This window comes from Pseudomonas sp. FG98, assembly GCF_057808595.1.
In genome coordinates this window covers 1-46962 of record NZ_JBMDIJ010000050.1, presented here as the reverse complement: position 1 = coordinate 46962, position 46962 = coordinate 1, and the positions used below count along the sequence as shown (strand labels likewise).

Below are 46962 nucleotides of genomic sequence, written 5' to 3'. Positions count from 1 at the left end.
GTGGGCCCACTAGCGTAATCGCGGGTGAACCCGCTCCCACAGGGTCATGCAGTGACTACACGAACCTGCACCTCAAGGCGCCGGATTCGGCTGCTGCACATGGATCGCCTCGATCCCCTGCAGCAGTTCCTCGGTCAGCTTGACCTCGACACTGCCCAGGTTGCTGTGCAACTGCTCCAGGGTGGTGGCGCCGATGATGTTGCTGGTCACGAACGGCCGGCTGGTGACATAGGCCAGGGCCAGTTGCGCCGGGTCTACGCCATGGGCCTTGGCCAGGGCGACGTAACCCTGGGTGGCCTTTTCCACCTGCGGGTTGTTGTAGCGCTGGAAGCTATCGAACAGGGTCAGGCGGCCCTTCGGCGGTTGCGCGCCGTTCAGGTACTTGCCCGACAGCACACCGAAGGCCAGCGGCGAATAGGCCAGCAGGCCGATCTTCTCGCGAATCGAGATTTCCGCCAGGCCCACTTCGTAGCTGCGGTTGAGCAGGCTGTAGGGGTTCTGGATCGACACTGCCCGCGGCCAGCCCCGGGTTTCGGCCAGGTGCAGGAAGCGGTGCACGCCCCATGGGGTCTCGTTGGACAGCCCGATCTGGCGGATCTTGCCGGCCTTGACCAGGTCGTCCAGCACTTCGAGGGTGTCCTCGATGGCGGTGGCTTCGTCGCTGGCGTCATGCACGTAGCCCAGCTGGCCGAAGAAGTTGGTCTGGCGGTCCGGCCAGTGCAGTTGGTAGAGGTCGAGATAATCGGTTTGCAGGCGCTTGAGGCTGTCTTCCAGGGCCGCGGTGATATTGGCCCGGTTCAGGCGGGCATCGCCGTTGCGGATATGGTCGATGCGGTGCGGACCGGCCACCTTGCTCGCCAGTACCCAGTTGTCGCGACCGCCGAAACGGGCGAAGTAGTTGCCGATGATGCGCTCGGTCTCACCGTAGGTTTTTGCGATCGGCGGTACCGGGTACATCTCCGCGGTGTCGATGAAGTTGACCCCGGCCTCGCGGGCCACCTGGAGCTGTTCGAAGGCCTCGGACTCGCTGTTCTGCTCGCCCCAGGTCATGGTGCCGAGGGCGATGGCGCTGACCTGGATTCCACTGTTGCCGAGTTGACGCTTTTCCATGAAGCACTCCTTTTTCGAAACGGCTAAGGCCGCCGCTACCCGAACGGCAGCGGCGGCCTGTATTCGGTTACAGCATCAGCGCGCGACGGGCTTGAACAGCTCCACGGCGCTGGCATCGATCTTGCGCGGCAACAGGCCCTGGGCAAAGAACACATCGGCAATCTGCTGCTGCTCGGCGAGGTTGTCGGCCTGCACCGGTTGCACATCATAACTGCGTCGGCCGTTGGCTTGCTCGACCGTCGCGACATCGAGGTTGCCCCACAGCGGCCCGAGCACCTTGGCCGCGTCGCTGGGGTTGGCCTTGATCCACTTGCCGGCACCGCTCAGGGCGCGATACAGGGTGTTCAGCACCTGCGGATGGGCCTTGGCGTAGTCGCTGGAGGCCAGGTAGTAGCGCTGGTAGCTGGACAGCCCCTGGCCATCGCTGAGCACCCGCGCATGCTGCTGGCGCTGGGCGCTGGCGACGAACGGATCCCAGGTCACCCAGGCGTCGACCTTGCGGTTTTCGAAGGCGGCGCGACCGTCGGCCGGAATCAGGTAGGCCGGCTGGATGTCACTGAAGTTCAATCCGGCCTTGGCCAGGGCCTGGATCAGCAGGTAGTGGCTGCCGGCGGCCTTGGTCACGGCAACCTTCTTGCCCTTGAGGTCGGCCAGGCTTTTCAGCGGTGAATCGGCCGGGACCAGGATGGCCTGGGCCAGGGGCGACGGGGTCTCGCGGGCGAAATAGGTCAGTTTCGCCCCGGCCGCCTGGGCGAATACCGGCACGGTATCGGCGACATCCGCCGACACGTCGACATTGCCCAGGTTCAGCGCCTCCAGCAGCGGCAGGCCGCTGGCGAACTCATGCCAGGTCACGTCGATGCCCTGGGCCTTCAGTTCCTTCTCCAGGTTGCCCTGGGCCTTGAGCAGGGTCAGCAGGGTCGAGGACTTCTGGTAGCCGATGCGCAGGGTCTCAGCGCTGGCGGTCCCGGCGAGGCTGGCACCCAGCACCACGGCAGCGGCCAGTTGGTAAATGCGTTTGAACGGAATCATGGCGGCGAGGCTCCGGGATCAGGGGGTCTTGGTCAGTTGTGCGGTGGCCGGCAGAACGAAGCCGCTGGCGAAGGTCGGGGCCACGTCGAGGCGCGAGGCGATCAGGCCGTGGGCCTGGTAGAAGTCGGCGGTTTCCTGTTGTTCAGCGATGGTTTTGCCGTCCACCGCCTGCCAGCGCAGTTGCCGGCGCTCGAATTGCAGGCGCGCCGCTTCCACCGGGAAGCCGATGATCTGCGCCAGGGTCTTCGAGTAGCTGTCGAGGTTGTGGTTGGCCCAGTCCTGCGCCTTGGCCAGGCGCGTCAGGTAATCCTGCAGGGCGGCGCGGCGCGCCGGATCGGCCAGGGCCTTGTCGGTGGCGGCAAGAAAGCTGTTGCCGCTGGACAGGCCACGGCCATTGACCAGCACCCGGCCCTGCCCGCTCAGCTCGGCCAGTGCGGTGTAGGGTTCCCAAGTGGCCCAGGCATCCACCGAGCCATTGGCCAGGGCCACCTTGGCATCCACCGGGCCGAGGAAGCGGAACTCCACGTCCTTCTCGCTGAGGCCGGCGCTGACCAGGGCTTTCAAGGCTATGTGGTGGCCGATGGAGCCGCGCCCGGTGGCGATGCGCTTGCCCTTGAGGTCCGCGGCGTTTTGCAGCGGTGAGTCCGGCCGTACCAGCACGGCGGTGCCATAGGCATCGGACTTGTCCACGGCGATGGCCTTGACCTGGGCCCCGGACGCCAGGGCAAACAGCAGCGGCGCGTCGCCGATGATCCCGGCATCGATGGCCCCGGCGTTCAGCGCTTCGGCAAGCGGTGCAGCGGCGGGGAATTCGGCCCAGCGGATGTCATAGGGCAGGTCCTTGAGGCCATCGGCGGCTTCCAGCTGGGCGCGCATATTGCCCTTCTGGTCGCCGATGCGCAGTTCGACGCGTTCGGCGGCGAAGCTCGGGCTGGCCAGCAGCAAGGCGGCGCCCAGGGCCAGGATTCGGGTGAAGGGGATCATCGCGACGCTCCTCAAGGCTGGATCTCAGCCTGTTGTCAGGTTCCGGGTTCCATCCGCTGTACGACGCGGAATGTGAGGCGACTGTAGCGAGTCGAGAATAATCAGTGAAATGCATTTTGGTCATAACCTAATATGCGAACAACTTTTCATATCCGCGATTAGCTTAGAACCAGAAAGAATTTTACAGCGCCACTCACCACGCATACGGTCATAAGCCCTGCCGTCTTATGCAATGAGTGCCTGATGAGCCAGTCTTCCGCCAATACCGTTCCGCTGCACCGGCCGACGCCGTCGGTGCCCCCTCAGGACCTGGAGCCGGTCCTTGCGAACATCACCCGCGAACTAGCCGCCAGCGCCGCCGGGTTCGACCGCAGCGGCGAATTTCCCGCCGCCAACTTCGCCGTGCTGCAACGCCATGGCCTGCTCGGCCTGACCGTGCCGAAAAACCTGGGTGGCGGCGGCGCCGACCTGCCCACCGCGCGCAAAGTGATCGCCGCCGTGGCCAAGGGCGAGCCCTCCACCGCGCTGATCCTGGTGATGCAGTACCTGCAGCATTTCCGCCTGCAGGACGACCAGCGCTGGCCGCTGTACCTGCGTGAGCGCCTGGCCCGCGAAGCGGTGGAGAAAGGCGCATTGATCAATGCCTTCCGCGTCGAACCGGAACTGGGCACCCCGGCCCGCGGCGGCCTGCCGGCCACCACCGCACGACGCACCGCCGAGGGCTGGCGCCTGTCCGGGACCAAGCTCTACTCCACCGGCAGCCATGGCCTGGAGTGGTACCTGGTGTGGGCGCGCAGCGATGATGTCGATCCGCTGGTGGGCGGCTTCCTGGTGCACAAGGACAGCCCCGGGATCAGCATCGTCGAGGAGTGGGACCACCTCGGCATGCGCGCCACATGCAGCCATCGGGTCGAGTTCGACAATGTGCTGCTGCCGCTGGACCATGCCGTCGCCGTGAGCCCGGCCAGTGCCCCACGCGCCGAGCTGGATGGCGAGGGTCTGGTGTGGATGGCGGTGCTGCTGTCGAGCATCTACGACGCCGTGGCCCAGGCCGCTCGCGACTGGCTGGTGGGCTTCCTGCGCGAGCGCACCCCGTCCAACCTCGGCCAGCCCCTGGCCAGCCTGCCGCGCTTCCAGGAGCGGGTCGGGCGCATCGATACCCTGCTGTTCAGCAACCGCACCCTGCTCGACGCCGCCGCAGCCGGCCTGGTGTCCGCGCAAAACGCCGGGCAGCTCAAGCAGCAGGTCACGCAGAACGCCATCCAGGCGGTGGAGCTGGCCATCGAGGCCACCGGCAACCCCGGCCTGTCGCGGCACAACCCGCTGGAGCGGCATTACCGCGACGTGCTGTGCAGCCGCATCCATACCCCCCAGGACGATGTGGTGTTCCATGGCACCGGTCGCGCCGCCCTCGACGCAGGAGTCACCCCATGAGCGCCATCAGTGTGATCGCCAGCCAGCTGGATCCGCAGGCCAACGAATTCATTCGCCAGCAGTTGCCGGGGCATCGGGTGCTGGACCTGAGCCCGGAGCAGTTCAATGCCGAACGCGCCGACGTGGTGATCCTGCGCCCGGTCAACGTCCGCGGGCGCCGGGTCGACGAGGCACCGCGCGGCTGGCCCTGGTCGCTGCGCTGGGTGCAGCTGCTGTCGTCCGGTATCGATTTCTACCCGGACTGGCTGTTCCAGGGCCCGCCGGTAACCAGCGGCAAGGGCAGCAATGCCGAGCAGGTCGCCGAGTTCGCCCTGGCGGCGATCTTCTCGGCGGCCAAGCGCCTGCCGGATATCTGGGTCAAGGACGATGACTGGAGCTTCAGCTCGTTGCAGCCGGTGCGCGGCAAGACCCTCGGCATTCTCGGCCTGGGCAGCATCGGCAAGAGCCTGGCGACCAAGGCCAATGCCCTCGGCCTGCGGGTGATCGCCCTGGGCCGTCCCGGCCAGGTGCTGGACGCCGGAGGCGTAGCGGTGGAAGCGGTGGCCGATCTCCAGCAACTGTTCGCCGAATCCGATCATCTGGTGCTGGCCGCGCCGCTGACCGCACAGACCCGTGGCCTGATCGACCGCGAGGTGCTGGCCCACGCCAAGCCCGGCCTGCACCTGATCAATATCGCCCGCGGCGGCCTGCTCGATCAGCAAGCGCTGCTCGAAGCCCTCGACGCCGGGCTGATCGGCCGGGCGACCCTGGATGTCACCGAGCCCGAGCCGCTGCCGGCGGGCCATCCGCTGTACAGCGATCCACGGGTGTTCATCTCGCCGCATACCTGCGCGCTGTCCACCGATGGGGTCCGCGACTTCGCCGTGGATTTCGTCGAAAACTTCCGCCGCTATCACCAGGGCCAACCGCTGCGCAACCTGGTGGATCACCAGCGTGGCTACTGATCTTCCCTACGAATTCCAAGGAGTAGCGCAATGACTGCCGTATCCGTTCTCCCCGTCTCATCCGACTCCAGCAACGTGCGCCAGCGGGTCAGCGCCGAAGAATGGGAGGTGCGCGTCAAGCTCGCCGCCGCCTACCGCCTGGCCGCGCTGTTTCGCTGGACCGACCATATCTACACGCACTTCTCGGCGCGGGTGCCGGGGCCGGACGAGCATTTCCTGATCAATGCCTTCGGTTTGCTGTTCGATGAAATCACCGCGTCCAACCTGGTCAAGGTGGACGTCAACGGCACCATCATCGACGACCCGCTGGACCTGGGCATCAACCAGGCCGGCTACGTGATCCACAGCGCCATCCACCGTGCCCGCCCGGACCTCAAGGCGGTGCTGCACACCCACACCCGCGATGGTGCGGCGGTGTCGGCGCAGCGCGACGGGCTGCTGCCGCTGTCGCAGCACGCCCTGGCCTACTACAGCCGGGTCGCCTACCACACCTACGAAGGCGTGGCCCTGGACCTGGACGAGCAGGAGCGGCTGGTCGCCCACCTGGGCGAGAGCAATATCCTCATCCTGCGCAACCATGGGCTGCTGACCGGAGGAATCAGCGTCGAGCACGCCTTCCGCGAGCTGCACGGGCTGGAGCGCGCCTGCAATATCCAGATCGCGGCGCAGGCCGGCGGCAATGCCGATCTGTTGTTCGCTCCGGAAGCGGCGATCGAGAAGGTCAAGCAGCAGACGGCGGCCTTTATCGATGGCAACAGCCCGGGGATCCAGCGGCATTGGGATGCGTTGATCCGCCAACTGGATCGTGAGGGCGACGATTACAAACATTGAGCTTTGTGTAGCCGGGACCGCTGCGCGGTCCTTCGCGAGCAAGCTCGCTCCCACCGGAATCTGCCTTGTCCTGTGGGAGCGAGCTTGCTCGCGAAGGCCTGCAAAGCAGGCCCAAAACCTGCCACACCGAACCTACTGACCGACCCCACTCAGGGAGGAACCCAAAAAAAGCCAGGAAGCCAACATGCCCAAACCCGCCTTGCGCCACGCCCTACCGCCGTTGTTGCTGTCCCTCCCCCTGAGCGCCCTCGCCGCCACCGAACCGGCCCAGGACGAACGCCTGCCCAGCGTCACCGTCACCGCCGAGCACCGCCAGGAAAACCTGCAGAAAACCCCGGTGGCAATCAGCGCCTTCGATGAAAACAGCCTGCGCGACCAGCAGATCAACAACATCCGCGACCTCTCCGGCCGGGTGCCGAACCTGACCCTGTCGCGCCAGTCGATCTCCTACAGCGCACAGACCTACGGCATCCGCGGCATCGGCGAGACCGACCCGATCCAGGAAGCCGCAGTCGCCGTGTACGCCGACGACCTGTACATCCCCCGGGCGATCTCCTCGATGCTCGACTTCAACGATGTCGAGCGCGTCGAAGTCCTGCGCGGCCCGCAGGGCACCCTGTACGGGCGCAACAGCGCCGCCGGGGCGATCCGCGTGATCACCCGCGACCCGGACCAGAAGACCCGCGCCTTCGTCGAACTCGGCGCCGGCAACTACGATGCGCGCAACGGCCGCCTGCTGGTCAGCGGGCCGCTGGTGGACGACACCCTGTTCGCCAGCTTCTCGGCCCTGCGCCTGAGCCGCGACGGCACGGTGTACAACCGCACCCGGCACAAGGACGTCAACAACGTCGATATCCAGTCCTACCGCGGCAAGCTGCGCCTGGCCCCGGTGGACTCGGCCTGGGACACCCAACTGACCCTGGCCGGCACCTTCGACCGCGGCGATACCACCAGCTACTCGCCCTTCGACCCGAGCAACGGCCACTTCGACAAGTTCAAGACCTACAGCAGCCTCGACCCGAAGAACCGCCTCGACCAGGGCAGTGCGGTACTGCGCTCGATCTATCACTTCGACGATGAGCTGAGCTTCAAGTCGGTCACCGCCTGGTCGGCCTTCGACCAGCCGGTGGACTACGACAACTCGGGCGAAGCCAACGTCGGCAACGCCGCGCCGACGCAGAACAACCTGATCCGCTACAAGCAGCGCTACGCCACCCAGGAATTCCAGCTCAACGGCGAGTACGAGCGCTTCAACTTCACCCTTGGCGCCTACCTGTACAAGGAGCGCTTCCGCGCCGAACGCGACAGCCTGACCTACTCGGTGGCCGCCGACCGGGTCAATGCCAGCGGCCAGTACAGCACCACCGATACCGAAAGCTACGCGCTGTACGGCCAGGGCACCTACAAGCTGACCGAGCGCCTGTCGCTGACCGCCGGCCTGCGCTACACCGCCGAGCACAAGAACTTCGACTACAAGAACTACGCCATCACCACCGCACGGGACATCACCGGCCTCAACTTCGAGGCCGAAACCAGCGAAAGCTGGGCTTCGTTCAGTCCCAAGCTGGGCCTGGAATATGCCTGGAGCGACACACTGACCCAGTACGGCTACGTGGCCAAGGGCTTCAAGGCCGGCGGTTTCGACAACCGCGCACCGACCCGCCTCGCCGCCTTGCAGGGCTTCGATCCGGAAAACGTCATCACCTACGAAACCGGGCTCAAGGGCGACTACCTGGACGGCCGCCTGCGCAGCAACGTCGCGGTGTTCTACAACGACTACAAGGACTTGCAGACCAACGCCTGGGACCCGGCGATCAGCGCCAACCTGCGCACCAACGTCGGCAGCGCCCACAGCTACGGGGTAGAACTGGAAAACACCGCCCTGCTCAGCCGCGACCTGACCCTCAAGGCCAATATCGGCTACCTCAAGGCGCAGTACGACGACTTCAAGAACGCCGCAGGACCGGGCGTGGATGCGGATGGCAACTGGATGGTCTTCGCCCCGCGCTGGAACCTGGCGCTGGGGTTGAACTGGACGGTACCGGTGGATGTACCGGGGGCGCTGGTGGCGGGGACCGACTGGCAGTTCCAGACCAAGTCCTACGCCAACGCGGTGAATGGCGATATCTATGAAGTGCCGGAGCAGAGTTTCTGGAACGCCACCACCAGCTACAGCAGCGGCGACGGTCACTGGACCACCACCCTGGCGGTGAAGAACCTGCTCAACCGCGCGTATCCACAAAGCATTGCGTATTCGGCGGCGAGCAGTACGGCGTATTACTCGGTGAACGATCCGCGGACCATCACCCTGAGCGTGCGTTACGACCTGTGATCAGGAATCGCGCTTGTCGGTGGTCGACTGCGGGGCTTTCTTGTCGGCTACCGCCTGCTGCGGAGCGTCTTTTTGTTGTGCCTGCTGGAATTGCGCATGCCATTCGGCGACCCGGTCGCTGCCGCCTTCTGCATGGGCCAGGACTGGCAGGGCGAAAAGGATGGAGAGGGTTGCGGCTTTGAACATGGACATGGGGTAAGACCTTTGCTTGGGAAAACGGATTGCGTTTGCCCGGGCATTGTCCGAAGCCGTGATTAACCGGGAATTAAGTTCCGGGTTCCTGGTTGTTCTTTCGGGCCTAATCGCCGGCAACGCCGGCTCCCACAAGGTTTGCGTACACCGCCGAACCTTGTGGGAGCCGGCGTTGCCGGCGATGAGGCCTGAGAGAACGACACTAGACCCAAGGCAACTGATGCGTCACACAGTGAATCCCCCCGCCACCCGCCGCGACGGCATCGATATCCAGCGCTACAACCTCACGATCCGGGTACAGCTCTTCGAGTAATCCACGCGCCTTGCGATCCGCCCCGGCATCGCCGAACTGCGGCATAAGCACCGCGCCGTTGATCACGAAGTAGTTGATATACCCCGCCGCGAAATCCGGGTTGTCCCGACTGAACCGGCTCTTGCGCGGCTTCAGCGGCGGCGACAGCAAGTGCACCTCAAGCTTGCGCCCATCAGCATCGGTGGCGTTGCGCAGGATCTCCAGGTGCCGCTGGGTCACCGCATGGTCATAGGACTCGGGGTCGGTATCCAGGTTGGCCACCACCACCCCGGGGCGAACGAAACGGGCATAGAAATCCACATGGGCATCGGTGATGTCCTTGCCGCGAATCCCCGGCAGCCAGATGATCTTGCGCAGGCCCAGGCACGCCTTGAGCTCCTCCTCGACCTGGGCCCGGCTCCAGCCTGGATTGCGGTTGTCATTGACCCAGCAGCTCTCGGTCATGATCCCGGTACCATGGCCATCCACTTCGATCCCGCCCCCCTCGCCCACCAGCTCGCAGCGCCGATGACGTGCGCCGACCTCGCGGGCCATCAGCGCGGCGATCCGTGCATCACTGGCATGGCGCTGCTTGTTGCCCCAGCCGTTGAAGTTGAAATCCATGGCGGTCAGCGCACTGCCGTCCTCGGTCACGAGGAAGTTGGCGCCGATATCACGCATCCAGATGTCGTCCAGCGCGGTTTCGATAAAGCGCACGTTGCTGCCGCCACACAGTTCCTCGGCCAGCTCCCGCTCCTCGGCCCGGCACAGCACGGTCAGCGGCTGGAAGCGGGCGATGGCGCGGGCGATACGGCCAAGGGCTTCCTGCACATCGCCGGTGAAATCCTCCCAGATCGCCTCCTGGGCGCCGAAGGCGATCCAGGCATGGCGCTGGCGCTCGCCTTCGTCGGGCATGAACCACTCGTCTTCGCTGGCGGCAAAGGCACGCAGAGGATTCAGCCCGGCGCAGGCGGCCAGGCCGAGGCTACCGGCAATGGACAACTGGTGGATGAACTGGCGGCGGGTTGGCATCGTTGACTCACTCGTTTCGGTTGGATTGCACCGCCGGGATCAACCGGCAGTCTTGAACTTGGTCCAGGCACGCATCCGCGCGCGCATGGCCGATTGCGGGATGTCCTTGCCCGGAATCAGGCGCTGGAAGGCGCTTTCATCAGGATAGATATCCGGGTTGTCGCGCATCTTCGGGTCGACCTGCGGTCGCGCCTTGGCACTCGACGTCGGGTAGCCGGTGGTGGTGCTGATGGCCGCCATGTTCTCCGGGCGCATGACGAAGTTGATGAAGGCATAGGCGTACTCCGGATGCTTGGCATCCACCGGGATCGCCATGTTGTCCATCCACACCGTGGTGCCCTCGCGGGGAATGCGGTACTGGAAGCTGACCGGCTTGCCGGCGGCATCGGCGGCGCGCTGGGCCTGGGTCATGTCGCCGCTGTAGCCGAGGGACAGGCACAGGTTGCCATTGACCAGGTCGGTGACCGGCTGCGACTGGAACTTGCGGATATACGGCCGCACCTTCATCAGCAGCTCGCTGGCCGCCGCCAGGTCCTCGGGCTTGGCGCTGCGCGGTTCACGGCCAAGGTAGTTGAGCACCACGGCCAGCACCTCGTCCGGCGAATCGATCACCGAAATGCCGCAGTCGGCGAACTTCGCCGCCAGCTCCGGCTTGAACAGCAGGTCGAGGCTGTTCACCGGGGCGTCGGGCACACGCTTGCGGATCTGCTCATCGTTGTAGGTCAGGCCGATGCTGCCCCAGGTATAAGGCACGGTAGCCGCCGCCGAATGCGGGTAGTGCTCGCGCAGTTTCTGCAGGCCCGGCTCGATATCCGCCAGTGCGACCAGTTTCGACTGATCGAGCTTTTGCAGCGCACCGGCACGCATCAAGCGTTCGGCCACGGTGTCACCGGGGAAAATCAGGTCATAGCCGCTGCCGGAAGTCATCAGCTTGGCTTCCAGCACCTCGCTGCTGTCCATCACGTCGTAGATCACCTTGATCCCGGTTTCGGCGGTGAAGCGCGCCAGGGTGTCCTCGGCGAAATAGTCGGACCAGTTGTACAGGCGCAGGGTCTTGCCCGGATCGTCGGCCTGGGCCGTGCCCACGGCCAGGCCGAGCAGCGTGGCGCACAGCCAGCGGCGGCTCATTGCGCACCTCCGCGATGCCAGATGCCGTCGCGGCTGCCATCCAGGCCCAGCAGGGCGCCGTACATTTCCGGACGGCGGTCACGGAAGATGCCCCAGGTCAGGCGCTCCGCGCGCATCGCCGCCAGGTCGAGGGTGCGCATGATCACGCCGGGCGTATCGCGGTCGGCCTCGGCCAGCAGCTTGCCCTTGTGGTCGCTGATGAAGGACGAGCCGTAGAAGTCCATGTGCAGTTCGGCGTCAGTGGTCGCCACCTCGCGGCCAATGCGGTTGGACGCCACCACCGGCAGCAGGTTGGCGGCGGCGTGGCCGCGCATGGTCATCTGCCAGTGGTCGCGGGAGTCGAACTGCGCCGCGCCGGGCTCGGAACCGATGGCAGTGGGGAACAGCAGCACCTCGGCGCCCATCAGCGCCAGGCTGCGCGCGGTCTCGGGGAACCACTGGTCCCAGCAGATACCGATGCCGAGACGGCCGAAGGCGGTATCCCAGACGCGGAAACCGGTATCGCCGGGGCTGAAGTATTCCTTCTCCTGGTAACCGATGGCGTTGGGGATATGGGTCTTGCGGTAGACCCCGAGCAGGCGGCCATCGGCATCGGCCACGCTCAGCGAATTGAAGTAGGCATTGCCGGCCTTCTCGTACCAGCTCAGCGGCAGCACCACGCCCAGCTCCCGGGCCAGCGCGGCGAAGCGCTGGAGCAGGCGGCTGTGGCGGTATTCCTCGGCCAGGGCCAGGTGCTTGTGATCCTGCTCGATGCAGAAATACGGAGTGGCGAACAGCTCCTGCAGAAGGATGACCTGGGCGCCCTGGGCGGCGGCGTCGCGCACCAGCTGTTCAGCGCGGTCGAGGTTGGCGGCGAGGTCCCAACTGCATGGCATCTGGGTCGCGGCGATAGTGAGCATGGTCATGGTGCTTACCCCTTCAGTGGCCAGGCCGGTTGTTGTTGGGTGATGCAGTGCACGCCACCGCCGCCATGGGCCAGGTGCTCGATGCGCACCGGTACTACCTCGCGCCCGGGGAAAGCCCCGGCCAGCACGCTGGCAGCCTCGCGGTCGGCCTCGATGCCGTAGGCCGGCATGATGATCGCGCCGTTGGCGATGTAGAAATTGGTGTACGAAGCACAGAACACTTCGGCCTCCGGGTCCACCGCCGCGCTGGCTTCATACAGGTCGATCAGCTCGAACGAACGCCCCTGGGCATCCCGGGCCAGGGACAGGGCGCGGCGGTTTTCCCGTACCACCTCGGCGTACACCGAGTCGCGGTCATGGGTGGCGTCCACCAGCAGCACGCCGGGACGAGCGAAGGCGCAGACACCATCGACATGGCCGTCGGTCATGTCGCCGGTGACGTACTGCGGATCGCCCGGCAGCCAGATGGTCTTCTTGATTCCCAGCAGGCGGGCGAAGATTTCTTCGGCCTCGGCCTTGTCCAGCCCCGGGTTGCGGTTGGGATTGAGCAGCACCGACTCGGTGGTGATCAGGGTGCCTTCGCCATCGACATGGATGGCCCCGCCTTCATTGGCCAGCCAGGTGCCGAAGCAATCCACGCCGAGCCCATTGAGCAGGCGCCGGGCCAGGCTCTCGTCGAGCCCGTGGGCCGACTTGCCGCCCCAGGCATTGAAGCGCCAGCTGACCCCGGCCAGGCCGTGCTGCGGGTGAGTGATGAAGGTCGGCCCGGAATCGCGGCACCAACTGTCATCCACCGCCTGCTCGATCAGCTCGATATTGGCCCCGCACAGCTCGGCGGCACGGGCCCGGGCGCTGGGGTCGACCACCAGCTTGACCGGCTCGAAGCGGGCGATGGCATTGGCGACCCGGGCGAAATCCTCCTGCACCTGCTCCAGGCGCACGCTCCAGGTGCTTTCCCACAAGGCACGGTTATGCGGCCAGACCATCCAGGTCGCCGCATGGGGCGCCCACTCCGCGGGCATCATCCAACCACTGCTTCGATCGCCGTTGCACAGCATGCTCAATCCACCTTCAGTTAAGTATTTTTTATGACTGAAATCCGCGACTGCGGAATGGATGTCATGCTATGTCGTCGCTTGAGCGGCAACAAACGATGGATTTAGCCGACAACTGATTAGCAGGACTTATCGATCATGCTCAAACACTGGCCACCCCTGAACGCCTTGCGCGGCTTCGAGGCCGCCGCCCGCCTGGGCAGTTTCCACAAGGCCGCCGAGGAACTGCACCTGACCCAATCGGCGATCAGCCAGCAGATCCGCAGCCTGGAGAGCTTTCTCGAACAGCCGCTGTTCTATCGCAGCGGGCGCAGCGTCAGCCTCACCGACGCCGGGCATGACCTGCTCAGCACCACCCAGGCCATGCTGCAACAGTTGTCGGTGGGTATCCGTCGACTCGACCAGTACCGCAAGCCCAACCAGCTGGTGGTCAACACCACCCCGGCCTTCGCCCGCCACTGGCTGCTGCCGCGCCTTGGTACCTTCCACCGCGACCACCCCGAGGTGGACCTGTGGCTGTTCACCACCTACGAAGCCCCGGACATGGCCAGCCAGACCGTCGACCTGTGCCTGCGCGACGACCTCGAACCCCAGGCCGAGTGCAGCCACGAAGTGCTGCTGCAAGACCACCTCTACCCCGCCTGCCACCCCGACCTGCTCGACCAGCCGGCGACCGCGCGCACCACCCTGCATGGCGAGCGGGAGATGGACTGGAGTCGCTGGTCGGTGCTGGGCGGCGAGGATGTCGGGCAGCGCACCCACGGGCTGAATTTCTCCGATCCGGGCTTGCTGCTGGATGCGGCGTGCGAGGGGCACGGGATTGCCCTGGTCAGTCAGTTGCTGGCGGCGCGGTCTTTGGAGAAAGGTGTGCTGCGAGCACTGAGCGAGCGGCGTGTGGCGGGAGTGGAGTGGGTGTGCCTGGTGCACCGGGACAGCGAGAAGAGCCCGTTGACGCGTTCGTTCATGGGCTGGCTGAGAGGGGCCCTGGCGGTCGGAAGATAACCGGGACAGGGTCAGCGTGCCCGGCTCCTGGTTGAATAACACCAGGTTTGCATTTCGAGTCGCACGCATAACATCATTACGCCACCAACCAACCCTTGCACCGCAGCTTGTAGAGAAATCATGTCACCGCAAAGGATCGCAGCTTCACCTCCCGCGTCGTCCGGGAGCGCTCACTGATGGGCGTCATTCTCGGCATCATCGTCACACTGATCGGCCTGGCACTGCTGCTTGCCATGCTGCGCTTCGTCGGTACGGCGCTGAAATATGCACTGGGCATCAGCCTCGGCATCGCCGCACTGGTCACCCTCGGCTTGCCGCTGGCCTATGGCATGGCAGTCGAGGCCGTAAGCCGCAGCCCCTGGCCGAGGGCCTTGCTGGCCTGGTCAGGCACCGCGCTGGTAGCGTTTTGTGCGTTTTGCTGGAGCGTGACCGACCTCCATGGCTTTTTCGCCCCCGGCAGCTTCGCCAGCCTGAAATACGCTTTGTCCACCCTGCTCCTGATCGTGATGCTGCGCAGCCACCGCCTGAGTGTCCGGGCCAGCGAGGGCAATCAGGCCGATGACTGGTTGCGCAAGAAACACCAGGCGTTTCATGTCGGTCTGCATGGCAGCATCGCCCTGCTCGCGATGTCGGCCTGGGTGCCCGGGCTGTTCGCCGCGCAGCACTGGTCTGGTGGCACCTTCGCGGCTTACGCCTACTGGGTCACCGCCACGCTGGTGCAGCTGTATTTCATTAGCCAGGACCGTGCCCGCCAGCAGCTGGAAGCGGCGATCGCCGAGGTGCTGCAGATCAAGACCTCCCTGGACGTCGGCAAGACCCTGAAGGCGATGAGCAAGGACAGCCTGCTTGAGCACGAGGAAGTCGAAACCCTGTTCAACGGACGCCTCTCGCCGCGAATCGCTGCCGGCCAGTTGCGCGAGATGGAAATCACCGGGCAGCGCTGGGTGTTCGAAGCCACGTGGTATCGCAATCGCTACAAGGCCTTGCATGGTGTTTTGCTCAAGCAGGTCCGACATGCGCCAGCAACCATCGAGCGCCTGGTGCTCAGCGCCTTTGGCTACGAAGGCCAGGGCGCCCGGCAATTCATCGAACAGCAGATGACCTTCGGCCATTACCTGGATTTTCGCGACGGACGATTCTGGTCGACCCACGCACATCTGCCGCGCATCAGTTGCTGTACCTCCTGCGGACTGGCCGAGGTACGCAACAGTGCCAACGATGCCGAATGGTTCTGCTCCAGTACCTGTGCGCAAACCGAGCAACTGTGCCTGAGCGTGCGTGACAAGCCCGAGGAAGAGTTCCTTGCCGACGCTGCCAGCACCGGCTTCCTGCTGATGGCGGCGGCCAGTGCCTGGGATGCCAACCACAAGCTGTTCGCCGCCGGTGGCCAGGGCCATGGCTTCGCCGCGGAAAAGGCCAATCACCGACTTGATCGCCTGATGGGTCGCAGTGCCGAAATCCTCGGCGACAACAACGCCAAGAACGGTGCCGACCGTCTGGTCCAGGGGCAGTTGATCCAGACCAAGTACTGCTCCACTGCCGCCCGTAGCATCGGCTCGGCCTTCGACGGCCAGCAAGGTCAATACCGTTACATGCACAACGGTCGGCCGATGCAGGTCGAAGTCCCGAAGGATCAGTATCCTGCCGCCGTACGCACCATGCAGGGCAAGATCCGTGACAACAAGGTGCCGGGAGTGACCGACCCCAAGGACGCGGTGAAGCTGGTGCGCAAGGGCCACCTGACCTACGACCAGGCCCGCAATATCACCAAGTTCGGCACTTTCGAGTCCATTGCCTACGACATCCGCGAAGGCGTAGTGGTGGGTGCCGTGGCGGGAGGCATCAGCTTCGGCGTCAGTGCCACGCTGTTCTATCTCAAGACCCAAGACCGGCAGCAGGCGCTACGCGTGGCCACGATACAGGCCGGAAAAAGCTTTGGCCGCAGCCTGACCGTCTATGTCGCCACCCAGCAATTGCATCGAGTGCAGCTTATCCAGCGCTCGTTGAACCTGGTCGACGTCGGCGCACTGGCGCCAAGCACCCGCAGCCTGCTGGCCAAAGGCATGGGAGTCAGCAAAAGCGGCCTGAACAAGGCCTTGCGCGGCACGCTGGTCAGCTCCATCGCGGTGATCGCGGTGACCACCGGCCCGGACCTGGTGAAGCTGGCCCGGGGCCGGATTTCCAAGGCCCAGTTCGCCAAGAACCTCGCCGTCACCTCCTCGGGTGTGGCCGGTGGCGTCATCGGCTCCATTGCCGGCGGAGTCATCGCCGCGCCGCTCGGACCACTGGGCGCCATGCTCGGGCGGACTGCCGGCGGCATTGTCGGTGGCATCGTGGCCTCGGCCATTTCCAGTCGGCTGATGGGCAAGCTGATCGAGGAGGATCGGGTGCGCATCATCAAGGTCATCCAGGCACAGCTGGAATACCTGGCGGTAACCTTCATGCTGGCCAAGGAAGAGCTGGACAGCGTCAACGCCAACCTCGACAAGGCACTCACTCAGGAAAGCCTCGAAGTGATTCACGCCGCCGAGGGCAACCGACGGGCCATGGCCAACTTCTACCTCAAGCCGGTGGTGGTGGCAGTGGTCCGTCAGCGTCCGGTGTTGACCTTCTCAGGCAGCGATGTGGTCCAGGCTTGCGAGGACATTGCCGCCTGATTCAGCCAGCCGGCACGGCGATCAACAGAATCGCCGTGCCATGGGCAGCGATTGCCGCCAGCACGCCATGACGCAAGCGCAGCAAGGCGCAGACCAGGCCTTCGAGCAAGGTAAAGGCCAGCACCGGCCAGCCGGCCTGGGTCACGGTCAGGGCGAGGAACACATGGCAAGCCGCAAACGCCAGGGCACTGCCTAGGGCGGCATGCAGCGGGCTGGCGTGGTGCTCCAGATGACCTTGCAACAGGCCGCGGAACAGCACCTCTTCCAGGGCATTGCCGCCGTAGGCGAGGACGATCATTCCGAGCAGCCACAGGTTGAAACCGCTAAAGGCGGCGCCCTGGTAGAGGCGCAGGGGCATGCCGATGGCGCAACCGGCCAGCAGGCCGAGGGCCAGGCCGACCGGCAGATTGCCCTTGCGCCAGACAATCAGCGACCAGAGTTCCCGGGCTGCCGGGCGCAGCGAGGCGATCAGCCCGAGGGACATCAGGCCCAGCGCGGCCAGTACCAGTGGGTTGTCGGTAAAACCGATGCGTACCTGGCCGTCCAGGGCCCACAGGCCGGTGGGGGTCATGGCGTCGCGCAGGAGGACGAAAGTCAGCAGCAGGATCAGGATGCGCAGGCCGGCCTGGGTTTTCGGGGTGAGCAGGAACCACAGCACGCAGAGCACCAGGCCGGGAGTGATATGCAGCAGGTAGCTGGCGAGGTGCGAGAGTCCTTCCTGGAACATAGCGCGGGGTCCGTCGGTGACTGGGGGACCGAGTTTATCCGAGGTTTTGTGGTTGGTCTTGGAGGCCTCATCGCTGGCAAGCCAGCTCCCACAGGATCGCGTGCACCGCTAGAACCTGTGGGAGCTGGCTTGCCAGCGATGAGGCCCTGAAGAACACCTCAGGTTCCAGCCAAGGCCAACCCCGCCAGATAGCCAAAGGTCATCCCCGGCCCAAGGGTGATGCCACCGCTGGGGTAATGCCCACCCATGACGCTGTTCATGTCATTGCCCACCGCATGCAACCCGGCAATCACCTGCCCGTGCCGATCCAGCACCCGCGCCGCCGCATCGGTACGCAAGCCGGCGAAGGTGCCCAGGCTGCCCGCCACCAGACGCACCGCATACAAACGCCCGCGCAATGGCCGCAGCGAAGGGTTGGGCACGTTCGCCGGATCCCCCAGCGCCCGGTTATAGGCCGATTGTCCGCGGCCGAAATCCGGGTCGTGACCGAGCCGCGCATGCTGGTTGAATCGTTCGAGGGTGGCTTTCAGTTGCGCCGGATCGAGCCCGCAGCGCCCGGCCAGTTCCCGCGCATCACGGCCTTCGAACAGATACCCGCAACGCCGGTAGTACCCCAGTGGAAACGGCCACGGCTTGGCCCAGCCGATACCGAAGCGCCGCTGTGCCTGGTGGTCGCAGATCATCCAGGCCTGCGGCTCCTGCCCCGGCGCGGTGCGGGCGAACAGGTCGTTCATGAAGTCGTGATAACAGTCGGCCTCGTTGGTGAAACGCCGGCCATCGGCACCTACCGCGATAAAGCCGGGCTTGCCGCGATCCACCAGGTGCGGAAAGCGCCCCGGCGGTCCGTTGCGCCGTGGTACCAGGGAAACCGGCACCCACGCTGCGTCATGGGCCAGGTTGTTGCCCAGCAGGCCGCCCGCCGCTTCCCCCAGGCGCAGGCCATCGCCACTGTTATCCAGCGGCGCGGCACAGTGATGCCGGTGCCCGAGACGTTGTTGCAGACGCTGCGCATCATGGGCAAAGCCACCACAGGCCAGCACCACACCGCGTCGGGCCAGAACCCTACGTCCGCCTTCCAGCTCCGCCCCGCTGACCCGCTCGCCCTCGCGCAGCAAGTGCACGGCCGGGCTTTCGGTCAGCAGTTGCACGTCGCGGTCCAGCGCGCTGCGCAGCAGTCGTGCCACCAAGGCATTGCCGTTGACCAGGTGCATGCCGCGCCGATAACGCAGCAGGTCGAAGGCATGCCGGCCGAGACGCTTGCCCACATGCCAGGCGGCCTTGAACGAACGCCGGACATTGAAGAACGCCGCCATATCGGCACCGCCAGCGATGCCCATGCCGAACAGGCTGACGATATCCAGCGGCGCTCGCAGCCGTTCGATCCACGGCCCCAACTGGCGACCATCGAACGGCTGGGCACACAGGGAACGCCCGCCCCTGGCCGCACCCTCGCCATCGCGCATGTCCGGCATGGCGCTGCCCGAGTAGAACTGCACGGCAGTGTGGCGCTGGAAAAATTCGACCATCTCCGGCCCGCGTTGCAGATAGACCCGCTGCTGCTCGCTAAGCTCGCGACCATGGACCTGGGCCAGCAGGTAACGCTCCGGCCCGTCGTCCGCCTCGATCATCCCCTCGCCCACCGCCAGCGGGTTGCGCGGCACCCACAGCCAGCCACCGGACCAGGCACTGGTGCCGCCCAGCCAGCGGCTTTTTTCCGCGACGATCACCTTCAGGCCATGGCTGGCAGCGGTCACCGCCGCCGCCAGTCCCGAGGCGCCCGAGCCGATCACCAGCACATCGCATTCCAGCGTCTGCATCGGCGCGCAACTCATTGCAGTGGCGAGAAGCCGGTCGGCCGCAGCAGCCGCGACTCCAGCTTGAGCACCGCACCGAGGGCCTTGTTCTTGCGGGCGAACTCGCCCCAGCGCGGGTCGGCGGCCATGCGGGCACGACGCGCGGCGCGGTCGTCGAGGCTTTCGTAGGCCCAGATATGCACCACCTGGTTGGCCTCGCCGAACTCGGTGGTGAAGAAGCCGACCAGGTTGCCCAGGTGCTCGGTCTGCACCGCCAGCGCATCGCCCTGGTACAGGGCCAGCCAGTCGGCCATCAGGGTCGGGCTCAGGGTGTAGGTGCGCAGTTCGTAGTACATGGTCATTTCTCCAGGGTGAATGCAGGGTCGTGGGCCAGCCGTTCGGCGGCGTGGCAGGCGGCGAGCCAGCCGAAGGTCAGGCCGGGGCCGATGGTGATGCCCGGCCCCGGGTAGGTGCCGTCCATCAGCGAGTTCATGTCGTTGCCGGCGGCGTACAGGCCGGGGATCGGCGCGCCGGACGCATCCAGCACCCGCCCTTGCCCATCGCTGGCCAGACCGCGGGCCGAGCCGAGATCGCCCGTGTGCAGGCGCAGCGCATACCACGGCGCCTTGAGCAGCGGCGCATTGCACGGGTTGGGCTGGTGCTCGGGGTCGCCCATGTAGCGGTTGTAGCTGTTGCCGCCCTTGCCGAAGGCACGATCGACACCCTCGCGGGCGTCACGGTTGTAGCTGTCCAGGGTGCGGCGCAGGCCCTGGGGATCGATGCCGATCTGCGCCGCCAGTTGCTCGGCGCTGTCGGCGCGATACAGGTAGCCGGCCTCGATCAGCGCGGCGTTGTCCACCGGCTTTGGCCGGGCCAGGCCAAGGCCGTACTTGTTCAGCGCCTCGGCATCGCAGACCAGCCAACACGGCGTGCTGCCGGTGGCGAACATGCGCTGGACGAAGTGGTGATAGGAGTCGGACTCGTTGACGAAGCGCTCACCGGCCCGGTTGACCGCGATCACGCCGGGCTTGGCGCGGTCGGTGACCAGATGCGGAAAGCGCTCGCGCTCGCCATTGCGGTGGGTGACCTCGGACACCGGCGCCCAGAAGAAATTGGCCGCCAGCCCCTGCCCCAGCACCGCGCCTGCCGCCTGGGCCAGGCGCAAGCCGTCGCCGACATTGCCCGGCGGCGACATGCTCAGGTGCGCGCTGCCGGTGTCCGGGCGCTGCGCCGCCGCCTCGGGCGCCGCAGCGAAACCACCGGTAGCACAGACCACGCCGCCCCGGGACAGCACCCGGACCTGGCGTCCCTCGCGACTGATCAGCGCGCCGATCACCGCGCCGTCGTCAACGATCAACTCATCGGTGCGACTGTTCAGCCACAGGGTCAGGCCATTGGCAAAGGCGCTGGTGGCGAGTCGGGCGATCAGGGCATTGCCGGTGGTCAGCCGGGTACCACGCGGGTGACTCAGACGGTCGATCCCATAACGCCCCATCAGCTTCAGGCAGTGCCACAGCGAACGCGGCGAACGACGGAAGCTGAGGAAGTGCTGGATATCCACGCGATTGACCATCATCCCGCCGAACAACAGCATCCCGGCCGGGGGCATCTTCAGGTCCTTGAAGTGATCACCGAGGCGGCGTCCGTCGTATTCCAGCATCTCCAGGGCGCGACCGCGGTCGGTGGCGCCCTCCTCGTCCGGGTAGTAATCCGGCGACAGCGGACGCAGGGCGTACTTCAGCTCGGTATGCGCCTCCAGCCAGCGCAGGGCGCGGTGGCCCTGGTCGATATAGGCGTCCACCAGTTCGGCGTTGTAGCCGGGGCCGATGGTCTTGTGCAGGTAGCGGCGCATGGCCTCCGGGCTGTCCTCGACCCCGGCGGCGCGGGCCTGGTCGGTGCCATGCAGCCAGACTGCGCCACCGGAGATCGCCGAGGTACCGCCGAACTGCGCGGCCTTCTCCACCAATAGCACCTTGAGCCCCTTGCAGGCGGCGGTGGCCGCGGCAGCAAAGCCGGCGGCGCCGCTGCCGAGGACGATCAGGTCGAACTGCGCCTCGTCCGGCGCAGGAAAACGGCTAGCCGTATTCATGCCCCGTCCTCACAACTGCAAGGGCGTGACGCCCATGAAATGGCCGAGATTGCCAAGCTGGGCGAAGGCCATCTGCGGGCCGGTCTGGATCGGGCAGCCGCGCTCGCGGGCAGCGGCCAGCAGCGGGGTGATTTCCGGCGAGGTGACCACGTCGGCGACCAGGGTGGCGGGCCGCAGGCTATCGAGTTGCGCCAGCGGCAACGGCAGCTCGCCGGTGCCGCCCATGCCCGCCGGGGTGGCGTTGACCAGCAGGTCGAAGCTGTCCAGCGCCTCGTAGCCGATCTCGATACGCACCCCGCCGAAGGCCCGGCGCAACAGCGCGGCAAGGGTCTCGCAGCGCTCGGCGCTGGCATCGCTGAGTACCAGCGACTGCACCCCGGCCTGGCATAGCGACCAGGCGATGGCGCTGCCGACGCCCCCGGCACCGATCACCAGGGCGCGCTTGTCGCGGGCCTGGAAACCGTTGAGGCAGGCGGCATTGAGAAAGCCCTCGCCATCGACGTTGTCGCCCAGCAGGCGGCCATCGGCCTGGCGGCGGATCACGTTCACCGAACCCAGCGCCCCGGCCCGCTCGCTGACCTCGTCGAGGCGCCCGGCCAGCACCTGCTTGTACGGCACCGTGACCACCACACCGCGCAGGTTCTGCCAGCCGCGCAAGGTAGCGAGGAAGGCATCCAGGGCCTCTTCGCGGATATCGATGGGCAGCATCGCCAGGTTCAGGCTGTTGGCCTGGAACCAGCGGTTGAAGTTTTCCGGGGATTTGACCTGGGTAATGGGCGACCCGACGATCGCCACCAGTTCGGTGGATCCGTGCAGCATGCTGACCTCCAGAGGGTCGGTGTTGTTATGCGCCAAGGGTGGCGCCTGGCGCCCCGACGGCCAACGCTGGAGATCAGCATTCTGGTTGTTATTCGCAGCAGCACTGCGATAATCGCACTCTTTCCTCAAATCAACGGAGCGGCCATGGCCCAGCCGGAGATCCATCCCCGCGACCTGATCGTCGGCCTGCAGAAGGGCCTGGCCTTGATGCAACTGTTCAGCGTCGACCAACCCCGCCTCAGCGTGCCCGAGGCGGCGCGGCTATCCGGGCTGACGCCGAGTGCGGCGCGGCGCTTTCTGCTGACCCTGGTCCACGAAGCCTTCGTCGAGACCGATGGCCGCCACTACTGGCTGACGCCCAAGGCCCTGCGCATCGGCCAGGCCTACGTTGATTCGGCGCAGTTGCCACGCATGCTGCGGCCGGTGGTGGAACAGGTGGCGCGGACCACCCAGGAGCATGTCTCGGTGGGCACCCGCGATGGCGACGAGATCGTGCATATCGTGCGCAGCCGCTACAGCCATATCGCCTCGCTGTCGATCCGGCCGGGGTCGCGCTTGCCGCTGTATTGCACGGCGGGCGGGCGGATCTGGCTGGCGTCGTTGCCGGCGGCGGAGCTGGATGCCTACTTCGGAAGGGTCGAATTGCGTGGGCTGACGCCGCATACCTGCATCGACGAAAGCCTGCTGCGTGAAGAACTGCAACGGATCGCCGCCCAGGGCTATGCCGAGGTGGACCAGGAGTTCGAAGTGGGCATGCGCGTGCTCGGGGTGCCGCTGGTGGATCGGCATGGGGTGTTGCGATCGACCTTGACCATCACTACCCACGCCTCGCGGATCAGTCTGGAAGAGATGCGGCGGCGTTATCTGATGCCGTTGTATGAGGCGCAGGCCCTGTTGAAACCTGTGATGGAGGCCTGAAGGTTTGCTGTGTCCGGACTGGCCCTATCGCTGGCAAGCCAGCTCCCACAGGAATGTGGGCCAGCCACAGTTCTGTGCTTCGACGCGGACATTGTGGGAGCTGGCTTGCCAGCGATGAGTCCCGAAAGATCAACCCCGAGCTTGAGGAACACACCACTCCCGCAACAACCCCGCAAACACCTGCGCCGCCTCCGACAGCGGCCGGTCGGTCGGGGTGGTCAGGCCGATCGGCGCCCTGAGCAAGGTACTGCTGAACGGCAAGGCCTTGACGATGCCCAGGCGCAGGTCGAGGTCGACCACTCCGCGCTGGACGAACCACACACCGTCGTAGTCCTGCACATAAACCCGCGAGAAGGTTTCGCTCAACGACTCCTGGATCGTGAAACCCTCCCCGACACCGCTGGAAAGCAGGAAGTTGTCGACACTGATCCGCACCAGCGTGCCTTGCGGCGAAACCAGCAGCACGTAAGGCCGCAGGTCCTCCAGCGTCAACCGCTCGCGCGCCGCCAGCGGATGCCCGCTGCGTACCACCAGCAGCAGGTCTTCCTCGTACAGCGCTTCGAACACCACGCCAAGCATGTCGCGACCGATCAGGCGGCCGACGATCAGATCCAGTTCGTGAGTACGCAGCTTGCCGACCAGGAAGTCATAGACCCCGGCCAGCACCTGCACCTGGATCTGTGGGTAGCGCTGGCGCATCTGCGCGATCACTGGCGCCAGCATGTAGCCCGCCGCCGTCGGCAACGCGCCTACCCTGAGCACCTGCGGTGCCTGCGGGCGGGCCTGCCCCTCGTCCAGGGCCATGCGGAAACTGGCCATGGCCTGTGCCGCGTGCTTGTGGAAGGCCTCGCCGGCCAGGGTCAGTTGCACGCCCTTGCGCCCGCGCACCAGCAACGGCGAGCCCAGTTCCTGTTCCAGCTCCTTGATGCTCTTGGACACCGCCGACAGGGTGATATGCAGCAAACGCGAGGCCGTGGCCAGACTGCCGGAGCTGACCACGGCGAGAAAGACGCGGAAGTGACGCAGGTTGATGGTCGAGAGGTTCACCGGCAGAGCCCTTGAGTTAGTCAACCTGCAAGTTAACCAAGGCGCGACTTTATATCAATTTAATCAACCTCCAACTTCATCTAGCATCCTCTCCATCGCTCACAAGGATTTATCGCCATGACTCAAGCCCGCCCACGCCTGGGTGTTTCCAGTGCCTCGCTGCCCAGCCTCGCGCCCGAAGCGCTGGTCGATGAGCTTGCTCGCCTGGGTTACCAGGGCATGGAATGGCGGGTCGCCGATACCACCGGCCTGGACCCCGCCCGCGCCTGGGATGCGCGCAGCAACAACCGCTGCACCCTGCCACCCTGTGCCAAGACCATCGCCCGCATCCAGCAGCAGTGCCAGGCCAATGGCCTGGAGATCTTCGGCCTTAGCCCGTACCTGAAGGTGGGTGATCTGGAGCAGGCGCTGCACCTGGTCGAGCTGGCCGCCCTCGCTGGCAACGCCCGCCTGCGCCTGTGGGCACCGGGCTACGAAAACGAACGCTACGCCGCCGCCAGCGCGCGCATGCGCCATTTCCTCGACCAGTTGCTGCCCCGCGCCGAAGCCGCCGGGGTGCGTCTGGCCCTGGAGGTGCACCAGCGCACCATCTGTTCCAGCCCGTCGCTGGCCATGCGCATCGCCGAGCACTACCCGCCGCAGTCCCTGGGAATCATCTACGACCTCGGCAACCTGGCCATCGAAGGACGCGAGGATGTCGGCCTGTCGCTGGACCTGATGGGCGACCATCTGGCCCATGTGCAGGTGAAGAACGTGGCCTGGGTGGCCCAGGCCGACGACCAGGGCTGGCGCTGGGAATGGTGCCCGCCGGACCAGGGCGTGCTGCCCCTGCGCAGCATGCTGCGCACCCTGGCCGAGCGCGGTTTCGCCGACTGGCTGTCGATCGAGGACTTCGACAGCACCTGGCCCGACGCCCACAAGCTGCTGCGCAACCGTGACCTGATCCACCGTTATCTCGACCACGACGCTGCGGTCGCCCCTGTTTCCACCCCGGAGGTACTTTGTCCATGAACCTGCCCCACTGCCCACCCGACAGCCCGCGCCGCGTCGCCCTGGTCACCGGCGCCGCCGGCGAGCTGGGCCGCGCCATCTGCCAGCGCCTGAGCCAGGACGGCCTGGACCTGATCGCCGCGGATATCGACCTGCCCGCCGCCGAGGCCCTGGTGCAGGGCCTCCCACTGGCCGACGGACAGCGCGCCATCGCCGTGCACGCCGACCTCGGCGACGCCGCGTCCATCGCCGCCCTGGTCGAGCTGGGCGGTAGCGCCTTCGGTCGCATCGATGTGGTGGTGAACAACGCGGCGGTCAATCATCGCGGCTCGATCTACGACTTCGATCCAGCGCAATGGGACCACATGATGGCCGTCAACCTGCGTGGCCCCGCCCTGCTCTGCCAGCAGGTGGCGCCGTACTGGAAAGCCCAGGCCAGCGGCCGGGTGATCAATATCGTCTCGCGCTGCTGGGTGGCCGGCGGACCGCCCGCCTATGTCGCCTGCAAGGCCGGGCTGGTCGGCCTGACCCGCTCGATGGCCCGCGAACTGGCGCCGCACAACGTCACGGTCAATGCCATCGCCCCGGGCCTGCTGCCGTCGGCCTTCACCCTCGATGGCCGCGACGCCGAGAGCTTCGAGCGCATGGCCCAGGGCTCGATCAACAACACGCCACTCAAGCGCCTGGTGACCCCGCAGGACATCGCCGGCACCACCGCCTTCCTGGCCTCGGCCGATGCTGCCTTCATCACCGCCGAAGTCATCCATGTCTGCGGTGGCAGCCAACTGGCGCCCTTCGGCAACTGAACACCCGTTACCCGACCATCACAAACAACCACAAGAAAGGTTGCACATGACCACTACCCATCCCGATAACCGGCGCATGGCGCGCCGGGCTGCGTTCGGCAGCTTCCTCGGCAGCGTCGTCGAGTACTACGACTTCTTCATCTACGGCTCGGCGGCGGCGCTGGTGTTCAGCACGCTGTTCTTCCCGTCCAGCGACCCCATGGCCGGTACCCTGGCAGCCCTGGCCACCTTCGGCGTCGGCTATATCGCCCGGCCGATCGGCGCGCTGGTCTGCGGCCACCTCGGCGACCGCATCGGGCGCAAGCAGGTGCTGATGATGACCCTGCTGCTGATGGGCCTGGCCACCTTCGCCATCGGCCTGCTGCCCACCTACCAGAGCATCGGCGCCTGGGCCCCGGCGCTGCTGGTGTTCTGTCGCCTGCTGCAGGGCTTCTCCGCCGGTGGCGAACAGGTCGGCGCCAGCCTGCTGACCATGGAGCACGCACCGGGCAAGAGCAAAACCTTCTACACCAGCTGGCTGATCAACGGCGCCTCCATGGGTTCGATCCTCGCCACTTCGGTGTTCATCCCGCTGTCGATGCTCAGCCAGGAACAGTTGTTGGCCTGGGGCTGGCGGATTCCCTTCCTGCTCAGTGCGGTGATGGTGGTGATCACCTGGCTGATCCGCCGTGGTGTCGAGGAAAGTCCGGAGTTCAAGGCGAGCAAGCCGGCCGCCCAGCGCCTGCCGGTGGCCGAGCTGTTCAGCAAGGAACGCCGGGCCTTCTTCACCGTGTTCAGTTGTGCGCTGATCTGCGCCGTGTCGTCGCTGGTGATGATCTTTGGCCTGTCATGGGCCACCAATAACCAGCACGTCGATCGTCCGTCGATGCTCAGTGCCATCGCTGCCAGCCAGGTGGTGGCGCTGATCTGCCAGCCGCTGTTCGGCCTGCTCGCCGACCGTATCGGCCGCAAGCGGATCTTCGCCGTGGGCTCGCTGGCCAGTTGCGCCGGGGTGTTCCTGTTCCTCTGGTCGATCAGCACCGGCAACCTCGGCCTGATCCTGTTCAGCACCGTGCTGCTCAAGGGCGTGCTGTACAGCGCACCGAACGCCCTCTGGCCGTCGTTCTACGCCGAGATGTTCAGCATTCGCGTGCGCTACACCGGGGTCGGTCTGGCCACCCAGTTGAGCTTCATCATCTCGGGCTTCTCGCCAAGCCTGTGCTACGCGCTGATGGCCGATGGCAACGACTGGCTGCCGGTGGCCTGCTTTATCGGCGGGCTGGCCTTGATCGCGGCGATCGCGGCGCTGCTGTCGCGGCCGGCCGGGGCTGACGAGCCGGTGTTGCAGGTGCGGCACGCTTGATTCCCTCCTGGCCCCGCCGCAGTGCGGGGCCTTCTTCTATCTGGAGTACACACATGGCTTTTGCATTGATCGCCCACGATTACCCGGACGCGCTGGAGCGGCGCCTGGCTTGCCGGGAGCAGCACCTGGGCCGGCTGAAGGCGTTGGCGGAGCAGGGATTGTTTCTTGGCGGCGGGGTCTTGCTGGATGAGGACGGGAAGATGATCGGCTCGAATGTGCATCTGGGGTTCGAGCAGAAGGAGGAGCTGGAGGCTTGGTTGCAGGATGAGGTTTATGTGACGGAGCGGATCTGGGAAATCATCGATATTCGGGAGATACGGGTTTTCAGTCCGGCTTGATACCGAGGAGATCCCATCGCCGGCAATGCCGGCTCCCACAAGGTTCAGCGGTGCATGCAGGACCTGTGGGAGCCGGCGTTGCCGGCGATGAGGCCCGAAAGAGCAACCAACAAGCCAGGACTTGAAATGAGATTCGATATCAATTAACTTTTGTTACTTTATATCATCTCACTTGGAGCACCCGATGAAACCCGGCATCCACCCCGCCTACCGCCCTGTCCTGTTCCACGACACCAGCGCCAACGCCTTCTGGCTGATCGGCTCCACCGTCGATACCGACAAGACCTACGAACACAGCGACGGCAACACCTACCCCTACGTCACCCTCGACGTGTCCAGCGCCTCCCACCCGATCTACACCGGCCAGGAGCGCAAGGCCAAGACCGAAGGCCGGGTCGCCGGCTTCAACAAGCGCTTCGCCGCCTTTACCAGCAAATAAAAAAACGCCGCTTTCCGGAGCCCGGAAAGCGGCATTTTCATTCAACGTCGAACGGCTTAAACGGCCAGGGCGCGCTCGCGCAGTTCGATATTGAGGATGCGATCGTTCTCGCTGTAGTCAACCGGAACGTCGATCACGTGCACGCCCGGGGTCTTGATGCAGTGCTCCAGCAGCGGCAGCAGGCCTTCGGCGCTTTCCACCCGGTGACCGTTGGCACCATAGGCTTCGGCATATTTGACGAAGTCCGGGTTGCCGTAGTCCAGGCCGAAATCGGTGAAGCCCATGTTCGCCTGCTTCCAGCGGATCATGCCGTAGCCATCGTCACGCAGGATCACCACGGTGACGTGCATGTTCAGGCGCACGGCGGTTTCCAGCTCCTGGCTGTTCATCATGAAGCCGCCATCGCCGCACACCGCGATTACCGGACGGTTCGGGTAGACCAGGTGCGAGGCCATGGCCGATGGCAGGCCGGCGCCCATGGTCGCCAGGGCGTTGTCCAGCAGCACGGTGTTGGGCTTGTGCGCCTTGTAGTTGCGGGCGAACCAGATCTTGTAGATGCCGTTGTCCAGGGCCACGATGCCTTCCGACGGCAGGGCGCGGCGGATGTCGGCGACCAGGCGCTGCGGGTAGACCGGGAAGCGGTTGTCGTCCTTGCCTTCGGCGATCTGCGCTTCGTTGGCCTCGCGGATCGCCATCAGGCGGGTGAAGTCCCAGTGCGACACGTCGCCCAGGCCTTCGCCGATCTGCCACACGGCGTTGGCGATGTCGCCGATCACTTCGATCTGCGGGAAGTACACGGCATCGACTTCCGCGGAGCGGAAGTTGATGTGGATGACTTCGGTGCCGCCACGGACCATGAAGAACGGTGGCTTCTCGATCACGTCGTGGCCGATGTTGATGATCAGGTCGGCAGCTTCGACTGCGCGGTGGACGAAGTCACCGGAGGACAGTGCGGCGTTGCCCAGGAAGCGCGGGTTGCGCTCGTCGACCACGCCCTTGCCGAGCTGGGTGGTGACGAACGGGATGCCGGTCTTGTCGATCAGTTGCTCAAGGACCTTGGCGGTCATCTTGCGGTTGGCACCGGCGCCGATCACCAGGATCGGGCTGCGGGCGGTGCGCAGTTTGTCGATGGCAGCGTCGATGGCCACGTGCTCGGCCAGCGGACGGCGGTGCAGGCTTGGCGGGATCGGCAGGACGTCGGTCTGCTCGGCAGCGATGTCTTCCGGCAGTTCCAGGTGCACCGCGCCCGGCTTCTCTTCCTCGGCCAGGCGGAAGGCTTCACGCATGCGCGACGGGATGTTGTCGGCGGAAGCGAACTGGTGGGTGTACTTGGTGATGGGGTCCATCATTGCGCACACGTCGATGATCTGGAAGCGGCCCTGCTTGGACTTCTTGATCGGCTTCTGGCCGGTAATCATCAGCATCGGCATGCCGCCCAGGTAGGCGTAGGCACCGGCGGTCACCAGGTTGGTCGCACCCGGGCCGAGGGTCGACAGGCTGACGCCGGTCTTGCCGGTCAGGCGGCCATAGGTGGCGGCCATGAAGCCCGCGGATTGCTCGTGGCGGGTCAGTACCAGCTTGATCTTCGACTTGCGCAGGGATTCCAGCAGGTCGAGGTTTTCCTCACCGGGAATGCCGAACACATACTCGACACCTTCGTTTTCCAGGCATTGCACAACGACATCGGCGGCCTTGGCCATCTTGCTTGCTACCTCAAATGGGATTGCACGGGTTTGAGTGTCGACCGGTCAGCACTTGGCACTGACATCGGTCTGTCCGGTCGCCAGCAAAGCGGCACGGACGAAGTCTTGACGTAAGCAACGCTGGATAAAGTCACTTACAAAGACGGCGCCATTGTCGCATCTTTTCGGCACCGCCATGGCTTGACGAATGGCAGTAAATGCACCGTTCAGCACCCGAAAGCGTGAATCGGCGGCCGCAACCTTCTCCAGCGGCTGGCGAACACCCGCCGCAGCGTCGAGGTTTTGCGCGATAAACAGGTCCACAGCGCCTGCGGAAGTGCCGGCCCGCTCAAGCTGCGCGTGCTCCAGGGTGCGGCTGAGAAACAGATCGTAGGCCGCGCCCTCGCCCACTGCCAGGCGCAAACCGGGCTGGTCAAGTTGTTCCACATGCTGGAACGGTGCGTCTTTTTTCACCAGATAAGTGCCTTCGATCAGCACGTAAGGTGCGCTGAAATGGATCTGCGCCTCGCGCACCGGCTCGATGGCCAGGAAGGCGACGGTCCAGGCGTTGTCTTCGAGGGCGGCGAAGACCTTGCCGGCGGCGTCGAAGGTACGCATTTCGAGTTTCACCCCGAGCTCTTCGGCCAGGGCCTTGGCCAGGGCCACGGACACGCCCTGGGGCTCGCCGTCCGGGCCGCGCTGGGCGAGGACCGGGTTGCCGAAGTTGATGGCGGCGCGGAGGATGCCGTCGGGGGCGAGGTCGGCGAGGATGGCGGGGGTTACTGGGATCATCGGTATGTCTCCGGCATTTGGTGGTGATCTTTCGGGCCCTATCGCCGGCAACGCCGGCTCCCACAGGTCTCGCGTGCACCGCCGGAACCTGTGGGAGCCGGCGTTGCCGGCGATGAGGCCCTGAAGGCTTACCAGATCGGCAAGGTATAGGAAACGATCAGGCGGTTCTCGTCCGCCCCTCGGGCAAAGCTGGAACGATACGCGGCATTGCGCCATTTGATCCCGACATTCTTCAGCACCCCGTTCTGGAACACATAGCCCACATCCGTATTGCGCTCCCATTCCTGCCCACCGCCGACCGCCGTCGCGGCATCGGCCTGGTCGCCGCGCACGTAGCGGCTCATGAAGGTCAGCCCGGGAATGCCGATGGCGCTGAAGTCGTAGTCATAGCGCACCTGCCACGAACGCTCCCCCGGCTCGGCGAAGTCGTTGATCTGGATGTAGTTGGCCAGGTACGGGTCGGTGCCGTTGATGAAGGGCATCGAGGTCGAGCCGTTCATTTTCTGCAAGCCGAGGCCGAAGGCATGGCCGCCGAGGCTGTAGGTGAACAGGCCGCTCAGCGCGCCACTGTCGATGCGCCCGCCACGGGCCGCGCCGCTGTCGTCGCTGAGCATGTAGCGCAGGTCGCTCTTCAGCTTGCCCGGCCCCAGCGGCAGGGTGTGGGTCAGACCGAAGAAGTGCTGGCGGTAGACCTCTTCCAGCTCGGCGTACTGGTAGCTGAGCACGGTCTGCTTGCCCAGGGCGTAGTCGGCACCACCGATCAGCAAGGCATCGCCGTCGGCGCTGGAGCGGAAGCGGCGGTTCTTGTTGTTCAGGGTCAGGCCCACGGCATTGGTCGAGTCGCGGTCGGTCATGCGCTCGAAACGGGCGCCGGTCAGGGTCAGGCCGTCGATTTCCTTGCTGGTGAGCAGGCCGCCGTCGAAAGTCTGCGGCAGGATGCGCCCGGTGTTGGCCTGCAGGGTCGGCAGCTTGGGGATCAGGGTGCCGTACTTGAGCTCGCTATTGGACAGACGCACCTTGGCAGTCAGGGCGACCCGGCCGAACTCGTCGGCGGCGCGACCGTCATCGTGGGTCGGCAACAGGCCGCTGCCGGTGCGGTCGGGGCTGGAGTCGAGCTTGAGGCCGAGCATGGCCATGGCGTCGAGGCCAAAGCCCAGGGTGCCCTGGGTGTAGCCGGAACGCAGGTCGAGGATGAAACCCTGGGCCCATTCCTCGCGCTTGTTCTGGCCGCTGCCGTCGCGGAAGTCGCGATTGAAGTAGTAGTTGGAGGTTTGCAGGCTGGCCTTGCTGTCGTCGATGAAACCGGCGGCGCTGGCGGTGCCGGCGGCCAGGCAGGGGGACAGGGTGAGCAGGGTTTTGATGATGTTCTTGTTGTTGTTTGGGAGTGAGATAAATCCTAAGGGATGAGCGAGATAAATCCGGGCTACTCCGGGATACATTGGCATAGCATGGGATCGCTTTTGCAATTCCGTTGTATCCAGTGCAATGCTCATTTCGGTGGAGAGTCTCGACTCGGACGGGATTAATTAAACCCGATTAAAAGGAGTTTTAAACTGGGTTATCGAAAATAGCTCCGTAACCCAAACCCACTACGGAGCTTCCATGAGCCAGACCTACACCCTCAAACATCCATTCGTTTCTGCCACCGGCACTCGCATCGAGTCTGTCGAGATTCGTCGCCTGAATCGAGGCGACCTGCGCAAGGCCCACGGCTACAGCAAGGATGATTTCGAGCAAGAAAGCTTCCTGCTGGCCTGCATGGTGGGGCTGGTGCCTGAAGACCTCGACCAGTTCGACCTGATCGACTCCAAGGCACTGACCGAGTTCTTTCGGAACCTGGTGGATGGAGAGGGCAAATCTACCAACGTTTGACGAAGCCCTACTTTACTGGCTGCGTATTCAACCAACTGAAATAGATCTGCTGGAAGAAGAAGATTACATGCGCTGGACGGATTTCGCCTACCGCGTTTGGAAGGCAAAAACGGCAGAGCAGTAAGGGCAATCGTCCCGCCGGATATACGACCGCCGCCTTCAGAGCGGCGGTTCTCCCATCCTCCCCATCGCACGCACCCTTCCCTAACCAGCAATCCAGTGTATTGCGGGCAAATAACTAGGGGTCTCCCAAATGTCATCAACTATCGTCGCCGGTCTGAAGATCGCAGCGTCCACTTCTGGCATGGGTGTATTCAGCAGCACTCGAAAAACGATGCTCGGGCTGAAGACTGTTACAGAGCAGCTCAGCGCCAAAAATGCTGCCCTGGGCCAATCCATCAAACAAAGCATGGGAACGAGCGGAGCCAGCGCCGTGGCGGCGCTGAACACCCAATATTTACGCCTGGCACAAAGCATTGATAAAGCCCAGGTCAGTCAGGCACGCCTACAAAGCCGGTTGGATCGCCGCGACCAGCTCAGGACAGACCGCAGCAACCTGCGTACCGGCGCGATGGAAACGCTAGCGGTAGGCGCGTCGGCGGTACTGCCGGTCAAACTGGCCATCGACTTTGAGTCGGCGATGGCCGATGTGAAGAAGGTCGTGAACTTCGACACACCCGACGGGTTCAGCACGCTGAGCAATGAAATCCTGGAGCTGACCAGGACATTGCCCCTGGCCTCGACCGACTTGGCAGCTATCGCGGCCAGCGGCGGTCAGTTAGGCGTGGCCGCGAAGGATATCAAGCTCTTCACGAGCAACATCGCCAAGATGGCGACGGCTTTCGATATGTCCGCTGAGATGGCTGGCGACTCGATGGCCAAACTGGCGAACGTGTACCAGATTCCGATCAAGGATATCGGGCGACTCGGGGACGCCATCAACGAACTGTCGAACAGTTCACCAGCCAAGGCCAGTGACATTGTGAATGCGCTTGGTCGCGTAGGTGGTGTGGCCAAGGCTTTCGGTTTAACGGAGGTTCAGGCGGCGGCACTGAGTAACACCTTCATCAGCCTTGGCAAGGCCCCGGAGGTGGCTGGTACAGCGATCAATGCCATGCTGATCAAGCTGCAAACGGCGGATAAGCAATCGGACAAGTTCAAGGAAGCCTTAGAGTCCATAAACATCAGTGCCGACTCCCTGAAAACCGCCATCGGCAAAGACGCGCAGGGCGCGCTATCGAGCTTTCTGCGTGTCGTTGGCAAGGTGCCCAAGGGAGACCGAATGGGCCTCCTGGTCGATCTGTTTGGGCTTGAGTATGCCGACGACATTGCTGTCCTCGCGGGATCGATGGACACCTATGCGAGTTCGCTCAAGGTGGTGAGCGATGCCAGCAACTACAACGGCTCCATGGAAAAGGAGTTCCAGGCGCGGGCAGCAACGACAGCGAATAACCTACAACTGCTCAAGAATGGCATGAGTGAGCTGGGAATCAACATGGGAGCCGCCGTTCTCCCTTCGTTGAATGAACTGGTGAACAGTGTCCGGCCCGTCATCACGTCGTTTGCGACCTGGGCAAAAGGCAATGGTGAGCTGATCAGCACCTCGCTCAAGGTGGTGACAGGTTTAGCCGCCCTTCGCTTGAGCTTCATTGCTCTGAAATATGGCGTCAGCCTTGGGGCATCGGCCCTCAATTCCGTAGGTATCGCGATGTCTGTGGCCTCGGGCAAGGTGGCGGTGCTCAATTCCTCAATCATCGCCACTCGTATGGCTCCCCTGGTCTCAGGGGTGACCAACCTTACTGGGGCATTACCGGCTCTCTCTGGTGGTATGGCGCTGCTGAGCAGTGTGATGGCGGCCACTCCAGTAGGTTGGCTGATTGCTGGCGTGGCCGCAGTGGCCGGGGCGGGCCTGCTGATCTACAAGTACTGGGAGCCGATCAAGGCGTGGGTTGGCGGCTTCTGGAGCGGGCTGCTCGATGGTCTGAGGCCGTTAGGTCAGGCGATATCCACCGCCTTTGCGCCCTTGCAGCCCCTGTTTTCGTCGCTGGCTGGGCTGCTCGGGCCGGTTGTTCAATGGTTCCGCGATCTGCTGACACCCGTGCAAATGTCAGGGGAAGCCCTGGGCGACGTGGGCACAGCGGGAGCAGCATTCGGGCGCGTGGTGGGCACCGCCTTGTCAGCGCTGATGGCCCCGCTACGATGGGTGCTTGAGGGCATAGGCGAGATTCCCAGGGCGTTCAGCGGTGGTTTGGGCAGCATTGCGGCGTTGATCGCAAACTTCTCCCCGCTGGGGTTGTTCTACCGAGCGTTTGCCGGAGTAATGAGCTACTTCGGTGTAGAGCTTCCGACCAAGTTCACTGAGTTCGGCGGCATGCTCATCAGCGGTTTGGTCAGCGGCATCAAGAACACGCTGGGATCTGCCAAGGACAGCGTTGTAGGGATCGGCACCTCAGTAAAAAGCTGGTTCACCGAAACGCTGGGTATCCAGTCGCCAAGCCGGGTTTTCATGGGGTATGGGGCGAACATCAGCGAGGGGGCCGCGATTGGTATCACGGCGCAGGCCGATAAAGTCCGCATGGCCGCCTTGGGCATGGCAGCTGCTACGGCGGTTACGATGGCATCTCCTGCGATGGCTGCTACAACCGCCCCTGAGGCTCGTTCGGCTGCCTCCCAGGCTGTCTCTGCCATGAGCACATTGCCCTCGTCTAGCGGCCCTGGAGGAGCCCTAGCGAGCGGCGGTGGGATCACCGTCCATCTCACCCAGAACTTCACCATCAACGGTGGCTCTGGCAACGTCCAGGATCAGGTCGCGAGGGCGGGACGAATGAGCTTCGACGAGTTCCGCCAGATGCTGGAAAAGGTTGAGCATGACCGGAGGCGGCGGAGTTATGGAACGCTTTAAATCCTGACAAACCGACCGATACGCGACCAGAGAACCCCAAACCGTTTGGGGTTTTCTACTTTCCGGGGTCTGATAATCGGCGGTCGCTGGCAGCTTTGATGCCAAACGGTTTGGAGTTTTCAGTCACGGTGACGGAAAAACTGCGAACCGTTCGCGAAAAAGTGGTGACGGTCACCGGCTGACCTTGTTGGGAAACCCTGGCTTTACTGGGCCACATGAAATTATGAACCGGTGACGGTCACCAAAAACCGCGAACGGTTCGCGGTTTTTTTCCGGCACGGTGCCGGAAAAAATGCGCCAAACGGTTTGGGATTTCCGTGACCGTCACGGAAAACTGGTAACGGTTGCCAGTCAATCTATGTGCCAAACCCAGTAGATATGCAGCCTATCGCTTCCTTCAGGTGATAACGGTTACCGGAAAAGCCGTGACGGTCACGGAAAACGGGGCCTGTCCCCGAGACCGAAAAACTCCGCACCGGTGCGGAAAAACTAGAAGCAGTTTCGAGGTTTAAAACCCTATACCGCTGCAACCATGCGGGGTTGCGGTGACTACAACCATTTCTGAGAACTCCGCACCGTGCGGAGTGGGGAGCTGGTAACCGTTGCCGATAACCGTGATGCATCGCGGAAGATTTTTGTCGCTAACAGCCCCCGGCCTAGTCTGTCATCCCACTGAAGACAGTCTTCAGTCACTTACGCGGAAAACTCCTGACCTGTCAGGAGTTTTCCGTGACGGCCACGGATAGGCTAGGGAGCCACAGACCAGTAAATTCGTGGCCTACAGACCGTATACATAGCGTGAGGACATAGGAAAAACTCCTGACGGTCAGGACTTTTTCCAGTTCCGCCATACAGTACACCTGAAGACCGTCTTCACTGCTGGGCTGTTGAGGCATGTCCAAAACCGCGACGGTCGCGGTCACGCCCAAGACCGTCTTGGGTGCATATGACCAGTTTTTCCGTAACCGTTACGAGTGCATTTTGCCGAACGGTTCGGCATTTCCCGACTTGAAGCCAGTAGTTATAAGGGCTACAGAGCAGGCCCGTACCGAACGGTTCGGCATTTTCCGTAACTGTTAAGGCTTCTATCGCCCAAGACGGTCTTGGGCGTGACCGCGACCGTCGCGGTTTTGGACATGCCTCAACAGCCCAGCGGAGAAGTCCTTCCAAAACTCCCCGTCGCTTGGAAAGCAGCAATGCTCGCCCCGGCAGGTTGTTCCAAGCTGCCGAAATCTGCGACGCATCGCAGGTGTTGCCGCACTTCGCTGCCAGTGCTAAGCTTTTGTTCGTCACGGTAAATCCCGTGGCCGGGATTGGCGTCCCGAATGATCAGGCGGACACACCGCCTTTAGCGCGGTTTTTTTGTGTCCGCAGCATGGCAAGTCCGTTATGGGCGGGCCGTGTGGGGCTGCGCAAGCAGCGCCGGAACCTGATCCCGGTACGCCAACCTGCACGGTTCCGCTCACCCTGATTGGCGTCAGGGCGAGTGGGGTTTAAACCTAAGATCAGGACTACCACCATGACCCTGCGTCGAATTCTTACCCTCAATCCGGCCAAGGCCCGAGCGGCCTACCATCGTGCCTGCGCTATCGCTGCTTTGCATGCTGACTCCAGTCTTTCCACCCGTCTCAAGCGCTACCAACATCACATTAGCCTCGCTCGTGCCCTGGAATTGAAAGGGGGTGACCAATGAAGGCCGCGCAGATGCTGTTCACATCCGTGGCCTACGGCATCGACCTCCGGGTGCTGGGCTTCGATGGCCGGGTATGGTTATCTGGCGAAGATCTGGCCAACGTGTTGGAGTACCGCGCTACGGGTAGCATCACGGCTGTCTTCAGTCGTCATAGGCTCGCTCTCAAACCGCACAGCGCCAAGGCTCGGATCGACGGTAAGGGCCATGCCGTACGCCTATTCGATGAAGCTGGTGTGCGCTACCTCTGCGAGTACAGCAAGCGTCCTGGTGCGTTCCACCTGCTTCGCTGGTTGGACGCTGGTGGTATGCAAGCGAAGGCTGACACTGTGACCGACCCAGTACCAATTGCGGCGAACGTGTTGGCCTTCAAAGCGCCGGACAATACGCCTCCAGTCGCTATCGGTGTACTCAAAAAATTCTACTGTCGCGATCTACTTAAAACGCTGCTGCGTTACAGCCAAGAGCAGGAAGTGGAAGATCTGACGCATATCATCGAAGCTGAAATAGCCGACTTGTTGAGCCGTCGCCACTGCCCAGGCCTGAACGATGCCCGGTACGAGTTGTATCACCGCTATTGGCTGCAAGGGGGTGCCGTATGAGCGCCCAGGTAATCCAGTTCCCGGTAACCCGGATGCGTGTTCCGTCCTCCGCGGCCCTGGACATGCTGGCGGAGCGATTGGCTGCGACCATTGCCGATCTGCCTGCCGCTGAAGACGACACTCTCAATCTGCTGCGCAGCATCGACCGCAAGTTGGCGAAACTCATTAGGGTTGTGGAGGTGCAGCTATGAGCGCTGTAATTTTGCCGTTCCGCTATCCCTTCGCCGTAGCCACCGTGAGCACCGCCGTACGCGATCCCAGCTACGTCCTGGTGCGTGAGTTTGGGGAGCGTCCGTTCGTGATGGATCGGGAGTTGGGTAGCCTGCTGGGTTATGCCGACCCGCTGGCGGCCATCGGAGAGTTGTATGTCCAGAACCGTGCTGAGCTGCACTGGCGCTCGGTGACGATTGACTTGGTTAAGCCCGAGCCCTGTGGACGCCGTACTGTGCAAGTGTTCGACCTGGAGGGCGCAATGCGCTTGTGTGAACTAGCGCGCACACCACCCTCGGGGATGCTCTACGCCAAGCTGGCCAGCTGTGCCATCGCTGAGTTCGTGGTACCTGACGACAGCCGCCCCAAGGCACCTGTAGTGGCCTTCCCACAATCCGGCAAGGTGATGGAGGTGCAGCATGGCTAACTTCAAAGCACTGCCTAGGGACTCGCAAGGCAACGTGGAAGACGTGTTGTATCTCAGCGTGGACGCGAGTCCATCGGAGCTGTTCGAAGCCGCCACCCACCGCTTGGAGAGCGCACGTGACATGATGGAGGTATTCGCGCAGCTCAGCTCATGCGGCGATGATCGTTCCTTGCCCGCTATCAGTCGGGCAGCGCATCTTCTGCTCAGCGATGCTAGTGGCTTGTTTGACGCTTTGTACGGTTCCATTCGTGCACATGAAAGCCTGATAAAAGACTGTGCTGAGATGCAGGCAGTAGCACTTCAACGCTGACTCTCGCATTCCCCTCAAGCGCCCGAATCCGGGCGCTTTTTCATTCTTTAAACCCGATTAAAATAGATTCCTCTCTGACCCGGCAATTATCAACTCGTAATCTTTAATCTGAGTTTATAAGGGGTGATGAATGCGGCCGGAAGAGTTTAAGTCACGGAGAAGGTCAGTCGGTGGATCTGAGCTATCCGCGAGCATGGCAGCGGTAATTGGAAACCTACTACGCAAACATGGTCTCGGAGAGGATCAGGCTGACAAAATTGCCATTGAGGCGATGGGGGAAATGCAGCATCACTATGGTGGGCAACAACTGTACTTTAGTCGCGAAGAGCGCCTTGAAAAAAACTCTCTTCATGAGGAGATTTTTTCCCGGTTCGATACCAACGAAATGAGTGCTGCAGACTTGGCTTCAGCTTATGGCTTCAGCCTTGCTTGGATTTACAACATCCTCAGACAAGTCAGGAATGCACGGCGTGCAGCCCGTGAAGCTCAAGCCGGAGAAGCGAAAACGCGTAGTCAAGAGCGCTGGAAACGCGAAGGGGGCAACGGCGATGCAGTCTGACTTGAAGATTTTCCAGATTTTCAAGGCTGGTAAGCACATGACCATGGCTGGAGCGACGCCCGTCAATGCTGGCCTTATGGGCAGGCCTGCAAGCGCCAGGTAGTTTCCCTAGACGCAAATTACGAGAGGCCGCCTAATACCTCAGGCGCACGACCTTTCGCCTTGATAGGAATATGAATGTGGAACCCAAAGTGAACGAGTCGACCTATATCGAAAACCTCAAAACTCAACGTGGCAAGCTACTGTTGGAAATTGAGGAAAAAGAGAAAAAAGTCAGCGAGCTGGAGCCTGCAAAAGAGGAAGTAACCGCAAAGATTCGTGCCTCCCGTAACCCAGATGGTCGGCGTACTCAGGCAACGGTGACTCTTGAACGAGAATTACAGGTGCTGGAGGATCGATGCAATAACGTTAAGGACGGCCTCGGATCGGCGCGGGCTAGTCTGCGTAATATTGAGCGGCCACTGTTCGCTGAAAGCCAAGTGCAAAAGCACCGAGAGACCTTTCTGAGTTCTGAATCTCAACTTGCGGCTGCCAAGACTCAACAATATCGAGTTGGCACCGTCTGTAGCGAGTTGACGGCTGAAATCAACCGGGAAGAGGCATTCCTACAGGGAGAGTTGACCCAGCATGCAGCCCACCAGCTAGAAGCCCGATTGGCGGGGGATGCTGAATCGGCATTACCTCAGGCAATAACCGACTTGCAGGCCAGTATCGGTGGTAAGCGCGCAACGCTAGCGGCTGCTGAAACACGTAAGCAGCAATGCGCTGAACAGGTTAACGCTCTTCAGGACGCAATCGTAAAAGCCAAGAAGAACTGGCAGCATGCCCGCTTCGCGCTTGCCGAGCTGGAGCATCATGTTGCCATTGAGAGCATCCGGCCTGCGCTCGTTACGCTGCTCGCAGCCATGAGGGAGTCTGGCAACGGATTCAACACGACCATCACTATCACCATTGACCCGGACGACATCGAAGCTGCAAGAGTCAATCTGAAAAAGGAGCTTTTGCGCGACAACTGATAGGAGGTTTTGCTGAGTCGAGCCCTTTGCAACGGTTCTTTTTCAAATTCTGTTGCAAAGGGCGCAAATAAACCGGACTCGATTTATCTCAATATCGAACGCTAATTTTTCGCGCTCGGCATCATGTTGTTGTGCATCGGTGGGTCCGCTTTTTTATAGGTATGGGGGTGCCGGGCCCCTTTGGATTGGAGCTTGGCAAGGAGGAAAGTGTTGGAATTGAGGGCCTCATCGCCGGCAACGCCGGCTCCCACAATGTCCGCGTCGATACAGAACCCTGTGGGAGCTGGCGTTGCCAGCGATAGCGATCGTCAGTGCGCCGAAGCCGCCACAGGCTGACTCGGCTCCCTATTGCTGACCCTCATCAAGGCAGTCATCAGGAAGGCAATGGCCAGCAAGCCACTGAGGAACAGCAACCCGGTCGCCGCGCTCTGGCTGCTGCCCTTGACCACGCCGATCATCGACGGCCCGACAAAGCCGCCAAGGTTGCCGATGGAGTTGATCACGGCGATGGACACCGCCGCGGTGGTGCGGTCGAGGAACAGCGTCGGCAGCGCCCAGAACGGCGACTTGAAGCTGTACAACCCGGACAGCGCGACACAGATCATCGCCATCGACAGCACCGGGCTGCCCAGCATGCCCGCCCCCACCAGGCCCAGCGCCGCCACCAGCAGCGGCACCGCCGAGTGCAGCTTGCGTTCGTTGCGCCGGTCGGAACTGCGCGACCACAGGACCATGGCCACGGTGGCGACGATGTACGGCAGCATGGCGATCAGGCCGATCTCGGTATGGCTCAGGCTGCTGGAGAAACCCTTGATGATCTGCGGCATCCAGTAACCGACGCCGAGGCTGCCGCACTGGTAGACGAAGTAGATGAACGCCAGGTACAGCACCTTGGGGTTGGTCATGGTCTTCATGACGCCCAGGCTCTTGACGTTCTTGCGGCTCTGGCGGTCGCGCTCCAGTTCGGCCAGCAGCCATTCCTTCTCCTCGGGTTTCAGCCATTTGGCCTGTTCCGGCCGGTCGGTGAGGAAGAAGTAGCAAGCGATGCCCAGCAGCACGGCCGGAATGCCTTCGAGGAACAGCATCCAGCGCCAGCCGCTCCAGTCGAACCACTTGACGTTGTCCATGATCCAGGTGGAAAGCGGCGCACCGATGATGTAGCTGACCGGGATCGCTGCGGTGAACAGGGCCACGGTGGTCGCCAGTTCCTTTGAGCGGAACCAGTAGGTCAGGTAGACGATGATCCCGGGGAAGAACCCGGCCTCGGCCACACCGAGCAAGAAGCGCAGAACGTAAAGCTGGTTGGCGCTCTGGGCGAAGGCGGTACCGGCGGCGATCAGGCCCCAGGTCACCAGGATCCGCGCGATCCACACCCGCGCTCCGTATTTGTTGAGCATCACGTTGCTCGGCACTTCGAAGAGGAAGTAGCCGATGAAGAAGATCCCGGAAATGAAGCCGAAGGCCTCGCTGGTGAGGGCCAGTTCCTTGTTCATCTCCAGCGCGGCATAGCCGATGTTGGCCCGGTCCAGGTAGGAGACGATGTAGAGCAGGAATACGAAGGGGATGATCCGCCAGGTGATCTTGCGGACTATCGCCTGTTCATCAAGTGTCTTGTTGTTGTTCATGGCTACCTCTTGGAGAGCAAGCTTGCGCCTGTCTCGTGCGTTTTTATAGTGACCGGGGCAAACCCGGGTGGATCAGGCAGAAAAAACCATGCACACCGGGCTACCGGTGGCGATCGAGAAACCGCTGTCGCGCAGTTGTCCGCTCTCGCCGTCAACGGCCAGGGAGACGATGCAGTCGCTGTCTTCGTTGAGGGCGAAGAGGAAACGCTGGTTGGGGCTCAGGGCGAAGAAGCGCGGCGTGCGCCCCAGGCTCGGGGCGAAGGCCACCGGGCTCAGCAGGCCGCTGACGGCGTCGATGGCAAACACCGCGATGCTGTCGCTGCCGCGGTTGGAGGCGTAGAGCAAACGCCCGTCGGCGCTCACCTCGATGCCCGCCGCGCGACTGTTGCCGGTGTAGCTCGACGGTAGCGACGGCAGTACCTGCAACGGGGTCAAGGCGCCGCTGGCCGGATCGAAGCGGTAGCTGGTGACGCTGGAATCCAGTTCGTTGATGGCGAACACCAGTGGCGCCTGCGGATGCACCGCGACATGCCGGGGCCCGGCGCCTTCGCGGGTGACGACGAAGGCCTGCTCGGTGGGGATCAGCCGCCCGCCCTCGAAATGGAACACGAAGATCCGGTCCAGGCCCTTGTCCGGCACCAGGACGAAGCGGCCGCTGGGGTCGAACAGGTTGTAATGCGGTTTGGCGAACGGTTGCTCGACCCGGTGCGGGCCGGTCGGGCCGAACAGTGCCAGCAACTGCACCAGCCCGCCCAGCGCGCCATCGGCCTCGACGGCGAGCACCGCCAGGGTGCCGCTGAGGTGGTTGGACACCACCAGGTAGCGCTCGCTCGGGTCCAGGGCCAGGTGCACCGGGTTCTTGCCCTCGCAGCTCTGGCGGTTGAGGAAGGTCAGACGGCCGCTGGCCCGGTCGACACTGAAGGCGCTGACTTCGCTGCGGTCGCCATGGACGGTGTAGAGGCGGTCACCGGCGCGATTGAGGACGAGGAAGGACGGGTTGACCAGATCCTCGACCACTTGCACGAGTTCCAGGCGGCCCTGCTCCTGGTCGAGGGCGAAGACGCTGAGGCCGTCGCCACGGGCGTTGCGTTCACGGGTGGTGCGGGAGCCGACATAGGCAAACATGGAAATACTCCGGAATCTTTGTTGTTCTTCAGGGCCTCATCGCCGGCAATGCCGGCTCCCACAGGTTTCGGGGGGAACCTGAACCTTGTGGGAGCCGGCGTTGCCGGCGATTACAGGCGACGCTAGACCTTGGTCCTGGCCACGACCTTGCGCACCACATAGGGCAGCACCCCGCCATGGCGCAGGTAGCTGATTTCCTGCTGCGAATCGATACGCACCCCGAGCTCCACCTCTGCACGCTCGCCAGTGGCCCGGCGAATCACCAGCAGCACCGGGTTGTCGCCCACCCGCAGGTCATCGAGGCCGACAAAGTCCAACCGCTCGCTGCCGTCCAGCTTCAGGTCCTCCACTCCCTGCCCGTCCCTGAACTGCATGGGCAACACGCCCATGCCGATCAGGTTGCTGCGGTGGATGCGCTCGACACTGCGCGCCACCACCGCCTTGACCCCGAGCAGGGCCTGGGCCTTGGCCGCCCAGTCGCGGCTGGAGCCGGCGCCGTAGTTGATCCCGGCGAACACCACCAGCGGCGTGCCGGCGTAGCTCTTGGCCGCTTCGTACAGCGGCAATACCGCGCCGCCGTCGGCGGTGCGCGCCCAGGCGCCCTGCCCCGGCTGTTCGACCAGCAGGCGGTTGCGCACCGATTTGTTGGTGAAGGCACCGCGCAACATGACTTCGTGGTTGCTGCGCCGGGTCGAGTACTGGTTGAGGTCCTGCGGGTCCTCGCCACGCTCCAGCAGCCATTGCCCGGCCAGGCTGGCGGCAGGAATCGCCCCGGCCGGGGAGATATGGTCGGTGGTGACGTTGTCGCCCAGCACCATCAAGGCCCGGGCACCAGCGATGGCCAGGCTGTCGCGCGCCTCGGCCTGGATATCGGCGAGGTACTGCGGGCGGCGCAGGTAGGTGGACTGCGGGCTCCACGGGAACTGCACGCTGCCCTCGGCGGACAGCGCCTGCCAGTGATGGGTGCCGTCCCAGACCGTGGCCAGGCGCTGGCGGAAGAACTCCGGCTTGAGCACCCTGGCCACCTGTTCGGCCACCTCGGCATCGCTCGGCATCAGGTCGCGCAGGTACAACGGACGGCCTTCGCCATCGTGCCCCAGGACATCTCGGTCCAGGTCGATATCGATGCGGCCGGCGATGGCGTAGGCCACGCACAAGGCTGGCGACGCCAGGTAGCCGGCGGGCACCTTCGGGTTGACCCGGCCCTCGAAATTACGGTTGCCGGACAACACCACCACGCCCTTCAGACCCTGGTCGGCGAAGGCTTCGACATGGGGCTCGAGCTGGCCGGAGTTGCCGATGCAGGTCATGCAGCCGAAGCCGGCGAGGTCGAAGCCGAGGGCGGAAAAGTCCTCCAGCAGCCCGGCTTCGCCCAGGTAGTCGGCGACCACCTGCGAGCCCGGCGACAGCGAGGTCTTCACCCAGGGCTTGCGTTGCAGGCCCAGTGCGCGGGCACGCCGGGCCAGCAGGCCGGCCTGGACCATCAGCGAGGGGTTGGCGGTGTTGGTGCAGCTGGTGATCGCCGACATCACCACGGCGCCATGGCTGATCGCCTGGCCAAAGGACGGCTCGAAGAACTCGGTCGCGGCCGGACCGGCGATCAGCCCGTCACCGCCCAGTACTTCCTTGCGGAACGAGGCCCCGGCGGCCGACAGCGACTGGCGCTGGTGTGGCTGGTGCGGGCCGGCGACGCTCGGCTCGATATCCGCCAGATCCAGCTCGATCAGTTCGTCGAACTGCGGCTGTGGCAGGTCGTCCCGGCGCCACAGAGGCTGGGCGGTCATATAGGCGGCGACCTGGCGGCACAACTCCGGCGAACGGCCGCTGAGCTTGAGGTAATCCAGGGTCTGATCGTCGAACGGGAAGAACACCACGGTGGCGCCATACTCCGGCGCCATGTTCGACACCGTGCCGCGGGCCGCCCAGCCCAGGGTCGAAAGCCCCGGCCCGGTGAACTCGACGAACTTGCCGACCACCGAACGCTGACGCAGGATCTCGGCCACATGCAAGGCAAGGTCGGTGGCAGTCACACCCGGACGCAGGGCATTGCTCAGGCGAATACCGATGACCTCGGGGAAGCTGATCGGCACCGGCTCGCCGACCATCGCCGCCTGCCCTTCCAGGCCGCCGACACCCCAGCCGAGCACGCCGATGGCATTGATCATCGGCGTGTGGCTGTCGGTGGCGACCATATCGTCCGGGTGCAGCAGGCGCCGGCCGTCTTCCGTGCGGCTTTCCCAGACCACCTTGGCCAGGGCCTCCATGTTCATCTGGTGGATGATCCCGGTACCCGGCGGAATCACCCCGAAGTTGTCCAGGCTCTTCTGCGCCCACTTGATGAAGCGGTAGCGCTCGCTGTTGCGGCGGAAGTCGATATCCAGGTTGGCCTCAACCGCGTCGGCCTCGGCATAGCGCTCGACGATCACCGAGTGGTCGATGGTCAGCACTGCCGGGATCAGCGGGTTCATCGCCTGCGGATCGCCGCCCAGCTCGGCCACCACATCGCGCATCCCGGCGAAGTCGGCCAGGGCCGGCAGGCAGGTGGTGTCATGGAACATCAGGCGGTTGGGCTGGAACGGCACCTCGCAGACCGGGCCCTCGCCGATGGCCCGCAGCAGCACCGATGGCAGCGCCTGCGGCGAGCAGCGCGCGACGTTTTCCAGAAGGATGCGGATCGAATACGGCAAGCGCGCCAGAGCCTCTGCGCCCAGCAGTTTGTGCAGGTCGACGTAGGCAAAGCTCTGCTGGTCGATCACCAGGGTGGAAAGAAGGTCGCGGGCTGTCTCGGTCATGCTGCTCATCGCTCGGCTTTTTATGATGTTCACGGGCCGGGCAAGGCCGGGACACCGTTGATGGGGCCGATACTAGGAGCAGGCAGGCGGGATGAAAATTGATCTATCGCCATGGCAGCGTTCTCCGATGGAGAACGCTCGCAAGGGTCAACTTTCGTCGAGTTTGAGGTGATCGATGAAGGTACGCAGGGTCGCCGAGGCCGCCTCGTATTTACGGAACACCAGCAACAGCGAGCGTTGCGCCCAGTCTTCGGCCAGGGGCACCGCCTTCACGCCGTGGCTGCGCTGGTACTGGCTGACCACGCTGCGCGGCAGCACCGCCACGCCGAGGCCGGCGGCGACCAGGCGGCACATGCAGTCGAAGCTGCTGATGCGGATGCGCAGGCGCAGGTCGAGGCCAAGCTTTTCGGCCTCCTGGGTGAGCAGGCTGTGCACCGAGCTTTCCAGGTGCGGGCCGACGAATTCGTGTTCCAGGGCATCGCGGAACTGCACCGAGCGGCGCTGGGCCAGGGCGTGGCCGGCGGGGACTACCAGGGTCAGCTGGTCATGCCGGTACGGCAGGGTTTCGAGGCCCTGGGCGGCGGTCTGCGCGGCGATGATGCCGAGGTCGGCACGGCCATCGGCCACCGCCCGGACCACCGCCGAGCCGACCCGCTCTTCGATGTCGAACTTGATCTGCGGATACAGCGCGGCGAAATCGGCCACGTCCTGGGGCAGGAACTGCGACAGCGCCGAGGTGATGGCGTGGATGCGGATATGCCCCTTCACCCCGCTGGCGTACTCGCCCAGTTCGATGTCCAGCTGGGCCAGGGTCTGCTTGAGCTGGCGGGCATGGAACAGCAGCGACTGCCCCGCCGGGGTCAACTCGACACCACGGGCGTTGCGGATCAGCAGGGGTGAACCGATCTGCGCCTCCAGTTCGCTGATGCGCTTGCTGATGGCCGACACCGCCAGATGCTTGATCCGCGCCGCGCGGGTCAGGTTGCGTTCCTGGGCAACGGTGATGAACAGGTCGAGGCTGGTCAGGTCGTAGCGCATGGGGGGTTCCTTGGGAGGGGGTGGATATGGCAGGTCCTACACCGCCCTTGTGGGAGCTGGCTTGCCAGCGATTGCAGTAGTG

The 46962-nt window shown here is 64.0% G+C and carries 42 protein-coding genes; 21 read left to right on the top strand and 21 right to left on the bottom strand.

Annotated features, from left to right (window positions below; genetic code table 11):
• Nucleotides 1–72: 72 nt before the first annotated feature.
• The 3 genes from ACODSK_RS23175 to ACODSK_RS23165 form a co-directional block, all read right to left on the bottom strand.
• A complete protein-coding gene (locus ACODSK_RS23175; RefSeq protein ID WP_489019424.1) occupies nt 73–1110 on the bottom strand; it encodes an NADP(H)-dependent aldo-keto reductase in 1038 nt (345 codons plus the stop codon).
• A gap of 75 nt (nt 1111–1185) precedes the next feature.
• A complete protein-coding gene (locus ACODSK_RS23170; RefSeq protein WP_489019423.1) occupies nt 1186–2142 on the bottom strand; it encodes an aliphatic sulfonate ABC transporter substrate-binding protein in 957 nt (318 codons plus the stop codon).
• Nucleotides 2143–2160: 18 nt separating this feature from the next.
• Entirely contained in the window at nt 2161–3126 is a 966-nt protein-coding gene (locus ACODSK_RS23165; RefSeq protein WP_489019422.1) for an ABC transporter substrate-binding protein, read from the bottom strand.
• Nucleotides 3127–3369: 243 nt separating this feature from the next.
• On the opposite strand from ACODSK_RS23165, the gene ACODSK_RS23160 reads away from it, so the two are divergent.
• The 4 genes from ACODSK_RS23160 to ACODSK_RS23145 all read left to right on the top strand — a co-directional run bounded on the left by ACODSK_RS23160 (nt 3370) and on the right by ACODSK_RS23145 (nt 8667).
• Complete coding sequence (locus ACODSK_RS23160) at nt 3370–4560, top strand: acyl-CoA dehydrogenase family protein (protein ID WP_489019421.1); 1191 nt, start codon at nt 3370–3372, stop codon at nt 4558–4560.
• Nucleotides 4557–5504: a D-isomer specific 2-hydroxyacid dehydrogenase family protein gene (locus tag ACODSK_RS23155; RefSeq protein ID WP_489019420.1), complete on the top strand. Its 948-nt coding sequence runs from the start codon at nt 4557–4559 to the stop codon at nt 5502–5504. Before ACODSK_RS23160 ends, ACODSK_RS23155 begins: the two co-directional genes overlap by 4 nt.
• Nucleotides 5505–5534: 30 nt before the next feature.
• Entirely contained in the window at nt 5535–6335 is an 801-nt protein-coding gene (locus ACODSK_RS23150; protein WP_489019419.1) for a class II aldolase/adducin family protein, read from the top strand.
• A gap of 184 nt (nt 6336–6519) precedes the next feature.
• Nucleotides 6520–8667, top strand: coding sequence for a TonB-dependent receptor (locus tag ACODSK_RS23145; protein ID WP_489019418.1), 2148 nt, complete (start codon nt 6520–6522; stop codon nt 8665–8667).
• Here the strand turns inward: ACODSK_RS23145 and ACODSK_RS23140 are convergent, their stop codons facing one another.
• The 5 genes from ACODSK_RS23140 to ACODSK_RS23120 form a co-directional block, all read right to left on the bottom strand.
• On the bottom strand, nt 8668–8859 hold the full coding sequence (locus ACODSK_RS23140) for a co-regulatory protein PtrA N-terminal domain-containing protein (protein ID WP_489019417.1): 192 nt from the start codon (nt 8857–8859) through the stop codon (nt 8668–8670). It lies immediately after the preceding gene.
• A 202-nt stretch (nt 8860–9061) separates the two neighbouring features.
• Nucleotides 9062–10183, bottom strand: a complete 1122-nt coding sequence (locus ACODSK_RS23135; protein ID WP_489019416.1) for an agmatine deiminase family protein — start codon at nt 10181–10183, stop codon at nt 9062–9064.
• 39 nt (nt 10184–10222) lie between these two features.
• Entirely contained in the window at nt 10223–11311 is a 1089-nt protein-coding gene (locus ACODSK_RS23130) for an extracellular solute-binding protein (protein ID WP_489019415.1), read from the bottom strand.
• Complete coding sequence (gene aguB / locus ACODSK_RS23125) at nt 11308–12216, bottom strand: N-carbamoylputrescine amidase (RefSeq protein WP_489019414.1); 909 nt, start codon at nt 12214–12216, stop codon at nt 11308–11310. The genes ACODSK_RS23130 and aguB overlap by 4 nt, the downstream gene beginning before the upstream one ends.
• Before the next feature lie 5 nt (nt 12217–12221).
• A complete protein-coding gene (locus ACODSK_RS23120) occupies nt 12222–13274 on the bottom strand; it encodes an agmatine deiminase family protein (protein ID WP_489019413.1) in 1053 nt (350 codons plus the stop codon).
• 135 nt (nt 13275–13409) lie between these two features.
• Here ACODSK_RS23120 and ACODSK_RS23115 point away from each other — a divergent pair, with 135 nt between their 5' ends.
• Nucleotides 13410–14273: a LysR family transcriptional regulator gene (locus ACODSK_RS23115; RefSeq protein ID WP_489019412.1), complete on the top strand. Its 864-nt coding sequence runs from the start codon at nt 13410–13412 to the stop codon at nt 14271–14273.
• Between the two features lie 176 nt (nt 14274–14449).
• On the top strand, nt 14450–16930 hold the full coding sequence (locus ACODSK_RS23110) for a hypothetical protein (protein ID WP_489019411.1): 2481 nt from the start codon (nt 14450–14452) through the stop codon (nt 16928–16930).
• A gap of 1 nt (nt 16931) precedes the next feature.
• On the opposite strand, the gene ACODSK_RS23105 is transcribed toward ACODSK_RS23110, so the two are convergent.
• The 5 genes from ACODSK_RS23105 to ACODSK_RS23085 all read right to left on the bottom strand — a co-directional run bounded on the left by ACODSK_RS23105 (nt 16932) and on the right by ACODSK_RS23085 (nt 22358).
• Entirely contained in the window at nt 16932–17657 is a 726-nt protein-coding gene (locus ACODSK_RS23105) for a CPBP family intramembrane glutamic endopeptidase (RefSeq protein ID WP_489019410.1), read from the bottom strand.
• Nucleotides 17658–17815: 158 nt separating this feature from the next.
• Nucleotides 17816–19474: an FAD-dependent oxidoreductase gene (locus ACODSK_RS23100; RefSeq protein ID WP_489019409.1), complete on the bottom strand. Its 1659-nt coding sequence runs from the start codon at nt 19472–19474 to the stop codon at nt 17816–17818.
• 11 nt (nt 19475–19485) lie between these two features.
• Nucleotides 19486–19806, bottom strand: a complete 321-nt coding sequence (locus ACODSK_RS23095) for an NIPSNAP family protein (protein ID WP_489019408.1) — start codon at nt 19804–19806, stop codon at nt 19486–19488.
• Between the two features lie 2 nt (nt 19807–19808).
• Nucleotides 19809–21539: an FAD-dependent oxidoreductase gene (locus ACODSK_RS23090; protein ID WP_489019407.1), complete on the bottom strand. Its 1731-nt coding sequence runs from the start codon at nt 21537–21539 to the stop codon at nt 19809–19811.
• A gap of 9 nt (nt 21540–21548) precedes the next feature.
• Complete coding sequence (locus ACODSK_RS23085) at nt 21549–22358, bottom strand: shikimate dehydrogenase family protein (protein WP_489019406.1); 810 nt, start codon at nt 22356–22358, stop codon at nt 21549–21551.
• Between the two features lie 144 nt (nt 22359–22502).
• Here ACODSK_RS23085 and ACODSK_RS23080 point away from each other — a divergent pair, with 144 nt between their 5' ends.
• On the top strand, nt 22503–23276 hold the full coding sequence (locus tag ACODSK_RS23080; RefSeq protein ID WP_489019405.1) for an IclR family transcriptional regulator domain-containing protein: 774 nt from the start codon (nt 22503–22505) through the stop codon (nt 23274–23276).
• Nucleotides 23277–23405: 129 nt separating this feature from the next.
• Here ACODSK_RS23080 and ACODSK_RS23075 read toward each other — a convergent pair whose 3' ends face one another.
• A complete protein-coding gene (locus tag ACODSK_RS23075; protein WP_489019404.1) occupies nt 23406–24323 on the bottom strand; it encodes a LysR substrate-binding domain-containing protein in 918 nt (305 codons plus the stop codon).
• A gap of 117 nt (nt 24324–24440) precedes the next feature.
• On the opposite strand from ACODSK_RS23075, the gene ACODSK_RS23070 reads away from it, so the two are divergent.
• The 5 genes from ACODSK_RS23070 (at nt 24441) to ACODSK_RS23050 (ending at nt 28238) form a co-directional block, all read left to right on the top strand.
• Nucleotides 24441–25334, top strand: a complete 894-nt coding sequence (locus ACODSK_RS23070; RefSeq protein WP_489019403.1) for a sugar phosphate isomerase/epimerase family protein — start codon at nt 24441–24443, stop codon at nt 25332–25334.
• Nucleotides 25331–26119, top strand: coding sequence for an SDR family NAD(P)-dependent oxidoreductase (locus ACODSK_RS23065; protein ID WP_489019402.1), 789 nt, complete (start codon nt 25331–25333; stop codon nt 26117–26119). Before ACODSK_RS23070 ends, ACODSK_RS23065 begins: the two co-directional genes overlap by 4 nt.
• 46 nt (nt 26120–26165) lie before the next feature.
• The gene (locus tag ACODSK_RS23060; RefSeq protein WP_489019401.1) at nt 26166–27461 is read left to right on the top strand and encodes an MFS transporter; all 1296 of its coding nucleotides are present in this window, start codon (nt 26166–26168) and stop codon (nt 27459–27461) included.
• 53 nt (nt 27462–27514) lie between these two features.
• The gene (locus ACODSK_RS23055) at nt 27515–27799 is read left to right on the top strand and encodes a YciI family protein (RefSeq protein WP_489019400.1); all 285 of its coding nucleotides are present in this window, start codon (nt 27515–27517) and stop codon (nt 27797–27799) included.
• A 184-nt stretch (nt 27800–27983) separates the two neighbouring features.
• Complete coding sequence (locus ACODSK_RS23050; protein WP_489019399.1) at nt 27984–28238, top strand: type B 50S ribosomal protein L31; 255 nt, start codon at nt 27984–27986, stop codon at nt 28236–28238.
• A gap of 56 nt (nt 28239–28294) precedes the next feature.
• On the opposite strand, the gene ACODSK_RS23045 is transcribed toward ACODSK_RS23050, so the two are convergent.
• The 3 genes from ACODSK_RS23045 to ACODSK_RS23035 form a co-directional block, all read right to left on the bottom strand.
• Complete coding sequence (locus tag ACODSK_RS23045) at nt 28295–29938, bottom strand: acetolactate synthase large subunit (protein ID WP_489019398.1); 1644 nt, start codon at nt 29936–29938, stop codon at nt 28295–28297.
• Nucleotides 29939–29986: 48 nt separating this feature from the next.
• Entirely contained in the window at nt 29987–30712 is a 726-nt protein-coding gene (locus ACODSK_RS23040; RefSeq protein WP_489019397.1) for a transporter substrate-binding domain-containing protein, read from the bottom strand.
• A 128-nt stretch (nt 30713–30840) separates the two neighbouring features.
• Nucleotides 30841–32151: an OprD family porin gene (locus ACODSK_RS23035; RefSeq protein ID WP_489019425.1), complete on the bottom strand. Its 1311-nt coding sequence runs from the start codon at nt 32149–32151 to the stop codon at nt 30841–30843.
• Nucleotides 32152–32314: 163 nt separating this feature from the next.
• Between ACODSK_RS23035 and ACODSK_RS23030 the strand changes: the two genes are divergently transcribed.
• The 9 genes from ACODSK_RS23030 to ACODSK_RS22990 all read left to right on the top strand — a co-directional run bounded on the left by ACODSK_RS23030 (nt 32315) and on the right by ACODSK_RS22990 (nt 40300).
• Nucleotides 32315–32584 carry a phage tail assembly protein gene (locus tag ACODSK_RS23030; RefSeq protein WP_489019396.1) on the top strand — a complete coding sequence of 90 codons (270 nt, stop codon included), beginning with the start codon at nt 32315–32317 and terminating at the stop codon, nt 32582–32584.
• A 253-nt stretch (nt 32585–32837) separates the two neighbouring features.
• The gene (locus ACODSK_RS23025) at nt 32838–35486 is read left to right on the top strand and encodes a phage tail tape measure protein (RefSeq protein WP_489019395.1); all 2649 of its coding nucleotides are present in this window, start codon (nt 32838–32840) and stop codon (nt 35484–35486) included.
• Nucleotides 35487–37005: 1519 nt separating this feature from the next.
• Nucleotides 37006–37179: a hypothetical protein gene (locus ACODSK_RS23020; RefSeq protein ID WP_489019394.1), complete on the top strand. Its 174-nt coding sequence runs from the start codon at nt 37006–37008 to the stop codon at nt 37177–37179.
• Nucleotides 37176–37778, top strand: coding sequence for a BRO-N domain-containing protein (locus ACODSK_RS23015; protein WP_489019393.1), 603 nt, complete (start codon nt 37176–37178; stop codon nt 37776–37778). Before ACODSK_RS23020 ends, ACODSK_RS23015 begins: the two co-directional genes overlap by 4 nt.
• Nucleotides 37775–37969, top strand: a complete 195-nt coding sequence (locus ACODSK_RS23010) for a hypothetical protein (RefSeq protein WP_489019392.1) — start codon at nt 37775–37777, stop codon at nt 37967–37969. Before ACODSK_RS23015 ends, ACODSK_RS23010 begins: the two co-directional genes overlap by 4 nt.
• Nucleotides 37966–38415 carry a hypothetical protein gene (locus ACODSK_RS23005; protein WP_489019391.1) on the top strand — a complete coding sequence of 150 codons (450 nt, stop codon included), beginning with the start codon at nt 37966–37968 and terminating at the stop codon, nt 38413–38415. Before ACODSK_RS23010 ends, ACODSK_RS23005 begins: the two co-directional genes overlap by 4 nt.
• Nucleotides 38408–38725, top strand: a complete 318-nt coding sequence (locus ACODSK_RS23000) for a hypothetical protein (protein ID WP_489019390.1) — start codon at nt 38408–38410, stop codon at nt 38723–38725. Before ACODSK_RS23005 ends, ACODSK_RS23000 begins: the two co-directional genes overlap by 8 nt.
• 193 nt (nt 38726–38918) lie before the next feature.
• Nucleotides 38919–39284 (top strand): Mor transcription activator family protein, encoded by a 366-nt coding sequence (locus ACODSK_RS22995; protein WP_489019389.1) that lies wholly within the window; start codon nt 38919–38921, stop codon nt 39282–39284.
• 191 nt (nt 39285–39475) lie between these two features.
• The gene (locus tag ACODSK_RS22990; RefSeq protein ID WP_489019388.1) at nt 39476–40300 is read left to right on the top strand and encodes a hypothetical protein; all 825 of its coding nucleotides are present in this window, start codon (nt 39476–39478) and stop codon (nt 40298–40300) included.
• Between the two features lie 308 nt (nt 40301–40608).
• On the opposite strand, the gene ACODSK_RS22985 is transcribed toward ACODSK_RS22990, so the two are convergent.
• The 4 genes from ACODSK_RS22985 to ACODSK_RS22970 form a co-directional block, all read right to left on the bottom strand.
• Nucleotides 40609–41925, bottom strand: coding sequence for an MFS transporter (locus tag ACODSK_RS22985; RefSeq protein ID WP_489019387.1), 1317 nt, complete (start codon nt 41923–41925; stop codon nt 40609–40611).
• A 72-nt stretch (nt 41926–41997) separates the two neighbouring features.
• Nucleotides 41998–43050 carry a lactonase family protein gene (locus ACODSK_RS22980; protein ID WP_489019386.1) on the bottom strand — a complete coding sequence of 351 codons (1053 nt, stop codon included), beginning with the start codon at nt 43048–43050 and terminating at the stop codon, nt 41998–42000.
• A 122-nt stretch (nt 43051–43172) separates the two neighbouring features.
• A complete protein-coding gene (gene acnA, locus ACODSK_RS22975; protein WP_489019385.1) occupies nt 43173–45842 on the bottom strand; it encodes an aconitate hydratase AcnA in 2670 nt (889 codons plus the stop codon).
• A 147-nt stretch (nt 45843–45989) separates the two neighbouring features.
• Complete coding sequence (locus ACODSK_RS22970; protein ID WP_489019384.1) at nt 45990–46880, bottom strand: LysR family transcriptional regulator; 891 nt, start codon at nt 46878–46880, stop codon at nt 45990–45992.
• Between the last annotated feature and the right edge of the window lie 82 nt (nt 46881–46962).

Excerpts from the sequence above, each read along its gene's own strand:
- ACODSK_RS23175 (WP_489019424.1), bottom strand. The coding sequence starts at position 1,110 with ATGGAAAAGCGTCAACTCGGCAACAGTGGAATCCAGGTCAGCGCCATC.
- ACODSK_RS23170 (WP_489019423.1), bottom strand. The coding sequence starts at position 2,142 with ATGATTCCGTTCAAACGCATTTACCAACTGGCCGCTGCCGTGGTGCTG.
- ACODSK_RS23165 (WP_489019422.1), bottom strand. The coding sequence starts at position 3,126 with ATGATCCCCTTCACCCGAATCCTGGCCCTGGGCGCCGCCTTGCTGCTG.
- ACODSK_RS23160 (WP_489019421.1), top strand. The coding sequence starts at position 3,370 with ATGAGCCAGTCTTCCGCCAATACCGTTCCGCTGCACCGGCCGACGCCG.
- ACODSK_RS23155 (WP_489019420.1), top strand. The coding sequence starts at position 4,557 with ATGAGCGCCATCAGTGTGATCGCCAGCCAGCTGGATCCGCAGGCCAAC.
- ACODSK_RS23150 (WP_489019419.1), top strand. The coding sequence starts at position 5,535 with ATGACTGCCGTATCCGTTCTCCCCGTCTCATCCGACTCCAGCAACGTG.
- ACODSK_RS23145 (WP_489019418.1), top strand. The coding sequence starts at position 6,520 with ATGCCCAAACCCGCCTTGCGCCACGCCCTACCGCCGTTGTTGCTGTCC.
- ACODSK_RS23140 (WP_489019417.1), bottom strand. The coding sequence starts at position 8,859 with ATGTCCATGTTCAAAGCCGCAACCCTCTCCATCCTTTTCGCCCTGCCA.
- ACODSK_RS23135 (WP_489019416.1), bottom strand. The coding sequence starts at position 10,183 with ATGCCAACCCGCCGCCAGTTCATCCACCAGTTGTCCATTGCCGGTAGC.
- ACODSK_RS23130 (WP_489019415.1), bottom strand. The coding sequence starts at position 11,311 with ATGAGCCGCCGCTGGCTGTGCGCCACGCTGCTCGGCCTGGCCGTGGGC.
- aguB (WP_489019414.1), bottom strand. The coding sequence starts at position 12,216 with ATGACCATGCTCACTATCGCCGCGACCCAGATGCCATGCAGTTGGGAC.
- ACODSK_RS23120 (WP_489019413.1), bottom strand. The coding sequence starts at position 13,274 with ATGCTGTGCAACGGCGATCGAAGCAGTGGTTGGATGATGCCCGCGGAG.
- ACODSK_RS23115 (WP_489019412.1), top strand. The coding sequence starts at position 13,410 with ATGCTCAAACACTGGCCACCCCTGAACGCCTTGCGCGGCTTCGAGGCC.
- ACODSK_RS23110 (WP_489019411.1), top strand. The coding sequence starts at position 14,450 with ATGGGCGTCATTCTCGGCATCATCGTCACACTGATCGGCCTGGCACTG.
- ACODSK_RS23105 (WP_489019410.1), bottom strand. The coding sequence starts at position 17,657 with ATGTTCCAGGAAGGACTCTCGCACCTCGCCAGCTACCTGCTGCATATC.
- ACODSK_RS23100 (WP_489019409.1), bottom strand. The coding sequence starts at position 19,474 with ATGCAGACGCTGGAATGCGATGTGCTGGTGATCGGCTCGGGCGCCTCG.
- ACODSK_RS23095 (WP_489019408.1), bottom strand. The coding sequence starts at position 19,806 with ATGTACTACGAACTGCGCACCTACACCCTGAGCCCGACCCTGATGGCC.
- ACODSK_RS23090 (WP_489019407.1), bottom strand. The coding sequence starts at position 21,539 with ATGAATACGGCTAGCCGTTTTCCTGCGCCGGACGAGGCGCAGTTCGAC.
- ACODSK_RS23085 (WP_489019406.1), bottom strand. The coding sequence starts at position 22,358 with ATGCTGCACGGATCCACCGAACTGGTGGCGATCGTCGGGTCGCCCATT.
- ACODSK_RS23080 (WP_489019405.1), top strand. The coding sequence starts at position 22,503 with ATGGCCCAGCCGGAGATCCATCCCCGCGACCTGATCGTCGGCCTGCAG.
- ACODSK_RS23070 (WP_489019403.1), top strand. The coding sequence starts at position 24,441 with ATGACTCAAGCCCGCCCACGCCTGGGTGTTTCCAGTGCCTCGCTGCCC.
- ACODSK_RS23065 (WP_489019402.1), top strand. The coding sequence starts at position 25,331 with ATGAACCTGCCCCACTGCCCACCCGACAGCCCGCGCCGCGTCGCCCTG.
- ACODSK_RS23060 (WP_489019401.1), top strand. The coding sequence starts at position 26,166 with ATGACCACTACCCATCCCGATAACCGGCGCATGGCGCGCCGGGCTGCG.
- ACODSK_RS23055 (WP_489019400.1), top strand. The coding sequence starts at position 27,515 with ATGGCTTTTGCATTGATCGCCCACGATTACCCGGACGCGCTGGAGCGG.
- ACODSK_RS23050 (WP_489019399.1), top strand. The coding sequence starts at position 27,984 with ATGAAACCCGGCATCCACCCCGCCTACCGCCCTGTCCTGTTCCACGAC.
- ACODSK_RS23045 (WP_489019398.1), bottom strand. The coding sequence starts at position 29,938 with ATGGCCAAGGCCGCCGATGTCGTTGTGCAATGCCTGGAAAACGAAGGT.
- ACODSK_RS23040 (WP_489019397.1), bottom strand. The coding sequence starts at position 30,712 with ATGATCCCAGTAACCCCCGCCATCCTCGCCGACCTCGCCCCCGACGGC.
- ACODSK_RS23035 (WP_489019425.1), bottom strand. The coding sequence starts at position 32,151 with ATGTATCCCGGAGTAGCCCGGATTTATCTCGCTCATCCCTTAGGATTT.
- ACODSK_RS23030 (WP_489019396.1), top strand. The coding sequence starts at position 32,315 with ATGAGCCAGACCTACACCCTCAAACATCCATTCGTTTCTGCCACCGGC.
- ACODSK_RS23025 (WP_489019395.1), top strand. The coding sequence starts at position 32,838 with ATGTCATCAACTATCGTCGCCGGTCTGAAGATCGCAGCGTCCACTTCT.
- ACODSK_RS23020 (WP_489019394.1), top strand. The coding sequence starts at position 37,006 with ATGACCCTGCGTCGAATTCTTACCCTCAATCCGGCCAAGGCCCGAGCG.
- ACODSK_RS23015 (WP_489019393.1), top strand. The coding sequence starts at position 37,176 with ATGAAGGCCGCGCAGATGCTGTTCACATCCGTGGCCTACGGCATCGAC.
- ACODSK_RS23010 (WP_489019392.1), top strand. The coding sequence starts at position 37,775 with ATGAGCGCCCAGGTAATCCAGTTCCCGGTAACCCGGATGCGTGTTCCG.
- ACODSK_RS23005 (WP_489019391.1), top strand. The coding sequence starts at position 37,966 with ATGAGCGCTGTAATTTTGCCGTTCCGCTATCCCTTCGCCGTAGCCACC.
- ACODSK_RS23000 (WP_489019390.1), top strand. The coding sequence starts at position 38,408 with ATGGCTAACTTCAAAGCACTGCCTAGGGACTCGCAAGGCAACGTGGAA.
- ACODSK_RS22995 (WP_489019389.1), top strand. The coding sequence starts at position 38,919 with ATGGCAGCGGTAATTGGAAACCTACTACGCAAACATGGTCTCGGAGAG.
- ACODSK_RS22985 (WP_489019387.1), bottom strand. The coding sequence starts at position 41,925 with ATGAACAACAACAAGACACTTGATGAACAGGCGATAGTCCGCAAGATC.
- ACODSK_RS22980 (WP_489019386.1), bottom strand. The coding sequence starts at position 43,050 with ATGTTTGCCTATGTCGGCTCCCGCACCACCCGTGAACGCAACGCCCGT.
- acnA (WP_489019385.1), bottom strand. The coding sequence starts at position 45,842 with ATGACCGAGACAGCCCGCGACCTTCTTTCCACCCTGGTGATCGACCAG.
- ACODSK_RS22970 (WP_489019384.1), bottom strand. The coding sequence starts at position 46,880 with ATGCGCTACGACCTGACCAGCCTCGACCTGTTCATCACCGTTGCCCAG.